Source organism: Streptomyces sp. 3-6, assembly GCF_056323165.1.
This window is the reverse complement of the sequence record NZ_JBWHZP010000008.1, coordinates 1-57232: the sequence shown is the minus strand read 5'-3', so window position 1 is coordinate 57232 and position 57232 is coordinate 1. Positions and strand designations below refer to the sequence as shown.

Annotated in this window: 50 protein-coding genes and 4 pseudogenes (1 of these 54 cut by a window edge); 21 read left to right on the top strand and 33 right to left on the bottom strand. The window is 69.9% G+C overall.

Annotated features, from left to right (window positions below):
* From fxlM to AC02VZ_RS12895, 18 genes are all read right to left on the bottom strand, one after another.
* Nucleotides 1-1753 carry the 5' portion of a methyltransferase, FxLD system gene (fxlM, locus tag AC02VZ_RS12980; RefSeq protein WP_381311649.1) on the bottom strand. It extends 338 nt beyond the left edge of the window, so only the first 1753 of its 2091 coding nucleotides appear in the window; the start codon lies at nt 1751-1753; the stop codon falls past the left edge of the window.
* 18 nt (nt 1754-1771) lie between these two features.
* A complete protein-coding gene (locus AC02VZ_RS12975) occupies nt 1772-3031 on the bottom strand; it encodes a lanthionine synthetase C family protein (protein WP_358897007.1) in 1260 nt (419 codons plus the stop codon).
* Nucleotides 3018-6116: a lantibiotic dehydratase gene (locus tag AC02VZ_RS12970; protein WP_432054700.1), complete on the bottom strand. Its 3099-nt coding sequence runs from the start codon at nt 6114-6116 to the stop codon at nt 3018-3020. Before AC02VZ_RS12970 ends, AC02VZ_RS12975 begins: the two co-directional genes overlap by 14 nt.
* A gap of 50 nt (nt 6117-6166) precedes the next feature.
* Nucleotides 6167-6346, bottom strand: coding sequence for an FxLD family lanthipeptide (locus AC02VZ_RS12965; RefSeq protein WP_054100455.1), 180 nt, complete (start codon nt 6344-6346; stop codon nt 6167-6169).
* Between the two features lie 37 nt (nt 6347-6383).
* Complete coding sequence (locus AC02VZ_RS12960; RefSeq protein ID WP_011031314.1) at nt 6384-6515, bottom strand: FxLD family lanthipeptide; 132 nt, start codon at nt 6513-6515, stop codon at nt 6384-6386.
* 106 nt (nt 6516-6621) lie between these two features.
* The gene (locus AC02VZ_RS12955) at nt 6622-6801 is read right to left on the bottom strand and encodes an FxLD family lanthipeptide (RefSeq protein ID WP_007491159.1); all 180 of its coding nucleotides are present in this window, start codon (nt 6799-6801) and stop codon (nt 6622-6624) included.
* A gap of 195 nt (nt 6802-6996) precedes the next feature.
* The gene (locus AC02VZ_RS12950; RefSeq protein ID WP_432054701.1) at nt 6997-7464 is read right to left on the bottom strand and encodes a DUF6082 family protein; all 468 of its coding nucleotides are present in this window, start codon (nt 7462-7464) and stop codon (nt 6997-6999) included.
* A gap of 74 nt (nt 7465-7538) precedes the next feature.
* The gene (locus tag AC02VZ_RS12945) at nt 7539-8114 is read right to left on the bottom strand and encodes a DUF6624 domain-containing protein (RefSeq protein WP_381310096.1); all 576 of its coding nucleotides are present in this window, start codon (nt 8112-8114) and stop codon (nt 7539-7541) included.
* Nucleotides 8111-8761: a hypothetical protein gene (locus AC02VZ_RS12940; protein ID WP_476475413.1), complete on the bottom strand. Its 651-nt coding sequence runs from the start codon at nt 8759-8761 to the stop codon at nt 8111-8113. Before AC02VZ_RS12940 ends, AC02VZ_RS12945 begins: the two co-directional genes overlap by 4 nt.
* A complete protein-coding gene (locus AC02VZ_RS12935) occupies nt 8758-9231 on the bottom strand; it encodes a LuxR C-terminal-related transcriptional regulator (RefSeq protein WP_266073669.1) in 474 nt (157 codons plus the stop codon). The genes AC02VZ_RS12940 and AC02VZ_RS12935 overlap by 4 nt, the downstream gene beginning before the upstream one ends.
* Before the next feature lie 137 nt (nt 9232-9368).
* Nucleotides 9369-10622, bottom strand: a complete 1254-nt coding sequence (locus tag AC02VZ_RS12930; protein WP_432058176.1) for an acyl-CoA dehydrogenase family protein — start codon at nt 10620-10622, stop codon at nt 9369-9371.
* An 86-nt stretch (nt 10623-10708) separates the two neighbouring features.
* Nucleotides 10709-11350, bottom strand: coding sequence for a GAF domain-containing protein (locus tag AC02VZ_RS12925; RefSeq protein WP_109296526.1), 642 nt, complete (start codon nt 11348-11350; stop codon nt 10709-10711).
* Nucleotides 11350-11940, bottom strand: a complete 591-nt coding sequence (locus AC02VZ_RS12920; RefSeq protein ID WP_266073667.1) for a GTP-binding protein — start codon at nt 11938-11940, stop codon at nt 11350-11352. The genes AC02VZ_RS12925 and AC02VZ_RS12920 overlap by 1 nt, the downstream gene beginning before the upstream one ends.
* A gap of 43 nt (nt 11941-11983) precedes the next feature.
* Nucleotides 11984-12391, bottom strand: a complete 408-nt coding sequence (locus AC02VZ_RS12915) for a DUF742 domain-containing protein (protein ID WP_127433429.1) — start codon at nt 12389-12391, stop codon at nt 11984-11986.
* Nucleotides 12388-12900, bottom strand: a complete 513-nt coding sequence (locus AC02VZ_RS12910) for a roadblock/LC7 domain-containing protein (RefSeq protein WP_193458529.1) — start codon at nt 12898-12900, stop codon at nt 12388-12390. The genes AC02VZ_RS12915 and AC02VZ_RS12910 overlap by 4 nt, the downstream gene beginning before the upstream one ends.
* 68 nt (nt 12901-12968) lie before the next feature.
* Nucleotides 12969-14483, bottom strand: coding sequence for a sensor histidine kinase (locus tag AC02VZ_RS12905; RefSeq protein WP_432058175.1), 1515 nt, complete (start codon nt 14481-14483; stop codon nt 12969-12971).
* Between the two features lie 43 nt (nt 14484-14526).
* Complete coding sequence (locus tag AC02VZ_RS12900; protein ID WP_432058174.1) at nt 14527-16410, bottom strand: glycoside hydrolase family 15 protein; 1884 nt, start codon at nt 16408-16410, stop codon at nt 14527-14529.
* 234 nt (nt 16411-16644) lie between these two features.
* Entirely contained in the window at nt 16645-17019 is a 375-nt protein-coding gene (locus tag AC02VZ_RS12895) for a DUF6415 family natural product biosynthesis protein (protein WP_432058173.1), read from the bottom strand.
* A 300-nt stretch (nt 17020-17319) separates the two neighbouring features.
* Between AC02VZ_RS12895 and AC02VZ_RS12890 the strand changes: the two genes are divergently transcribed.
* Entirely contained in the window at nt 17320-18708 is a 1389-nt protein-coding gene (locus AC02VZ_RS12890) for a Tat pathway signal protein (RefSeq protein WP_476475412.1), read from the top strand.
* Nucleotides 18709-18780: 72 nt separating this feature from the next.
* A complete protein-coding gene (locus AC02VZ_RS12885; protein ID WP_381310089.1) occupies nt 18781-19263 on the top strand; it encodes an SAM-dependent methyltransferase in 483 nt (160 codons plus the stop codon).
* Nucleotides 19264-19457: 194 nt separating this feature from the next.
* Here the strand turns inward: AC02VZ_RS12885 and AC02VZ_RS12880 are convergent, their stop codons facing one another.
* Together AC02VZ_RS12880 and AC02VZ_RS12875 are read right to left on the bottom strand one after the other, a co-directional pair.
* Nucleotides 19458-19994 (bottom strand): ATP-binding protein, encoded by a 537-nt coding sequence (locus tag AC02VZ_RS12880; RefSeq protein WP_266073664.1) that lies wholly within the window; start codon nt 19992-19994, stop codon nt 19458-19460.
* Between the two features lie 206 nt (nt 19995-20200).
* Nucleotides 20201-20995: a TauD/TfdA family dioxygenase gene (locus AC02VZ_RS12875; protein WP_381310088.1), complete on the bottom strand. Its 795-nt coding sequence runs from the start codon at nt 20993-20995 to the stop codon at nt 20201-20203.
* A gap of 138 nt (nt 20996-21133) precedes the next feature.
* Here AC02VZ_RS12875 and AC02VZ_RS12870 point away from each other — a divergent pair, with 138 nt between their 5' ends.
* The 9 genes and pseudogenes from AC02VZ_RS12870 to AC02VZ_RS12830 all read left to right on the top strand — a co-directional run.
* Nucleotides 21134-21607 carry an NUDIX hydrolase gene (locus tag AC02VZ_RS12870; protein WP_432058172.1) on the top strand — a complete coding sequence of 158 codons (474 nt, stop codon included), beginning with the start codon at nt 21134-21136 and terminating at the stop codon, nt 21605-21607.
* A gap of 6 nt (nt 21608-21613) precedes the next feature.
* The gene (locus AC02VZ_RS12865; RefSeq protein WP_381310086.1) at nt 21614-22795 is read left to right on the top strand and encodes a helix-turn-helix domain-containing protein; all 1182 of its coding nucleotides are present in this window, start codon (nt 21614-21616) and stop codon (nt 22793-22795) included.
* 261 nt (nt 22796-23056) lie between these two features.
* Nucleotides 23057-24556: a helix-turn-helix domain-containing protein gene (locus tag AC02VZ_RS12860; RefSeq protein ID WP_266073660.1), complete on the top strand. Its 1500-nt coding sequence runs from the start codon at nt 23057-23059 to the stop codon at nt 24554-24556.
* Complete coding sequence (locus AC02VZ_RS12855; RefSeq protein WP_381310085.1) at nt 24553-25269, top strand: HAD family hydrolase; 717 nt, start codon at nt 24553-24555, stop codon at nt 25267-25269. The genes AC02VZ_RS12860 and AC02VZ_RS12855 overlap by 4 nt, the downstream gene beginning before the upstream one ends.
* Nucleotides 25270-26360: 1091 nt before the next feature.
* The gene (locus AC02VZ_RS12850; protein WP_079080635.1) at nt 26361-26567 is read left to right on the top strand and encodes a helix-turn-helix domain-containing protein; all 207 of its coding nucleotides are present in this window, start codon (nt 26361-26363) and stop codon (nt 26565-26567) included.
* A 185-nt stretch (nt 26568-26752) separates the two neighbouring features.
* Nucleotides 26753-27712 carry a tyrosine-type recombinase/integrase gene (locus tag AC02VZ_RS12845; RefSeq protein WP_234353216.1) on the top strand — a complete coding sequence of 320 codons (960 nt, stop codon included), beginning with the start codon at nt 26753-26755 and terminating at the stop codon, nt 27710-27712.
* Nucleotides 27713-28014: 302 nt separating this feature from the next.
* Complete coding sequence (locus AC02VZ_RS12840; protein ID WP_432058171.1) at nt 28015-28764, top strand: DUF4839 domain-containing protein; 750 nt, start codon at nt 28015-28017, stop codon at nt 28762-28764.
* Nucleotides 28760-29420, top strand: a pseudogene (locus tag AC02VZ_RS12835) (ABC transporter ATP-binding protein); the annotation flags it as partial. The gene AC02VZ_RS12840 and the pseudogene AC02VZ_RS12835, both read left to right, overlap by 5 nt.
* Nucleotides 29401-29723, top strand: a pseudogene (locus tag AC02VZ_RS12830) ((2Fe-2S) ferredoxin domain-containing protein); the annotation flags it as partial. The pseudogenes AC02VZ_RS12835 and AC02VZ_RS12830, both read left to right, overlap by 20 nt.
* 164 nt (nt 29724-29887) lie before the next feature.
* Here AC02VZ_RS12830 and AC02VZ_RS12825 read toward each other — a convergent pair.
* From AC02VZ_RS12825 to AC02VZ_RS12800, 6 genes and pseudogenes are all read right to left on the bottom strand, one after another.
* Nucleotides 29888-31339, bottom strand: coding sequence for an argonaute/piwi family protein (locus tag AC02VZ_RS12825; RefSeq protein ID WP_381310084.1), 1452 nt, complete (start codon nt 31337-31339; stop codon nt 29888-29890).
* Nucleotides 31336-32649, bottom strand: coding sequence for a DUF4365 domain-containing protein (locus tag AC02VZ_RS12820; protein WP_266073656.1), 1314 nt, complete (start codon nt 32647-32649; stop codon nt 31336-31338). Before AC02VZ_RS12820 ends, AC02VZ_RS12825 begins: the two co-directional genes overlap by 4 nt.
* Nucleotides 32650-32918: 269 nt before the next feature.
* Nucleotides 32919-33162 (bottom strand): annotated as a pseudogene (locus AC02VZ_RS12815) (hypothetical protein); the annotation flags it as partial.
* Between the two features lie 12 nt (nt 33163-33174).
* A protein-coding gene (locus tag AC02VZ_RS12810; RefSeq protein WP_432058168.1) for an IS5 family transposase occupies nt 33175-33983 on the bottom strand; the annotation gives its coding sequence in 2 pieces (ribosomal slippage) (nt 33175-33633 and nt 33636-33983; 807 coding nt in all).
* Between the two features lie 34 nt (nt 33984-34017).
* Nucleotides 34018-34276 (bottom strand): annotated as a pseudogene (locus tag AC02VZ_RS12805) (hypothetical protein); the annotation flags it as partial.
* On the bottom strand, nt 34273-34521 hold the full coding sequence (locus AC02VZ_RS12800; RefSeq protein ID WP_381310083.1) for a transcriptional regulator: 249 nt from the start codon (nt 34519-34521) through the stop codon (nt 34273-34275). The gene AC02VZ_RS12800 and the pseudogene AC02VZ_RS12805, both read right to left, overlap by 4 nt.
* Nucleotides 34522-35251: 730 nt before the next feature.
* Between AC02VZ_RS12800 and AC02VZ_RS12795 the strand changes: the two genes are divergently transcribed.
* The 4 genes from AC02VZ_RS12795 to AC02VZ_RS12780 all read left to right on the top strand — a co-directional run bounded on the left by AC02VZ_RS12795 (nt 35252) and on the right by AC02VZ_RS12780 (nt 37011).
* Nucleotides 35252-35446: a ribbon-helix-helix protein, CopG family gene (locus AC02VZ_RS12795; protein ID WP_007445201.1), complete on the top strand. Its 195-nt coding sequence runs from the start codon at nt 35252-35254 to the stop codon at nt 35444-35446.
* Entirely contained in the window at nt 35443-35835 is a 393-nt protein-coding gene (locus tag AC02VZ_RS12790) for a type II toxin-antitoxin system death-on-curing family toxin (RefSeq protein WP_432058167.1), read from the top strand. The genes AC02VZ_RS12795 and AC02VZ_RS12790 overlap by 4 nt, the downstream gene beginning before the upstream one ends.
* 136 nt (nt 35836-35971) lie before the next feature.
* Complete coding sequence (locus AC02VZ_RS12785; protein WP_432058166.1) at nt 35972-36307, top strand: ArsR/SmtB family transcription factor; 336 nt, start codon at nt 35972-35974, stop codon at nt 36305-36307.
* Complete coding sequence (locus AC02VZ_RS12780; RefSeq protein ID WP_432058177.1) at nt 36307-37011, top strand: cation efflux transmembrane domain-containing protein; 705 nt, start codon at nt 36307-36309, stop codon at nt 37009-37011. Before AC02VZ_RS12785 ends, AC02VZ_RS12780 begins: the two co-directional genes overlap by 1 nt.
* A gap of 88 nt (nt 37012-37099) precedes the next feature.
* On the opposite strand, the gene AC02VZ_RS12775 is transcribed toward AC02VZ_RS12780, so the two are convergent.
* Nucleotides 37100-38494 (bottom strand): GH1 family beta-glucosidase, encoded by a 1395-nt coding sequence (locus AC02VZ_RS12775; RefSeq protein WP_432058165.1) that lies wholly within the window; start codon nt 38492-38494, stop codon nt 37100-37102.
* A 240-nt stretch (nt 38495-38734) separates the two neighbouring features.
* On the opposite strand from AC02VZ_RS12775, the gene AC02VZ_RS12770 reads away from it, so the two are divergent.
* Both AC02VZ_RS12770 and AC02VZ_RS12765 read left to right on the top strand, forming a co-directional pair.
* Complete coding sequence (locus AC02VZ_RS12770; protein WP_432058164.1) at nt 38735-39337, top strand: TetR/AcrR family transcriptional regulator; 603 nt, start codon at nt 38735-38737, stop codon at nt 39335-39337.
* A gap of 96 nt (nt 39338-39433) precedes the next feature.
* On the top strand, nt 39434-41485 hold the full coding sequence (locus tag AC02VZ_RS12765; protein WP_432058163.1) for a galactose-binding domain-containing protein: 2052 nt from the start codon (nt 39434-39436) through the stop codon (nt 41483-41485).
* Nucleotides 41486-41495: 10 nt separating this feature from the next.
* Here AC02VZ_RS12765 and AC02VZ_RS12760 read toward each other — a convergent pair whose 3' ends face one another.
* The 4 genes from AC02VZ_RS12760 to AC02VZ_RS12745 form a co-directional block, all read right to left on the bottom strand.
* Complete coding sequence (locus AC02VZ_RS12760; RefSeq protein ID WP_432058162.1) at nt 41496-42440, bottom strand: formylglycine-generating enzyme family protein; 945 nt, start codon at nt 42438-42440, stop codon at nt 41496-41498.
* Nucleotides 42437-44212, bottom strand: coding sequence for a sulfatase (locus AC02VZ_RS12755; protein WP_386624369.1), 1776 nt, complete (start codon nt 44210-44212; stop codon nt 42437-42439). The genes AC02VZ_RS12760 and AC02VZ_RS12755 overlap by 4 nt, the downstream gene beginning before the upstream one ends.
* 1 nt (nt 44213) lies before the next feature.
* Nucleotides 44214-45485: an MFS transporter gene (locus AC02VZ_RS12750; RefSeq protein ID WP_386624366.1), complete on the bottom strand. Its 1272-nt coding sequence runs from the start codon at nt 45483-45485 to the stop codon at nt 44214-44216.
* 156 nt (nt 45486-45641) lie between these two features.
* Nucleotides 45642-46625: a LysR family transcriptional regulator gene (locus AC02VZ_RS12745; protein ID WP_386624364.1), complete on the bottom strand. Its 984-nt coding sequence runs from the start codon at nt 46623-46625 to the stop codon at nt 45642-45644.
* Nucleotides 46626-46744: 119 nt separating this feature from the next.
* Here AC02VZ_RS12745 and AC02VZ_RS12740 point away from each other — a divergent pair, with 119 nt between their 5' ends.
* Complete coding sequence (locus tag AC02VZ_RS12740; RefSeq protein WP_386624362.1) at nt 46745-47905, top strand: YeiH family protein; 1161 nt, start codon at nt 46745-46747, stop codon at nt 47903-47905.
* 37 nt (nt 47906-47942) lie between these two features.
* On the opposite strand, the gene AC02VZ_RS12735 is transcribed toward AC02VZ_RS12740, so the two are convergent.
* Nucleotides 47943-48509 (bottom strand): cysteine dioxygenase family protein, encoded by a 567-nt coding sequence (locus AC02VZ_RS12735; protein WP_164382804.1) that lies wholly within the window; start codon nt 48507-48509, stop codon nt 47943-47945.
* Nucleotides 48510-48624: 115 nt separating this feature from the next.
* Nucleotides 48625-49530 carry a LysR family transcriptional regulator gene (locus tag AC02VZ_RS12730; RefSeq protein WP_432058160.1) on the bottom strand — a complete coding sequence of 302 codons (906 nt, stop codon included), beginning with the start codon at nt 49528-49530 and terminating at the stop codon, nt 48625-48627.
* Nucleotides 49531-50130: 600 nt separating this feature from the next.
* On the opposite strand from AC02VZ_RS12730, the gene AC02VZ_RS12725 reads away from it, so the two are divergent.
* From AC02VZ_RS12725 to AC02VZ_RS12715, 3 genes are all read left to right on the top strand, one after another.
* Entirely contained in the window at nt 50131-53658 is a 3528-nt protein-coding gene (locus AC02VZ_RS12725; RefSeq protein ID WP_386624356.1) for a M28 family peptidase, read from the top strand.
* 316 nt (nt 53659-53974) lie between these two features.
* Nucleotides 53975-56131 carry a M4 family metallopeptidase gene (locus AC02VZ_RS12720; protein ID WP_476475411.1) on the top strand — a complete coding sequence of 719 codons (2157 nt, stop codon included), beginning with the start codon at nt 53975-53977 and terminating at the stop codon, nt 56129-56131.
* 50 nt (nt 56132-56181) lie between these two features.
* Nucleotides 56182-57232 (top strand): M20/M25/M40 family metallo-hydrolase (locus tag AC02VZ_RS12715; RefSeq protein ID WP_476475410.1); only part of this gene is annotated, 1051 nt, incomplete at its 3' end.

Here is a 57232-nt window from a genome sequence, read left to right as displayed (position 1 = left end):
TGGCGGGCATCCGGCTCAGGCCGTTCGGCATGGCGCAGGCGAGCCACAGCTCCAGGTACTCCGCCGATTCCGGGCCCCGGAAGGTGACGTCCGTCCACGCCTCGGCGCGCGGCTGGCGGAAGATGTCGCGCAGGGCGTCCGCGTCGACCTTCTGGTCTCCGTTGGTGACGAGCGTGACGGTGTGGTCGGGGTCCAGGGGAACGAAGACGCGCGGGTCGTCGGCGATGCCCCGGCGCAGCGGCATGAACGTGTTCATCTGGCTGCCGACGCTGCGCCAGGCTCCGTCCTGGTTCTCGAAGGCGATCGAGCGGGAGACGCTGCCGCGCAGGCGTAGTGGCGTGAGGAGTCGTCCGCCGGGGGCGAGCTGGTCGAGCCAGGCGTGCGGAACGCCGTGGGCGCCGACGGTGGCTTCGATCCGGTCGTACGGCGCGTTGGGGGAGTGGCCGACGGCTCCGTCTCCGAGGATCACTTCGACGTTGTGGATGCCGGCGGCGGCCAGTCCGCCGCGCGCTCCGTCCACGATGTCCTCGTCCACGTCGATCGTGGTGACGTGTCCCGTCTCGCCGACGAGGTAGCCGAGGAGTCCGGCGTTGAAGCCGGTGCCGGCCCCCAGCTCCAGGATCTTCTGGCCGGGCTGGACGTCGAGTTGTTCCAGCATCATGGCGACGATGTCGGGCTGGGAGGCGCAGCTGATGGAGCGGCCGGATCCGTCGAACTTCGTGTCCACGGGTGTGTTGCCGTACGCCTTTTCCAGGGGGGCGTTGGGGACGAAGAGGTGGCGGGGTACGGTCCGCATGGCCTCCTCCACACGGGGCGTGCGCACGCACCCGGTTTCGACCAGGTGGTCGATCAGCTGGGCGCGCAGACGGTCGGCGGAGGGGGCTTCGATGGTGTCACTGGTCACCCCGTTGACCGTAGTGCTCGGCGGCCCCTCGGTTCGGGTGGACGCGGTGTTGTCGTTCGTTCCCATGACTACCTCTTTCGCGAGTGTTGACAAGGTGTGCTGGTCCTGGGCGGCAAGGCCCAGGCGGTTGAAGTGGAAGATGCCGTGGTGGGCGATCACGGCCCGCAACCCTCGTTCCAGGCGGCCCTGACGGTTGAGGTCTGCGAGCTGCTGGCCGAACCACTCGAACGTGGCTATCCACTCGGCCAGCGGCGCGAGTCGGCCCTGGGTGACGCTGCGGCTGGTGGTGCTGACGTCGACGGTCATCAACCGGTGGACAGCGGCCCGGTGCCGTTGCGGACTGCAGACCTCGTCGCCGGGGCGCTCGGCCGCGATCTTCGCCCAGACGTCGCCCTGCTCGTACCAGTCGAGGCCCGCCGCGCGCATCGCCACGCTGAGCAGGAGCACCGCCAGCTCGCGGCGGCCGAGCTGGGGACCGGTGACTGACTGCTGGCGGGCCGCCTCCTCCAGCAGGTGACGGCTGTCGTAGTGGAACAGGGTGTGGGCGATCTTCATCGCGGCGGGGCCGCCGAAGGCTGTCTCTTCCGGCTCGTAGATGCCTCGCGTCCAGGAAGCGAGGACGCCGGCGTCGACCAGCTCGTCCAGGGCAGCGTCCAGGGCCTTCGCCGTGTCCGGGCCCGCGGCCCGGTATCGCAACCGCCACCAGGGGAACTTTCGCAGGAATGACCACTGGGCCAGTTCCGACTCCTGGGCGATCAGCACTGGGAGCAGATGCTCCACGGCGGTGGCCTCCGCGCGGCTCCAGTCGGTGAACCGGATGAGGCGTTGCGGCCATTCGTCCGCTGCCATGTTTCCTCTTCTCGTCGGCTAGTTGATCAGGAAGCAGGTGTCCCACCCGGACGCGGACGGCGTTCCGGTGTGGAAGGAGTGCAGGGCGAGGGCGGTGCCGGCGGCGCCTTCGAGGAGTCCGATGTCGCCGCCGCCGGGAGGGTTGATCAGGGAGTCCGCCAGGGCGCCGGGCGGGGTGTCGGTGATTGGTGCTAGGAGCCGGGGCAGGCATTCGGTGAGGCCGGGAGTGCGGGCGTCGGTGGCAGCGAGTTGTGTGATGTGCGCCAGGCCGGCGAAGCCGTGGCACAGGGAGACGTCCACGGTCGCGTCGAGTTGGCCGGGGTCGGTCATGGCGCGCAGGAGGGCGAATTCGGCGGCATGTTGGCGCGCCGGGTCCTTGAGGGCGAGGGCGGCGAGCTGCTGGGCGCGGGCGAATCCTGCGGTGCCGTAGCACCAGGACGGCCGGGATGGTCCGGGGCCGGTCGTGCCGGAGCGTAGTTGCTCACGGGTGATCCAGTACGGCCACCACGGGCCGGCGGGGCCGTCCTGCTGCCAGTGGTCGAGCCAGGCCAGTATGCGGGTGATCGCGTCGAGGTGGCCCTCGACGGTGACGCTGCGGCGGGCTGCGAGGGAGAGCACAGCGAGGGGGCCGCCGATGCCGTGGGCGACGCCGTTATTGGCGTGCCCTTCCGGATACTCCGGGGAGATCGTGCCGGAGGGAGCTAGGGAGCTCCACCAGCCGGGCAGAACTTCCCCGTCCTGCTTGACCGGCTCGGTCAGGCGGACCAGGTAGGTCAGGATCTCGCGGACGACGTCGGTATGGACGTCGCGGTGCAGCAGGAGCCCGCCCAGCCCGCTCAGGCCGCGGATCGCGTCGAACTCCGCCAGCGCGGGCATCTCGCCGCGGTCCATGCGTGCGTGGGCGTCCGCGAGCCGGTCCCGGATCGCCTTCGTGACGTACCGGTCGAGGGTGTCCAGGGCGCGGGCGTAGCGTCCGGGGCGGTCGGCGGCGGCGTGCAGGGCGAAGGCGAGCGCGGGCGCCCCGTAGTAGAGGTGGCTGTCCGGGCCGCCGACAGCGGGTTCGGCTGCGGCGCAGGCGAGCCAGTCGTGGGCGCGCTGCCACGGACCCAGCTCGGTGCGGGCCCGCTCGATGTGCAGCAGCGCGACGCCGGCCGCGCCGTGCGCGAGCGACTGCGGCCACCAGCCCTGGCGGTGATGCAGCCCCCGTACATCCTGCGGCGAGGCAAGCCGCTCGGCGATCGTGTCGGCGGCTGCCCGCGCGCTTTCACGCAGGTTCATGGTGATCTCCTCGGTGAGTCCAGGCCATGGCGGCGGCGTGGGCCAGCCGTACGCACATCCGCTCGTCGTCCTTGTCGATGCCGGCGGCGCGGATGTGGTGGGCGTGCAGCAGCGAGTCGAGAACGACGTCCGGGTCGATGCCACCGAACGCGTCCAGCTTCTGCCGGTAGCGGGCCAGGGCCGCGTCGCGCTCGCTCCAGGCGCTGGCGATGGCGTCGCCGCCGGGAGCCGCGCGCAGGGCCGCCCAGCCGTCGGCCGGGTCGGCTAGGCGCAACGCCTGACCGCGCACGGTCCGGTCCATAGGGCGCGGGTCAGTGATCCGGCCGTGGGCGATCAGCCAGTTCATGCCAGCTGCGGTGCTGCCGGTGAAGGCGGCGGCGACGGAGACGAAGTTCGCTGCGGCGAGGACCTGTTGGTGCGGACGGGAGCTTTGGGCGAACTGGACGGCCAGGGCTCGGGAGTCAGCGGCGAAGACGTCCTCGGCCAGGCTCATCAGCGGCCCGGGGCCCCACCGGCCGGTCTCCGGGTAGGAGGTCGCGAACTGCATGTCGGTGAGGAGCCCGGCACGGCGCAGTCCGCTCGCCCAGGCGCTCACGCGTTGTGCGGTGAGGGCGAAGTCCTGCTCGCTGGGGACCGCGATGCGCAGGCGCAGGTGCCAGCGGGGATCGCGGTAGCGCATGTACCACCAGGTCGGCGGCTCGTTCCACTGGCCGAGCAGCGCGGGCAGGTGGTCGGCAAGGATCTCGGGCTGCCGTTCGACGTGCCCGTACAGCTTGACCAGCAGCCAGGAGGCGGCGCCCGGAAGGTGACCGTGGTCGCGGGTGACGAGCTGGTCCGCGGTGACGGGAGGGACGGCCGGCCACTGCGGCGGGCGGACGGCCGTCATCGGGGCGATGATCTCGTGGGACCGTCCGTCGAACCAGCCTTCCTCGGATTCCGCTTCCGTCAAGATCACCGATTCATGAGTGTCCAGGTGGGCGCGCAGCAGCGCGAGGTGCGCGCGCTCGGAGAGGTCCAGCGGCAGAAGCTGGTCGCCCTCGGCCAGCTCGACTTCGTCCGGAACTCGGCGGCGTGCGCGCCACTCGTCGGCCGCCTTGTGCCACTCCCCCCAGAAGGCGCGGCGGTCGGGCAGCTCCGACCGGTTCAGTCGCCACCTCGCCGGAGAGAGGATCGCGCGGCCGTAGCGCACCCGCGGCAGGTACGGCAGTGCGGTAGCGGACGCCCAGGGGAAGACGGTCAGGACGGCGGTCTGGGCCCGGCTGATCTCGGTGAGGAAGCGTGCGAGCGGCGGCGTGTGGCCGCGCAGGTCCAGCGCGTGCAGCGTCATGGGGTCCAGCAGGCAGGCGCGGGAGAGGGAGACGAGGTAGAGCCTGCGGCGGTCGCAGCCCACGGCGAGGTCGTCGAGCGGGATGGTGCGCGCGTCGACCGGACGGTGCTCCGCCAGGCTGATGACGGCCGGCAGGCGTTCTGTAACGCGGGTGACGTTGGTGTCGCCCCGGTCGAGTGGGGTGAAGGAGACCTGCGTGGGCACCGCGCCGGGCGTGTTGACCGGCAGCTCTTCCAGCATGACGGCCACGCGGGCCTGATCGTCTGATGCGAACAGCCCCAGGCTGCGGCCGATCGTGGTGCCGATCCCGCGGGACGGGGCGATGCCGTGGAGAACGAAGTCTCCACTCTCCAGGGCCTCTTGCGAAGCGGCACGGATTCGAAAGCGCAGCTCCGTGTGGGCCGGTACCTGCGGGGCGTTGCGATCTCCGACCGCCAACGTGCGGATCAAGTCCTCGTCCAGGCGGATCTCGTCGCGGCCGTCGAGGACGGCCGCTTGGGCGAGGGAGAGCAGCCGCTGTTCACGGGCGGTCAGGGCCTCACCCTGTTCAGGTTGCGCATCGCGGTATCCGACCGGGAACCCGAGGCCGACATCGGGGTCCACCAGGTCCCGGACCGGGACCAGTGAGTTGATGCCGTACCGCTCGAAGAATCGGTTGTGGAAGTCCTTCCATGCCGGAGTGCCGAAGGGGTACGCGCTCAGCCGGGCCAGCACTGTGGCGGCCTGCTCCGCCTCGCGGGCAACCTGTGGGGGCAGAGTGAGGGAGCAGTCCATGCGAAGGTCCAGCGTGAACGGCTGAGCCTTGACGCTACTCAAAGCGGTCATTTTCCGACGTAAGGCGGTACGCAGGCGCCGGCCGTCCGCCGGGGCCAGTACCTGGTTGTGCCGGGCGATGGCGTCGCGGACCGTCCGCAGGTCGGCCACGAGGTCCGTGGCTGATGAGGCGGCGGCTGCTTCGGCCTGCTCGACCAGGTGGTCCAGGGCGTCGAGGGTGGCAGAGGGCGCGTGCAGGCTGCTGATGAGCACACCGCGTTCGACGAGGCTGCTGACGAGCCCTTCCACCCGGTCCGCGGGAACGTCGGGGAACTCGCTCCTCATCAGTGCGACCACCGCATGGACGGGGACGGGCGAAACGGTGGCATCAACGGCGATACGTACGGCGCTGGTGTACCGGAGGGACACTTCGGCCGCTGGGCTGCCGTCGGTACGGCATGAACGGGGCGGGTAGGGCACGATCAGCCGATCGCCCCGTACGAAGATGGTGTTGTTGGCCATCACATGCAGGTGCCGCAGGAGTTCAGGATCTGCTTCCAGACGGGCGACCAGGTCCGCGATCCAGTCGCCGTCGGCACGGATGACGGGTCGATGCCACTCACCCCAGGACCATCCCGGTCGTTCCCCGAACGAGGCGGAGGCGATACCGGCGAACAGACCGTTCGGGGTCGCCCGGCCCGTCATACGCAGCAGGTACCGCATGACCGACACCACTGCGCGGCGCAACTGACGGGTCTCGGGACTGGCCACCGAGCACAGGGTCTGAACCTGCTGCGCGAGCAGAGGGCTGGCCTGCTCGATGGAGTCGGCGGCCTCGGACAGCGACCAGACGTCGCGCAGCCACGTCTGCCACCGCACCTCGCAGTCCGGGGTGTCGTCGGTGAGGTCCGGCCACGCGGGAAGCCGCAGCCTCGAGGAACGGGCGGCGCGCACCAGCGCAGTATCCGCGCACCGGTACAGCGGGCCGTCCTTTCGGGAACCCATGCACCCTCCCTGGTTGTGGTGTGTTGGGCTGGCAGATCAACGCGCCGAGGTCAGGCCACGTTGGTGGCGCAGGACCCCTGGCAGCTCGGCTTGCAGCCGTCGTCCGTCAGGTTGATCACCGTGGCGGAGCCGTCGCCGGACTCCAGGACGCTGATGTCCAGGTCGAACGCGTCACCGCCCGCCGTGGCGGCCGGGGACTGTGCCTGGCCCTTGATCGTGTTCGCGTTCATGCGGGTTTCTCCCTACTCGTCGTGCGGCGGAAGATGATCAGGCCACGTTGGTGGCGCACGGGCTGGAGCAGGTGCTGCCGCAGCCGTCGTCGGTGAGGTTGATCAGCGTGGCGGAGCCGTCGTCGGACTCCAGGACGCTGATGTCGAGGTCGAATTCGTCGTTCTGCATGTGGTGATTCCTCCGTTGTCGTGCGCGGCTCCGATCGAGCCGCGAGGGACGTGCCGCGTGGGCGGCGCCGACAGGACATGGGCGTCGTGCCGGTGGTCTGGTGCGGTCAGGAGCCGCTGGAGATACAGGCGTTGCCACCGCAGGTTGAGCCGCAGCCGCCGTCGGAGGCGATACTCGCCCCGACCGTGCCACCCGATTCGATGACGCTGATGTCGAGGTCGAACGGGTCCTGCGCGGCAGAGGCCGAGGCGGTCCTCATGCCCTGGTCGGTCACCCTGGGAGTCACGGGAATCCTCCTGATTGGTCCGGTGGAACACTTCCATTCGGTGTGTTGCGGTACGGCCGACCCCGGTGGGCAGCAGCTGTGTGGCCTGCGCCAGTCGGGTCCTCGCCGGCCACCTCTTCAGACACGAGAACCGCTGTCCGGAAGAGGAGTTGGGGACGGGACACGGAAGTCCGAAAGGTGAACCGAGATACGCCGTCAGGCTGCCGCGGGCTGCGCTTGAGGATGGTTCTTCGCGGCCTGGTCCAGCACCCGGGTGAAGTGCTCGGCCCGCTTGTCGCCCTCGGCCTCCTGAGCGCGGAGGTCGCCGAAGCGCTGCCAGTAGCGCCGGCAGACGTCACTGCTCATGACCATCTCTGCGTAGAACGGCAGCTGTCCGTCGCGGACGCGGCCGAGGCAGTGTCGGAGGCCGAGGGCGCAGATGAGTCGGTTGGCCGACATGAGCTGCATGTACTCCTCGGCCTTCATGTCCTCGGGCTTCCACAGCTCGGCGAGGTCGGCGTTGGTGGACACCCGGTTCAGCCAGTCGAGCTGGTTGCCCGCGAGGAGCGCCTCGTGCCGCTCGGCCTGGTGCCGTGCGTTCTGCCTGAGCCGGGCGGCTCCGACCACGGCGGTCGTGAGGGACAGGGCAACACCGGCAGCGAGGACGGCGGTAGGGAGCTTCATCGATCAACAACCCTTTCGCATAGCGGATGTGCGGCATGAAGGCCGAATGGTGGGGACCGCGGTGTTCCGCTTGTTCACGCGGCCTCCGCGAGGACGACGCTCGGGACTTCATCGGTAGAGCCGTTAGGCATGTACCGGCTACGCACCGTCTCCAGTGCGACAGCGATCGGCAGCAGACCGACCGTGGCCCTTCGTTTGTCGACGGATCCCGGCGCGCGCAGTGGGCACAGCTCGATGCGGTCGGAGCTCAGCAGGAGCTGGGTGCCGTACTCCTGGTCCTGGCCGGTGTTGATGAGGGTGCGGTCGTGCAGGTGTGCCCAGTGGTGGACGAGCGCGTCACCGGCCTCGACCGCACGCCCGAGCAGGATGGTGGCGGCGCGCTGGACGACGAGATCGTGGTCGCTGTGCAGGGCGATGCTCCAGGCGGCTCGGGCAGCAGCAGGGCCGACGAGGCGGTGGCCGGGCCACTCGTATTCGCCCAGGACGCGGTGCAGAAACTTGGCGTTGGCGTAGTCGGTGTGCCGACCACGGCCGAGTTGGACGCCATCGAGCTGGGTGCGCACGCGTGTGGCCCGGTGCGCTGCCGATTCCGTGGCGCGGGCGATCAGCTCGCGGGCGATGTCGGGCCGCTGCGGCTTTTCGGTTGTCACGTGCTGCTCCCTTCTTCCGCGGCAAGATGGGGAGCTTGGGTTTGGCAGCTGATTAGTGTGCTGAGTCGGGGGCGGTGCTCGGCGGCCAGTTCGAGGCGGGCGACCCGGTCCCCCTCCCGTCCCGGACCGGAACCCCGCACGTCCCAGCCCATGTCCGTGAGCCGACGCAGCAGGGCGGCGATGGGTTCGGCTTGCAGGGTGTGGCCTGCCAGGATTTCGGCCCGTACGAGCGGGAAGCTCTGCCGGGCGGCGAAGTCGGAGGCCCACAGGGTGATCAGCCGGGTGATGTCGTCGGGCTGCTCGGGCAGGGTGTGGACGTGGCCCAGGCGGAGGCAGGGGCCTTCGCCCCAGCTGAGTCCGGGGTCGCGCGCGGGAACCATGCAGGCGAGCAGCTTCCCGTCCTCGAACAGACCGATCGACGTCGTGTGCGGGTCGCGGAACAGGGCCGGCACGTCGGCTTGAGCGGGCACGGGGAGACCGCTCAGGGTGAGCCAGCGCTGCCGGTCCTGCACGAGAGCCGCGGCTTCCGCCCGCTCGGCGTCCGTACGTAACCTGCGCACCGCGTACACAGCGCCCGGGTACTTCGCTGCGAACGAGGTGGAAGCCGGAGCCTCCTCGTTGGCCAGGGGAGTGGGGGGCCTTCTCACTGGCTCGCTCCGCTCCGCGCCGCCGGGTCGGTCGGCAGCAGCTTCCAGCCGTGGGCAAGGATCACCAGGTGGGTGGTGTCCCGCGCGCCCGTGTCGGCGAGGAGTTGGTCGAGTGCGGCGCGCTGGTCGGCGGGGGCGAGCTTGGCGGCGACGGCGATGTCACGGGGGTCGCTGTGCTCGGCGACGGCTCGGAGCAGCAGCCGCTGCTCCGGGGTGAGGGATGGCGCTGGCCGGCCCGCCGTGGGCGAGGCCACCTGCTGGGTGGTGAACAGGCGGTGCACGATCACCGGGGGCTTGCAGCGGGGCGGGCAGTGCAAGCTCTCACGGATGTCGCGAAGGTACTGGCGGACGGTCACGGCCGACAGGCTGGTCTCTGCCGCAATCTCCTTGGCCGTGAGGCCGTTCGCGAGGTGCTGGGCGACGCGCTGCAGGGTCGGCGTCAGGGGCGTGATCGGTGCGCTGGTCGTCACGGGCGGGGTCACGGTGTCTCTCTCGGCTGAGTGGATGGTCACTGGGAGGGGTGCCGCCGGTCCCCGCGGGGGACGGGGGCCGGCGGCACGGGCCCGTGCGCGGCGGTGGGGAGTCACGGGGTGCCGCGCACGGGGGCTCATGCGGCGGTCGGGTCGGGTCGTGCCCAGGCGGCTTCGGCGGCGAGGCGCTCGGACCACTGGATGTGGTCCTCTGCGAAGGCGGCGTCGGCCAGGCGTATGCGCTGGACTTCGCCGGTCCCGGCCGGTGGGTAGGTGTGCTGGATGTCGCGCCACAGGCGCTGGACGATGTAGTCGCCATCGAGGGCGTTGGCGCCATGCAGTTCCATGGCGTCCTGGGCGGACTGGACGGCCCACTGGTGGCCGAGGTATTTCGAATTGATCAGGTCGGCGTCGCAGGGCAGGCCCTGGTCGAGGAGGTGCACGGCCTGGTAGGCGAGTATCCGGGCGGCGCGCAGGCGGGCTTCCATGCCGCCGACGCGGTCCCGCAGGACCGGCAGGTCGGACAGGGCGCCCTGGTAGCGGGGGCGGGTCTTGAGCCGGGCGGTGGTGGTGTCCACGACGGCTTCGTGGATGCCGAGGCTGACGGCGGCCAGGTTGGGGCGACCGTAGAGGATGCTGCTGCTCTGGGCCACGGCCAGTCCCTGGCCGATCTCCCCGACCACGTTGTCTTCGGGGACGCGGACGTGATCGAGGTCGAGGCGGCCGGCGGAGAAGCCATGCAGACCGAGCCCGGCACGGTGGTCGGAGACGGAAAGTCCGGGGCGGTCGGCTTCGACCATGAACGCGGTCAGCGCCTGTGAGGTGCTTACTCCCGGCCCGGCGGTGCGGGCGACGACGAGGTGGGCTCCGGCGAGGTCGCTGTTGCCGATATGGATCTTGCTGCCGGTGATCACCCATTGGTTGCCGATGTGTTCGGCGGTGGTCTCGATGCCGCCGATGTGTCCGCCGGCAAGCGGTTCGGTCACGGCGATCGACAGCAGCATGGACCCGTCCGCGACCCGGGGAAGCCAGCGGCCCTTCTGCTCGTAGGTGGCGAAGTGCAGCAGTGCGCCCACAGGGATCAAGGTGGCCTGCAGGATGGCCGCGGCAGCCGCCGAGACCCGCGCGATGCGGTGGACCAAGACGGTCCTGGCCACGTGTCCGGCGCCCAGCCCGCCGAAGACCGCCGGGACGGTGACGGCGAACCAGCCCTGTGCGGCCATCAGGTCGGCGACCTTGCGCTCCACCCTGCCCGGAGCGGCCTCCATCCGCGCGGCGCGCGGCGCGACGTGCTCGGCCGCGAAGACGTCCGCCTCCTGCCACAGCAGATCGTGGCGGGCGGTGAGGTAGGGACGCAGCGCCGGTGGAGGCGTGGTGGGTGTGGCGGACATGGTCTCCCTCTCCCTGGATGAAGGTCGCAACGCGTGGAGCGGCCGGGGAACGCCTACGGCTCCCGGGTGGGAAGTTGTGGAACGGCCTAGCGGACGGGGGCGCGGGCGATGTGGTCCATCACCTGTGCACTGGCGTTGATGACGATGTCCCGCAGACGACGTGCCTCGGACAGGGGCCGCTTCTCGGGGTCGATCACACACACCGTGCCCAGCACCGTGCCGCTGTCGTGGATCAACGGAGCGCCGAAGTAGGAGCGGATCCCGACGGCGTCGACCACCGCGTTGCCGCTGAAGCGCGGGGACGCGTGCACGTCGTGCAGCGGGAGGGCCTTCCTGCGGGCCATGACCTCCGGGCACCAGCCATGGTCCCGGCTCATGGTGCGGCCGACGATTACGAACCCGCTGTCCGCCGGCGGCTGGTGCAGCCCGACGAAAGTCTGCTCCTCCAGGAACAGGTTGACGAACCCGTACAAGAACCCGGCCTGTGTGGCCATGTCGCGGGCCAGCTCGTCGAAGTCCTCGTTGGCCACCGGGGGCACGCCCAGGCGGTTGAGTAGCTCGTAACGCTGAGCCAGCTCCAGCGACTGCTGAGGTCGCTGGCTGGTGAGGGCGGTGCCGGGCGGGGTGAACGGGCCGGGGGTGGTGTCCCGCATGTCGCGCCGAGGCAAGGACCGGGCGGGCGGGGCAGTCTGCGGCGTGCGGTAGGGGTCGCGGGGGTGCTGTGACATCAGACGTCCTGGAGGGTGGTAGAAGGGGCGTGACCAGCGCGATTGGTGGTGGCGGCGCAATTCACGGCGTGGTCGACGAGGGCCAGCAGAACGCCGGCGACGTGATTCGTGTCGCGGGCGTCGCAGGTGACCACCGGCACGGCAGCGGGGAGTTCGAGAGCGGCGCGGACCTGCTCGGGGTGGTAGCGGTGCGCCCCGTCGAACTGGTTGACCGCGACGACGAAGGGCAGGCCGATGTCCTCGAAGAAGCTGACGGGCGTGAAGCTGCTCTCCAAGCGGCGGGTATCGACCAGGACGACCGCGCCGACGGCGCCGCGGGAGAGGTCGTACCAGAGGTCGACGAACCGGTCCTGGCCCGGCGTGCCGAACAGAAACAGTTCCAGCGGCACGGGCGCATCGGGCAGGCTCAATCGGCCGAAGTCGAAGGCGACCGTGGTGGTCCGCTTGGACGCCAGGCCAGCCAGGCTGTCGACGTCCGCGCTCGCCTCGGTCAGGTACTCCTCCGTACTCAGCGGCGTGATCTCGCTGACGGCGCCCACTGCGGTGGTCTTGCCCGCGCCGAAACCGCCGGCAATCACGATCTTCAGCACAGTCGGCGCACCGGCCTGCGAGTGCGGCGAAACCGTGGACGGGTCATCCGGCCTGGGGATAGGCGACGGCATCAGGCCACTTCCTCTTCAAGCCGGCGGAAACCGCTGCCAGCAGTTGGACAGACGGACCGGACCCTGCGCCGGTATCGGCATAGGACTGGGTCAGGGGGACGACGAGGGCGCCGGCGTCCAGGAGGTCGGAGACGAGCACTTTGACGGCGGTCACGGGCCGGCCGAGGCGACCCGCCAGCTCGACCACCGACCGCCGGCGCTCCCGGCACAGGGCGAGAATCTCCCCGCACTCCTCGGCCTGTGCCGGGCCCGGCCGTCCCTGCCCGGCCTCCAGGACGGTTTCCAGAGCGAGCAGGTGCCGCGGCTTGGTACGCCCGCGCGTCACGGCGTAGGTCCGCACGAACGCCGACTCCTCGGCCGCGCGGCCGTACGTGGTCACCGGACCTCTCCGCCCGTGCCAACGCGGACGGGGATCAGCATGTACGGGGCGAACTTCTGGACCAGGCGCCCCATCTCGAAGCCGACGGTGCCCACATCGGCGTCCCTGGTGGCGATGACAGCGAGGATCGTGTCCACCTCACCGCGTTCGGCACCGGGGTGGGTGTCGAAGGCCGCGCTGCGCCCGGCGCTCTGGACGAAGAACAGGCAGTCGTCTCGCTCGATGATGACCTGCCGGGCCGGCCTCTTCTTGTGGCTGGGGCCGGTGATGTTCGCCGCGAGGGAGGCGACCCCGCTGAAGGCGGCCGACAGTTCGTCCGCCCAGTCCTTGTCGACGTCGCTGTCCAGCAGCCGCAGTCCGTCGCGCGAGAGCAGGACGGCGTGCGTGACGCCCGGCGTCTCGGAGGCGAACTGACGCAGCAGCCAGGCCATGCTGTCCCGCTGTCCGCTTGTCGTCGCGGATGCGGGCGTGCCGTCGGTCACGTTGTTCATCGCGGGGTGGGTGCTCATGGGGATCGCTCCAGAAGGGGGAAGGGCCAGTGGGTGTACTGGGCCGCCGGGAACGCGGAAGAAGCGGGTCAGGGGGTGGGGTCTTCTGTCGAGGCTGGAGGGGGACTGGCGGTGCCGCCGGCCTGGAGGCCGCTGCGGAAGGCGGCTGCCAGCCCGGGCGTCGCCGCGGACACGGGGGCTTGCTCCCGCTCCTGTGGCGGACGGAAAGGTTCCGACCGACGCGTGCGCGTGGGAAGAGCGGGCGCGTCGGCCGAATGACCCGCCGAGGTCGATGCCCCAGCGGCGCCGGGGCGTGCGACCTGCCCCACCCCTGGGGCGGCAGGAGCCGCGGTCACCTGATGCGGCTGCTGCCCGGACATGCGAGCTTCCTCGGGCTGCGGCGCACCCGCGTCCTCGATCGATGGAATGGCTACCAGGAGCCGTGCCGGTATGACGACCAGGGCGGTGGTGCCTCCCGTCGCGTTCTCCTGCAGGAGGACGGACAACCCGTGTGACTGGGCGATCTTCGCGGCGACCAGCAGGCCGAGCTGTCCAGCCCGGACCTGGCCGCTGACGTCGACCTCGTCCGGGGCTTTGAGCAGATGGTTCATCTGCGCCCGCGTCTGCGGGTGCATGGGGATGGCGCGGTCCTCGACCTCGATGGCCAGCCCGTGTGGCACCCGCTGCGCGCGCACCATCACCCGCGTCGCTGGATCGGAGCACTCGCAGGCGTTCTCGATCAGCTCGGCCAGCAGGTGCGTCAGGTCCGGCCCCACATGGCCGGGCAACCCCAGCTCGGCGCCCACGGATCCGGCCGCGACGGCCACCCGCGGATATTGCACGACCTCGGAGACGGCGCCGCGCAGGGCTGTCGTGACGGGAACGGGCCGGCGCACGCTGCGCAGGGACTGCCCGCCCAGGACCGCCGTGCTCTCGACCTGGCGGCGCATCCGCGTCACGAGGTGATCGATCTCGAAGATCTTGGCCAGCAGCTCCGGGTCGTCGGTCAGCATCTCCAGCTGGCTCAGTGCCTGGAGTGCCTTGCTGACCAGGGCGTGCTCGCGCACGGCCAGGCGGCGAAGCACTTCCAGGAGGACCACGGACTGGGACTCGTCGTGCACGCGGATCAGCGACATGATGGCCTGCGCCTGGAGGGCACTCAGCGCGTTGTCGATCCCGGCGTTCGCAGTGGGCGACTGCGCGGTGTGCGGGTCCGGCAACGCTGGACGTTTTCCGCGGCACAGCTCGTCCGCCGACCACTGCACCGACTTCTCAACGGCTGCCGCTGCCCCTGTGACCGCTGTCAGCGCTGCTGACTGGGACTCCTCCACTGCCGACTGCACGGCACTGGCCACGGTGCGCGTTCCGTGTGCCGCCACCGCGACGACCGCCGCCAGTCCGCAGACCAGGCCGGCCAGGACCCAGCCGGGGCCTACGACGGACCCCGACCGGAGAGCGAAGGCGGCGAGCAGCAGCGCGGCAAGGAGTGCCAGGGGCAGTGCCACGGCGCGACGGGCGAGGTACAGCGTGGTCGCGTCGACCGGGGGCCGCCGTCTGCGGTGGCCGGTCGCGGCCGGCCGTGCCGGGAAGGCGCTGTCAGGCATGGGAATCCTCGTCAGGGGTGGGGTGGCTATGCGTGCTGCGGCGTCAGGTCGGCGGTGGACTGGCGCGTGCTGCGGAGGTTGAGCGGGGTGCGGGGACCGCGAGCGCGGCGTGGCGGGGGGAGGACTGCGCCGCCCTCTGCTGAAGGAGCAGGGCGCTTTGGATCAGGCCCATGTGGCTGAACGCCTGCGGGAAGTTGCCGAGTTGGCGCTGCTGGACGGGGTCGTACTCCTCCGCCAGGAGCCCGAGGTCGTTGCGCAGAGCCAGGAGGCGTTCGAACAAGGCACGGGCCTCGTCGGGGCGGCCGGTCAGGGCGAGGCCGTCGACGAGCCAGAAGTTGCACAGGAAGAAGGCGCCCTCGTCGCCGGTCAAGCCGTCCACCCCGACGTCCTCACCGCAGGTCGGGTACCGGTACACGAGCCCGTCCTCCGTGGAGAGTTCACGACGGACCGCATCCACGGTGCCGATGACGCGCGGGTCGTCGGGCGGCAGAAAGCCGGTGCGGGGGATGAGTAGCGTGGCAGCGTCCAGCTCCTGCGAGCCGTAGGACTGCGTGAAGGTGTTGCGCACCGGGTCGAAGCCCTTGTCACAGACCTCCCGGTGGATCGCCGCCCGCAGCTCGACCAGCGGGGCCACGTCCATGTCGAGCGCGCCGGCCTCGGCCAGGCGGATAGTGCGGTCGACCGCCACCCATGCCATCACCTTGGAATGGACGAAGTGCCGGCGGGCCCCGCGGATCTCCCAGATGCCCTCGTCGGGCTCCCGCCAGCGCTGGACCAGGTGCTCGATGAGCCGCTGGTGCAGGACCGCGGTGTCGGCGCAGTGGGCGACTCCGCTCTGGTGCGCGAGGTACAGGGTGTCGATGACCTCGCCGTACACGTCGAGCTGCAGCTGGTTCGCCGCCCCGTTCCCGACCCGTACCGGAGCCGATCCCTCGTACCCGGGAAGCCAGGGAAGCTCCCGCTCCCGCAGGTCACGCTCCCCGGTGATCCCGTACATGATCTGCAGGTTCTCCGGGTCCCCGGCCACAGCGCGCAGCAGCCACCGCCGCCATGCCTGTGCCTCCTGCCGGTATCCGGTCCCCAGCAGCGCGGCAAGCGTCGTGGCGGCGTCGCGCAGCCAGGTGAAGCGGTAGTCCCAGTTCCGGTCGCCGCCGATCTCCTCGGGAAGCGACGTGGTCGGAGCCGCGACGATCCCGCCGCTCGGCCCGTAGGTCATGGCCTTCAGCGTGATCGAGGACCGGACCACGGCCTCGCGGTAGGGCCCGTCGTAGGTGCTCTCCTGCACCCAGTCCTGCCAGAAGGCGAGCGTCTCGGCGAGCGCGGCCTCCGGGTCAGGAACGTCCGGTGCGGGGGCGTGGGACGGGCACCAGCTGAGCACAAACGCCACGCTCTGCCCGGCGCTGATGGCGAAGGCGCTGACGACCACACCGTCCTTCTCCAACTGCGGGACGCAGGTGTCGAGCCACAGAGCGTCCGCGCCGGCCTCCGCGACCATGCGCCCACCGACCTCGTGGTTCCACGGGCTGACGCTGCCGTACCCCGGCCGAGGACGCATGGCCGAGACCATCTCCACTTCGCCAGTCAGGCCCTCAGCGATCCGGATCACCTGTGGGGCCCCGTCGCGCGGCGGCATGAAATCCAGGACCCGGACCGAACCAGTCGGGGTGCGCCACAGCGATTCGAGAACGAGCGAGTCACCTCGGTACCGGCGTTCAACCACTCTTCCGGAGCCGGACCCGCCTGCGGACGAAGCCGGAGCGATCTGCCAGGTGCCGTGCTTCTGTGTGCCGAGCAGACCGGCAAACACGGCCGGTGAGTCGAAGCGGGGCAGGCAAAGCCAGTCGACCGTGCCGTCGTCGCAGACGTGGGCGCTGGTCTGCGTGTCGCCGATCAGGCCGTACTGCTCGATACGCGGAAGGCGTTTCATCGTGTGTGGATCTCCGTTAGGCCCCGCTGGTCTGGGGGTGTTATCGGGGCCGCCGAAGCGGCCGGGGACAGGCCGGGAGTCAAGGAGTCAGAGGTCAGCGCGGGGACGCAGGCTCGCTCGGAGGTGGTGTAGAGGCCCTGTCTGCGGGATCGAGGCCAGTCGCACGAGTGCCTCGGCACACCAGCCACGCCATCGCGACGAGGATCAGTCCGATGAGGAGCGCTCCGGTGAGGGTCATGTCCGGGGCACCGAAGCGGCCCACACCAGGCAGGTGAGGGCGACGGCGAAGACCGCACCGCGCAGCACGTTGATCTGCGGCGTCCATCGAGCCAACCTCCGTGCCGGTCGACTCGCTCCGAAGTCGTCCAGCCGGATCTTCGCGATGAGTTCCTGCGTGGCCTCGGCGAGTCTGACGAGGTGCACCCGGCTGGGCAGATAGCCCTCCGGGAGCCCGACCGAGCAGAGTTGCTGCGCACGGAGCAAGGCCGGCTCCTGCGAAGGCATCAGGGTTCCGAGCTGGTTGACGTGCCCTCGCAGCCGCAGGACGAGGTCCTCCACATCGGCGGCGGTCTCGGGCACCGGGGAGTCCTCGCCCAGCACGAGCGTCACAGTCTCCGTCGCGGACACCGCTTGGTCACGCCCGGCACCCGGATCACCGAGACTCCGGCCCTGACCACTGCGCTGGCAGAACGCCCGGCGAGGGGCCAGCGAGAGACGCATGACACAACTCCTATGTGAATCAAGCCAAATTGAGTGAGAGACGCCGTGCACCACAGTCGGTCGGCGTGCATGGTGAGTGATCCGGCCGCTACGTTGAGCGAACCGCGAATCCCCGCTGGGGGGTATGCCTGTGCGGCCCGCAAGGCCGTCAAAGGCGTCAAAGATCATTTCGGACCCGAGGGGCAGCCCATGGTCCGTGAGCGAAACGTCGCCCTCGCCGCACTCCTGCGCGAAGCGGGCTGGTCCCAGCCCCAAGCAGCCGCCGCGGTGGCTCGTGTCGCCGCGGAGAGCGGTGCTCGCGAATTGGAGGCCATCTCGCGCTCGCACATCGCCATGTGGGTCCAGGGCACCAAGCCCAGCGGACGAGCGCCTCATATCCTGCGTGAGACGCTGTCCCGCAGGCTCAGTCGCCCCCTCACCCTCGCTGACCTCGGGCTGGAAGACGGGCCGACAGGCTCGCCCGACAGCAGTTCCGACTGGAGCGTCGACCCTCTGACCGTGCTGGCCGAGCTGGGAAGCGACGACCTGGACATGCACCGACGCAAGCTGCTGGCGACCGCCGCGTACTCGGCCGCCGGCCTCACTCTGCCCGCGAGTTCGTGGTGGACAACCGCCCCAGCCGCTGCAGCATCGCGCCCAGCAGTCTCCCCACGGTTGGTGACCCAGGCCGACATCGATGACGTCCGCAACCTGACAGCCTTCTACTCCGCACGGGACCAGCAGCGTGGTGGAGCCTCTGGGCGCTCGGCTCTGGCCGGCCACCTTCGCGACGAAGCGGTGCCCCTGCTGGGCAGCAGGTTTCGAACGGAACGGCACCGACGGGACACGTACTCGGCCGTGGCAGAGATGACCTACATCGCCGGCTGGATGGCGTTCGACGCCTCGGAGCACCGCACCGCCCAGCGCTACCTCACCCTCGCCGCCCGCATAGCGGCCGAAGCCGGAGACGGACCACTGGGCGGCCACATCCTGCGCGCCCTCGCCCACCAGGCAGTCGACCTCGGACACCCACGCAGGGCCCTCGACCTGGCCGATGCCTCCATGGCCCGCACTCACTACGGCCAGGCCAGCTCGCGCGAGAAGGCCCTGCTCTCCATCGTCCACGCCCGCGCCCTGGCCGCCGACGGCGACAGGCCCGGCACCCTCGCGGCCATCAGCCGAGCAGAGCGGGACCTCGCCCGCGCCGACAACGAGGACGCCCCCGACCGCGTCGGCTTCTTCCAGGAAGCCTCTCTCGCCCACGAAACTGCCTGTGCCTTGCGCGACCTGGGCAACCCCGTCGAGGCGGAGATCCATTTCCGGCGCAGCGTCCGCACCCGCCGCCGGCAGCAGTACGCCCGCACCCACAGCGTGACACTCGGCTACCTGGGCGCCGTCCAGGTCCAGCAAGGACGTCTCGACGAGGCATGCGGCACCTGGGGACAAGCCCTCGATGCCATGGTCGGCGTCCAGTCCGGCCGCGCCCGCGACGTCATCGTCCGCATGCAGAGCGACCTGTCGCCCGTGAGGCAACGCGGAGGCCGCCACGTTGTTGAATTGGACCGCCGGGCACGGGAAATGCTGCGCGCCATAGGCTGACCACAGGGCAGGTTCGCAGGTGCGGCCGGCGGTTGCTGCACACGCGACTTCATGGGAGAGGAACGAGCGCCGATGGCGACGTACGAGGTCGAACCGATCGCAACGGTCATGGGGGGCCACACCCGCGTCCAAGACGACTACCAGGGCGGGGTGGAATCGATCATCCGACTGGACGACGCCTTCCCGCTCGAAACGCTGCAGGGCATCGAGGAGTTCTCCCACCTCACAGTGACCTGGCACTTCCACCTGGCGCGGCCCGAAGACGTGCAGCTCCACGCCCGCAGCCCAAGGGGAAACCCGATCTGGCCGGCAACCGGAACCTTCGTCCACCGCAACCACCGACGCCCCAACCAACTGGCGATCAGCTATCCGCGACTGCTCAAGACAGACGGCCGGGACCTCGTCGTCACCGACCTGGACGCTGTGGACGGCACTCCCGTCCTCGACATAGCGCCGTACTTCACCCAGATGGGGCCCCGAGGACCGGTTCATCAGCCAGCCTGGCCGGCCGAAATGCTTGCCACGTACTGGCTGGATGTCTCGGAGCGTCCGTAAGCCGACCTGCCGTAGTGATCTGTCGCTCGCGGCAGCGCTCATGAGGGCCCCGCTCGCAGAGATGAGAGGGGCGCACCAAGTAGTCGGCCGTCCTCGCTGATACTCCGCTCCCCGAACGGGAATTCGGTCAAAGCCTCCGGCCGGTACCGGCAGAACGGACCAGGCGGCTGTGCGAGCGCCGCGGCTGAGGAGGTTCACGACGTAGTCCCTTCACCGGGGACGTCCAGCTCCATCCAGACCGTCTTGCCCCCGCCCGGGCCAGGTCGGACTCCCCAGTTCGCGGCCAACGCGTCGACCAGGAGCAGGCCCCGGCCTCCCTCACACTCGTCGCTCGGTAGGCTCTGGAAAGGCTGTCTGCCGGAGGGGTCCTGCACTTCGGTCCGGAGACGTCCGCTGGAGTGGGTGACCTTCAGCGTGAATGCCTTCACCGCCTGGTGACGGCACCCGTGGGTCACTGCATTCGCCATCAGCTCATGGGCTCCCAGAGCAACTGCGTCCGCGATGGCCGCCAGTCCCGTTACCAGCATCAATTCGTGAAGTTCGCGCCGGCCCCGCGAGACTGCTGCCACCTCCGCCGGGTACACCGCCACAATCTCGAAGGCACGCCTCCGATCCGCGATCGGCACAGTTTCGACGGGGGCACTGGGATGGGGACCCACGAGGTTGTGAACCGCCACGTCAAGAACTTCGTCCGGCCGCTGAAGAGCGGCGTCGGAGAAATGCACGTTCATCAGCTCCCCTAAGCGGTCCCGACAAGGCACAAATCCGGTCACCATCTGTGCGTGAAGGCGTTTTTCGACCGGCACCGGGTGAGCTGGTCGACGTCGAAAGTCACGTCGCGCTCCTCCGGGCGGTTTTGGACTGAGCAGGGGCGGCCGGGGACTGCACCTGCGGCGAGACCGTGTCGTGCGGGTCGCTCCACGGCAGCGTTCGGCCGTTAGGCGCCGACGGGCCCGTTAGTCACGGCGCGGGCCAGTGGATCTGAGACGGGAAGCCTGGGGGTATCGGGGTGCGGGGGTCGCCCAGGGCCCGCAGACACACACGGTCGTCGGAGAAGCCGGTGCGGGCGTGGAGCCAGCGGCTGTTGTCGATCAGATAGCCCTGGCCGGCGTCGAGAGTGACGCGCTGCTGGAGCGCTTCGATCGCCGTGCGGAGGTGGGGCAGGTGGGGGGAGGAGGGGGCTGAACGCGGCGAGGGCGTCCTGGCGCAAGCGGATGGAGACCCGCTCGCCTCGGTGGCGGGTGAAGATCCGAGAGGGGTGTCCGCCGCCGTCGCCGTAGAAGGCGGTACCGGGCGCGGCCATCACTTCCAAAGCCCGGGGCGCGCGTTCCATGAGGAGGGCGTGCAGGGCGCGGCCGTCGGTCAGGAGCACGTCTCCACCGGACGCGGCGGGCTGCTGGCAGACCAGGAGCATCAGACGGGGCGGACGGGGAAGACTGGAGCGCTCGGTATGCGCGAGGAGTTCCCCGGTGCCCAGCCCCGCCAGCCCGGGGCGTCGGGAGGCGGCGCCTCTGTCACGGATAGTGGTCAGCGCATCCGGGTCGCTGTCGGGGTGCGGTACCAGCGTCATCACCCGCTGGGCGAAGGCGAGAACCTTGGCCCGGGTGTCCAGTCCCTCGACGGTGGCGACACCCCGCGCCCGCAGGAGTTCCACCACGGCGGAGGTTCGGCCGAAACCGCCGACGAGGGGCGTGACGTGTGCCTCGAACAGGGTGAGCGAACGGGTCGTCATCGACGTGCTCCTCTGAAATCGGGCTGGACGTCCAGCGTCCGGACGAATAGCGGGCGGCGTAAAGCGACAAACTGTCGACCCGGACAAAGGCGGCAAGCCCGACTTCGTCTTGCGGACGGGTGCTACGTTCCGGAGGACATGCCCGCCCTCACGACTCAGGGACAGCTCATGTACAAGCCGTCGTTGTGGCCGGTGTCCGTCAAGGGTGTTGCTCTCGATGCCCGCGAACGCGTGTTGCTGCTGCACAACGAGCGCGGCGAGTGGGAACTGCCGGGCGGCCGGCTGGAGATCGGTCCCGCAGGTAATGGGTCGGCGCCGGCCGACGTGAGTCCCGGTGCGGCGCTGGAGCGCGAGGTGGCGGAGGAGAGCGGCTGGATGGTGAAGGCCGGGCCTCTGCTCGGCGGCGGGACCTGGATTTACGAGCCGATCCCCGACCGTCGGGTCCTGATCGTCACCTACGGCTGCACGGTCCTGTCTCCAGACCGTGTGCCGGTCCTGAGCCACGAGCACAAGGAGATCGGGCTCTTCGACCGGCACGAGGTCGATGGCCCGACCATGCCCGAGGGCTACAAGCAGTCGATCGCGGCCTGGTACGACCACCCCGGAAGGTGACCCGGCATGGACGCCTTCACTTCTGTTTCCGGGCCGGCCACGCGCCGGTCGGCGCGGCTGGTCTCCTGGCGCTGGGCGACGCCGGAGGCTCAGGCCGTCCTCGCTACGCGCGACCTTGCTTCGATCCTGAAGTACTACCGGAACGTCCACGGCACCAGCCAGTTGGAGACCGGTGAGCTCCTGGGCTATGACAAGACCTACATCTCGGCCCTGGAACTGGGCAAACGGCATCTGAGCGATGTCGGGAGCTTGCGTCACGTCGCCGAGCGACTCGCTTTGCCCGCGCATGTCCTGGGCGTCACCGATCCGGCCGACACCGACCACCGGGCGATGCTCCAGTTCGGCACCTCCACCGTGCGGCTCGCCGAAGTCGCCCGCCAGTGCGGGCGAGCGGCCGAGACCGTCGCCGAACTGTGGCCGCTTGTGGCTCGCTTGGAAGCCCGCGCCCGGGACGGGAGCACCGAACGAGATGTCCTTCGGCTCCTTGCGCACGCCCGGCTGAGTCTCGGGACGGCTCTGGGAAACGTGCTGCCCGAGGAATGGCTGGCCACCGCCGCGCACTGGACCGCCAAGAGCCTGGACGTGGTGCGCGCCTTCGATGACCGGGCTTTGACTACCACCGCTCTGCGCATGCACGGCAACGAGCTGCGCAAGGCCGGCCTGCTCGGTGCGGCCGTCGACCGGCTCAACCAGACCGCGGTCACCGCACCCGGCACCGAGCAGCGAGCCGCGGTGCTGCCGCTCTTGGCCCGTGCTGCCGGTGCCCTCGGCAACGCGGTGCTGTTCGACCAAGCCGCCCGTGAGGCCCACCAGCTCCTTGACACGGTCGAGCACACCAGCCTCGTCAACCCCAGTGCTCTCTACGAAATCCATCTTCGGGGCCTTATCTCCACCGGCCGCATCCGCGATGCGATACGGCATACCGAGGCGGCTCCGCCCGCCCCGACCATCGCGGTCGCACCCCGGTGGCGTGTCATCGAACTCATCACCACGGGCCGCGTCCGCCTTCTCGCCGGCGACAGCCACGGTGCTACCCAGCTCCTGGCCGCGGCTGTACGGGAAGCACAGGCCCAGCGCCTTCCGCACCAGCTCCAGCGCGTCCAGCGCACCACTGTTGGCAGGCTCCCCGATATCCATGACGCCGCCACCCGTGCCCTGGCCCAGCTCCGCACGGAGATCGCCGCATAGCCGAGGGCAGGTGCCATGCGACGGGGACACAGCCAGGTGTCCTGTTCCCACCGGGCATCTCCTCTCTGAGTCGGCGCTTCAAAACGGCCTGCCACCAGCGCAGTTGGACGCTGAGCGGCCGGTGCAGTGCCATGAGTCTGGAGCCGCGTCGGCTTCGAGGGCATCGCTGTGGCGATATCGCTGCAGCGATATCGATCTCCACCTAGCCTGGTTCTCACGGCTGGGGCGAGCTGGATCGCGAGAAGGAGAGCCGAGGTGACCATGCCAGGGGGACCAGGGCGCACGTGCGTGCGGTGCGGACTGCCGATCAGCCGGTACAACCCGGATACCCGCTGTTCCACCTGCGCCCGGACCGATGCGACACCGACGATCCCGGACCGGGCCTGGCGCGACGAGGAAGTGCACAGGGCCCTTGCTGCCTGGGATTTCGGAACGGTTGTACGTCTGGTCCGCCGCCGCTCCGGGCTTTCGCAGAAGGCCGTACGGGAGCTGACCGGACTCACTCAGGGCTTCATCTCGGACCTGGAGCGCGGCCTCAAACAGGTCAACGGCCGCGAGACGATCATCGACCTCCTGACCGGACTGGGGCTTCCCGCCGACCTTCGCCCGCTCCTCCTCGCCCCTTTCGCGCAGGCCGAATCGCAGCGACTTGTCGAGGTCATCGACCCGGCTCTGCCATGGACGGCGGCTCGTATGGTGACGTCACTGGAAGCAGCAGTCGGAGGAGCCATGACCGGATTGAACCGTCGCAGCGTGATTGCCCTGGGCGGGGCCGGCCTCACGCAGTACATCCTGCAAGCAGCCGTCGCCCCTCCCGAGGCCGTCGCCTCCACCGCCCGAAACGGAATCAGCGTCTCCGACCAGCTCCTCACCAGCCTGCAATCCACCACCGACGCTCTGCGCCAAGCCGACGCCAGCCATGGCAGCGGTAACCTCGCCCGAGCCGCCACAGCGCACCTCAAGGTCCTCCTCCGGTTCCTGAAAGAAGGGGACTTCAGCGAGGCGACCGGGAAGCGCCTCGCAGCGGTGACTGCGGACACCGCCATCCAGACCGGCTGGTACCACTTCGACAGCGGCGCCCACACCGTCGCCCACAACCTCCTCGTGGGAGCCCTCCGCGCCGCTCATGCCAGCGGCGACAGCAGGCTCCGGGCTGGGGCGCTGTCCTTCATCGCCATCCACGGCTACTCCGCCGGCGACCCCCGCGACGCGGTCACCGCCGCGCGCACCGCCCGCCAGGTGATTGCCGACCAGGACGCGCCCGCCCTGCACGCGATGCTCCTCACCCGTCAGGCCCGCGGGCACGCCCGTCTACGCGAGGACCGCCAGGCTCGCACTGCCCTGGAAGAAGCACAGGCACTGTGCGCCCGCGGACGCGGAGAGGACGACCCTCACTGGCTCTACTGGATCAACCCCGGCGAGATCATGGGCCAGACCGGCAGCTGCTTGCTCGACCTCGGCCGCCCCGACCAGGCCGCCCAGGCGTTCGCCGACGCCCGCAATGCCTTCAGCCCGGACGAGATCCGCACCCGTGCCCAGTTCCTCTCCCGCGCCGCCACCGCCCAGATGCGCGCTGGCGACGTCGACGCCGGATCTGCCACCGGACACGAAGTCCTCGCTCTCGTCTCCGGAGTCCGCTCCGCACGCTTGGACGACAACCTGGACACGATGCTCGCCGAAGCCCGCCGCTACTCCTCGGCGGCTCCCGCCCAGGAGCTCTTGGAACGCGGTCAGGCCGTCATGGAAGAACGCGCCGCATGAAGCGCATGATCCTGGTCCTGTGGGACATCGACCGCACCCTCCTCTACACGGGTGACATCGACCGGCGCGTCTACAAGGAGACCTTCACCAGCGTCGTCGGCCGTCCCCCGGCAGCCCTGCCGGCCCGGGGAACCGGAGTCACCATGCCCCTGGCCGTCCGTGAACTCCTGCGCGTCAACCAGGTACCCGAACAGGACGTGGAGACGTTCGCAGCCCGCATCGTCGACGAACTTCCCGAACGCCTCGCCGGCCACCGGGAGCTGCTGTTCAACGACGGGGTCATCATGCCGGGCGCCATGGACGCGCTCGCCGCGGTCCAGCAGGCAGAGCACCTGATCCCGACCGTCGTCACCGGAAACCTACGGGGTAGCGCCGAGACCAAGCTGTCCGCGCTGGGCCTCATCGGCTACCTCGACACCACCATCGGCGGCTACGCGTCCGACGACCCTCACCGCCCGGCTCTCGTACGCATCGCACAAAAGCGGGCAGCCGCGAAGCATGGAGGCCCGTTTAATCGCGACAACACAGTGATCGTGGGTGACTCCCTGGAAGACGTGCGCACCGGCCTGGAGGGGGGCGCCAGGGTGATCGCGGTGGCTTCGGGCACCACCCCCGAGCAGCAACTACGCGCTGCAGGTGCACAACACGTTCTGGCCGACCTCACCTCCACCACGACCCTGCTCCGCCTCATCGACCAGGACGAGGCTCTCTAGGTCTCATCTGACCGGGGTGGTTCCCTGCGGACCGTGTTGTCGCGCCAGTCGAGCCACGGTCCTTCCTTCGTGACCGGCCAATCATTGGTGAGGCAAGCAGCACGCTTCCTCATCGCTGTGACCGGCACACGCGTCCACACAGGGGAAACTCGCTGCGGCGTTGAGGAGCTCGCGAGCAGTGATGTCGCGCCGCCGGGAACACCGAGTATTCCGGGGGCCAAGTAGAGCGCAGCCGCTTCGGTTTCGCACATTCTGGCTTTTCGGACGGTCTGTTCAGGCAGAAGGATTTGCCGGGGGATCACGATCGTCTGGCGGACCCGGTCGAGGCGCAGTCCCCGTCGGGAGCGGTGCGCGGCAGGCGGTTAACGGAATTGAACCGGGGGTCTTCGTAGTACGCCGAGCCCGGCTTGACGCCCCGTGTCCAGCACGGGAAGTGCTTGTTCTTGTAACCGAAGCGGGCTTCGTGGGCGGCCTGGCAGACAGTCATAGCTGGTGATGTCGTGCACGGACATCCGTCTGGCTCGGCCGAAAGCGAGGGCGGCCTCCGCGTGCTCGAAGAACACCCGGGAGGGTTTCCAGCCCAGCCGGGAGTGACATTCGCCCACGGCAGACAGCTCCTCACTGCCCGGCGCTGGTGAAGCTGGCAGTATCCCAACGCGGTGCTTGATTGTGCTGATTCGCCGACGGCAGACACATTTAGGGCGCATTTGACTGGAATGACGCGTCGAAGCAAGTAAACCTAGAACAGTCCGCAGTAGCGCGACTACTCGCCGCTTTCACGCGTGTGCGTCAGGGGGGCGAGGGCATCGAGCCGGGCGCAACATAGCCGACGATCGCCGGTTAGCCAAACCGGCGTTTCTCCAGACCATTGAACTACCCGCTGATCTGCCGGGCGTGTTCCGTCGTTCCCGCAAGGAGTTCAAAAGTATGTCGGTCGAAGTCATGGAAGAAGAGTGGCTGTATTCCGAGGAGCAGGTTCGAGCTCTGCTTGCCCTGACAGGGTTGACTGACCGCGCCTTACACCGGCCGACGTTCTGATAGCCGTCTCGCCGGATGCCCAGCCCTTCCCCCAGTACTTCGAGGCCCCCGCTATGCCCGCACGCCTGCTGTCCATACCCACCGTCGCCGCTGCCCTGGACGTCGACCGTCGGACCGTCTATCGCTTCATCGCAGCCGGCGACCTGCCTGTCGTCGACCTCCGCACCGGGCCAGGCCGCTCCCGTGTGCGGGTCCCAGCGGCCAGCTTGGACGAGTTCCTCAGCCGTCGCGCCGTTGTCATGCCGACGACACGCCGCTGATCCCGATCACGGCAGCCCCGTAGTCGAGCAAGGAGTAGAACCTGTACCTCCGCAAGTTGAAGTCCGGCAACTGGCAAGTAACCGTACGCAACCGGGCAGGAGGCCGGTACAGCGAGTCGTTCCCCCTCAAGGCGCAAGCCCGCGCCTGGGGCACCGAGATGGAGACACAGTCCGCTCGCGGAGGCATGCGCGACCCACGCGCCGGCGAAATCACCTTCCGTGAGTGGCACGATCGCTGGTGGGATGCCCGCATCGTTGAGCCCCGCACCCTGCGCGGCGACGCCTCCACCATCAAAAACCACGTCATGCCCCACTGGGCGGACTGGGAGATGCGGGCCGTTACTCGCATGGACGTCCAGAGCTGGATCCGCTCCCTGGTGGAGAAGGGCGTGGGCGCCGCCGCGATCAAGCGGGCGTACAACCTGACCTCGTCCATCATGCGCGCGGCCGTGGATGACGATGTGATCGCGTTGAGCCCGTGCCGCCGCATCGACCTGCCTCAGATCGCCGTCAAGCCGCCGCAGTGGTTTACGACCGACCAGGCGCAGAGCATCCTCGACGAGCTTGCCGCCCCCTGGAAGACGATGTGCCTACTGGGCGTCTATACAGGACTGCGATGGGGCGAACTTTCCGGCCTTCACCGTCACCGCATCGACCAGCGTCGCTCGCGCCTCTTCGTGGTCGAGGTCAACACCAAGCGGGGCATCAAGGAGTATCCCAAGAGCTCCAGGAGCCGCCGGGAGGTCCCACTCCCGGCCCATGTCCTTGAAGCACTTGAACGTCACATATACCGGCTCGACCGGGACTCCGTGGTGTTCACCACCGTCACCAAGGGCCGGTCCGGACGGCTTCTCGACGACGGTAACTGGCGCCGACAGACCTGGTGGCCAGCCATCGAGGGAGCCCGCTACTTCGATGACGACGGCGAGCAGCAACTCGTCCCGCATTACCCGCCCCACTCCATGCGCCACACCTGCGCCTCATGGCTGGTCCAGAAAGGGGTCTCCCTCTACGAGGTCCAACACCTCCTTGGCCATGAGAGCTTCCAGACGACCCAGCGCTACGCCCACCTGCAGCCGGATGCGCACAAGGCCGTCCTCGGGGCTTGGGAACGGATGGAAACCCCGCTCACGATCGCCGCATAAACGGTACCTTCGCCCCTGTCCTGCTTGGACAAGGGCGAAGCTGGTTGCGAGCGGAACATGGACACGATCACGCTCACGATCGCGACTTCGAGTCGGGCGGCTCATCGTGGGGAGCACCCTGCGGCCGACAGCGCCGAACGGCCACGGATAGGCGTAGGCATCGACGTCGTCTCTATGCCCCGCACCCGCAACCGAGACGCGCCGCTCAGGCGCGGCAGCGAGCGACCCGGCCGAGCGGGAGAGCAGGGGCCGAAGGCGACGTTCGTCTCCCGCGGAGTCATCTATGCTCGCGCCCAGTCGGTATGACCAGTTCGCTTCAGGGGGCAGAGAGCCGCATGGCCGATGAGATCAAGTACGAGTACAAGGCCGTGCAGACCGTTCGGGGCACCGACGGTTTGGTGATCTCGAAGATGCAGAAGGACGGATGGGAGCTCGTGGAACAGCTCCCAGGCAGACTTCGCACCACCCTCAACTTTCGTCGGCCGAAGAGGCCACTGCCTTGGCGTCTGATCGGGGCGGGGGCCGCCGCCCTCGTGGTCTTGGCCGCCATCATCGGCACAGGCGTTGCACTTGGCGACGGCGACGAGGAGAAGGGCGCGTCAGCCAGTTCGCCGGCCGCCAGTGAGAAGTCTTCCGCTACGCCGCCCGCAGACGCCCCGACCACCGCTGAGGTGATCACGGCGCAGAACAGCCCCGAGTTCGCGACGTTGTTGAAGGCGGATCCGTGTGGCGGAGCGAACGTGAACTTCGCCACCAAGCACGCGGGGCAAACGGTCGCCTTCGACGGGTCAATCAGGCACATGGCGGCCCACGCGGATGACCGGACCCGCTACGACTTCCTTCTCGGCCCGGGCGACAAGGGGCCGCAGACGACGGACGGCCCGAACTTTAAGTATGAGGACGTCAACACCGGCAATCTGCACCTGACCGGCAAGCAGGTCCCTGCCACTGTTGCCGTTGGCGACAAGTTCCGCTTCGTCGCCGAGGTGATCGAGTTCAACACGGTCCAGTGTGTATTCCGCCTCGCCCCGGTCTCGACGGAGACCCGGTAGCCTCGCTCCCACCGCCGGAGTCGTGACCCTGGACAGACGTCCGCTCGCCGAGGTCGGACGCCGGGCCACCGCCCGCCGCATCGGACCGTCGAACAACACGCCGACACCCAGACCGAACTGACCGTCCGGGATGTCGTCGCCCTCGGACGCATTCCGCACCGGTGCACCTGAACGCCCGCTACGGCTGGCGACGCGGAAGCCGTCACTGAGGCCCTCGCGCGCACCGACCGGGTCGACCAGTTATGGCACACCCTGTCCGGTGGCGAACGCCAGTGCACCCAGATAGCCGGCGCCCTCGCCCAGCAACCCCGAGAGCTCCTCCTGGACGAACCCACCAACCACTTCGACATTCAGCACCAGCTTGACCTGCTGGACCTCGTTGCGAGCCTGTCGGCCACCAACGTGATCGCCCTGCACGACCTCAACCTCGCCGTGACGTACTGCGACCACCTGCTGGTCCTGCGCGACGGCCAGGCTGTTGCGAAAGGTACCCGACCGAGGTCCTAACGCCCGCCCTCATCGAGCAGGTCTACCGGGTTCGTGCTGAGGTCACCCACGACCCCGGCCACCGCGCGATCCGCTTCCTGCGTCCCGCAGCCCGCGAGGGATCACTCCGCAAGAGGAACACGACGAGCGATGCCCCGACGGCAACCTGAAGAACGACGTTCCGCGCACGCCCCGGCGGCACCGGCACCCTTCCGCATCGTTGTCTGCCGGGACTGCTGCTGGGGAACCTCCAGCGTGCCCGAAGCCGATCACGACTGGCAGATCGCGTGCCTGGCCAACGCCCCCGTTCGCGTCTCGGACTGCCTCGACGTGTGCGAATAAGCCAACGTGATCGTCGTCCAGCCTCCGCCGCCGCACACGCCGCTGGCGCCCGCCCTGTTTGGCTCGGCCTCGGCAACGACCTCGACGCCACCGAGGACATCGCTGCCTGGGTCCAGGATGTCGGCCCCGGGTAGCGCCCCTGCCCCGACATCCTCGACCTATACGTCTTTACGCCGCCCCGGAGGGCGCGTTGAGCGTGGAAGCCGGACCGGTACCGACCTACAGAAGCCTGGCCTGGCGTGCCGCGCCGCGAAAGCGCTGTTGAGGATGCTCGGGCTGTTGAGGGCGCCCTTGCCTACATGTAGTAGGCGTAACGGGTGGCGATGCGGGCATTGGGCGGGACGTGCTTGAGGATCGAACCGACTCGGTAAGCGGTGCGCAAGGTGAGGGGGTCACGTTCGTCGAGTTGGGCGTTGTTCCAGTTCATCTTAGTCAGGGCGAGGATGTCCATGCTGGCGGTCAGTAGATCCGTGCCGTGTGTTGCGGGCCGGATCAGCAGTGGCTGGGGGACGTACAGGCCGGGGTAGGTCCGGAAGTACGGCACTGAGCCGCGGGTGTACAGGAGCAGGGAACGAGCGTCCAGTTGGACGCTGGTGCCGCGCAACGGGGGGAGTTGGCCGGTGCGGTACAGGTGTGGGGCGCCGCGCCGCTGAATCCACAGCAGGTCGACATGGTCGATCTCACGCAGGTCGGCGGCTTCGTGGAATCCGTCGACCTCACTGGCGGTGAAGTTCGAGGTCTTGTGAACGACGATGCGTGCGGGCTGGTGGCCGTGGGTGGTGCGGTACTCGGCTAGGGCGTCCAGCAGCAACTGCCGGGCGTCTGAGAGCGTCAGGTGGGGCTGGCGGTCGGTCTTGGAGATCTGCGCGGTTCCGCCGCGGACGACGACGCCGTCGCCGCGTTCGTTGAACACCTGGGCGACGGCCGTGTGCAGCTCGTTTCCACTCGCGCTGCGGTAGAAGCTGACCCCGACGTAGCAGGTGGCCAGGTCGGAGCTGTGGCGCTGCATGCGCCAGGGGGTCCCACCGGCCTTGTAGTACAGGGCGGTATGCAGGTTCCAGGCCCGTGTTGCCTCGTCCTGCAGCGGGCGGACGGTTTGACCGTTGGTCTTGGCCGGGATCCCGGTCCAAGTCTCCTTGCGCATCAGTTGCAAGGGGGCCGGCAGCGTTAGTGCGGCGGCCTTGAGTAGGTCGTGGAAATCACCTCCGGCCCCTTGCTCGCCCTGTTCCTCCTGGCGGTCGGTCAAGACATCCTCCGAGGGAAGATGGTCTTCTCTGTCCCGCAGTTCTTCAGGGCGAGCGCAGATGATGACCCGGCAGCGCCCGGTCTCGGCCAGCGACCGGGCGGCGTCGGCGTAGAGCTCGACCGCATCGGCGGTGGCGGAGGCAATGTCGACGCGGGCAAGGCGGCGCAGCTGGCGTTCGGGGATCTCGCGGACGAGGGCGTCGTCGAAGACGAGCTGGGCACCGAACGGGGAGTCGCCGCTGAAACCGGGGAACGGTTGGTGAAGATTCTCCTGCCCGGGCTTCGTCTCCTTCGCTTCGATTGGGTCCTGGCAGCGCTGCAGCCAACTCCGGATGCCGTCGACCGCATGGGCGGGGCCGACCAAGGCGATGGGGATCTGACGGGGTCCGGTAGGGGAGTCGGCGTCGGCCGGGCCGAACACGCTGATGCCGTAGCGGGGATCGATGTGACGGTTTCCGGCGCGGAACTCTAGTTCCGGCTCATGAAGCACTGGTGCTTTCATTGCGGCAGCTCCCACAGTCCCTCGGCCAGCCCGTTCACGCTCGGCTTCGGCGCTGGTTCTTGCGGAATCCAGACGCTTTCGTCGATGGCGGCATCGCAGTCGAGCTGTAGGAGCTGGCCGAATCGGATGCGCTCATCCCGGCTCCTGAACAGGGTGTCATCGCCTTGCAGATAGTCGGCCCAGGCGCGTACGAGCTGGTAGACGGCATTGTTGCGTTCCAGCCGCTTGATCTTCTGGACGTACTCGGCGTCGAACAGGGAGTCGCGGTGACCGTCGATGGTGAAGTGGTAGGTGGGGTTGATCTCCAAGAACCACTGCTCACTCCAGCGGCGGAAGTACAGGCTGGCAGCGTAGTGACGGCAGAAGCTGATCTTGGTCTGGTCGTCCTTGCCGAAATACGGGGTGAAGAAGGTGCGTCCGCGGCTGCCTCGGTAGCGGCCTTTGATCTTCCGGCGGGACCGGTCGGGCGGGGCCTGCATATAGACGACCTTCTTGGTGGGATGCCAGACCAACTCGGGATGGTGGGCGGAGCGCAGCGTGAAGTTCAACAGGGACACGAAGCGCCGCTGCAGGTCGGGGTCCTCGGTGGTCGCCCATTCCTCAGTGAGGACGGAGGTGACCGGCCCGTCGCAGAGCACGGCCAGCGGGCCCTCGTCCAGTCGGCACAGCGAGAAGATCCGTCCGGCAGCCAGGACGAAGCCGCTCTCGAACTGGTTGCCGTTCGATCGCATCCGCTCCCAGGCATCGCCGCGGTCACGACAGGGCGTGGACGCCTCGTAGATGAGTGGGGCGAAGCCCTCAACCTTGAGGAGGTTCGAGACCAGCTGTTCGCTTCCTTCGAGCCGTGGCAACGGCTCCCCCACGGGTACGCCCAGGGCCGACAGCCGGCTGAAGGCGTCGGGGTCGAAGCGGTCTGCGGCCTTGTCGAACTGAACGACCCGCCGGGCTTTGCGTTCAGGGTCGGCGAACCAGGTGTCGACGCGCTTCCACCATGCTTGTTGGATACGCAGGTCGACGCAGATGAGCACGACTGGTCGCCTCAGCCGAAGCCAGTAGGCGATGTGGTCGGCCTTGCACGTGAACTTGAATCCCGTCGCCGTCTCGCCCCGAAATCCGACTTCTGTGCCTTTCACTTGAGCCAGGACGGCGACACCGGTGACTTCCCGGTCGACATCCACGAACTCGATCTGCCCGTCGACGGCGAAGTCACGTTTGGTGTCGTTCCACACATGGCCGGCATCGGAGACGGCCTTGTCGACGAATGCTTCACCCCGGTACCCAGCCCGCTGCTGGACACTGCGCTTCGGCATCCGATCAGTGCTCCGAGAAACGCACACATGTGTGCTCCGCAGCCCTGCTGAATCTGGGCGGCCGACGGCGCGCTTTGTTGTCCCACCCCATGCAGTGATCCTCCGTCGTTCGCGCGTGGTCCGAGTCAACTCAGGATAAGAGGGACCACTGACAAGGACCTGTGCACGTCCTTCGGGAAGAGTGAACCCGGAGGCTGGGTACCTGAAAGTTTCGGGGTCCACACGGCAGCGGGGCCTGCTGAATGATCAACCTTTGTTTGGCTTGGGGCGAAGCGGCCGCTGGCGCGGCGACGGCCGAACTCCTCGAGTTCGGCCGTGGTCAAGAGGCGGCACGCAGCGAACACGTCGATCAGATCACGCGTCACTCCGCAGTCGGCGAGAGCGCGGATCTTCGTCCCGATCACGTCCTCCTCCGCGAGGACAAGCCTGTACGGGTTCTGGGGGACGGCCGCCAGAAGATCTCCTTGAGAATGCCGACCTCACGTCCTGCCCGGTGGCTGGGCCGGTTACGGTTAAGACGCCGTTTCAGTTGGTGAGTCGGCGGTAGCTGATGAGGGCTGCGGCGATGCCGACAAAGGCCAGGAAGTGCTCGGCCTTTCGCTCATAGCGGCGGTGCAGACGGCGGCACCCGGCCAGCCATGAGACCGTTCTCTCGACGACCCAGCGGTGGCGGCCCAGCCGCGTGGAGGACTCGATACCTTTGCGGGCGATGCGGTGGCGGATGCGACGCTCGCGAAGCCATTTCCGCAGGTGGTCGTAGTCGTAGCCCTTGTCGGCGTGGAGCTTGGCGGGGCGCCGGCGGCGCGGTCCGCGGCGGGAGCGGATGGGCGGGATCCCGCGCACGAGCGGCTGCAGGCCGAGGCTGTCGTGCGTGTTGGCGCCGGAGATGCCCAGCGACAGGGGCAGTCCGTTGCGGTCGGTGATCAGGTGGATTTTCGATCCCGGCTTGCCGCGGTCGGTCGGATTCGGTCCGGTGAGTGGCCCCCTTTTGCCGCCCGGACGCTGACGGAGTCGATGGCGCATCGCGACCAGTCCAGCTTGCCCCGAGCGCCGAGTTCGTCGAGGAGCACCCGGTGCAGCCTGGCCCACACCCGCTCTCGGCTCCACTGGGCGAAGCGTCGGTAGACGGTGGGCCAGGCTGGTCCGAACACTGGCGGCAACTGCCGCCAGGTGCAGCCCGATGTGGCCACGAAGATGATCGCCGCCAAACATTCGCGGTCCCCGGCTCGTCGGCGGCCGCCGCCCTGCGGGCGTATGACCTCCGTCGGCGGGACCACCCGCCGGAACAGCGTCCACAACTCGTCCGGCACCAACCGCTCGATCAGATCCGTCATGTGCGGCTCAACGAGCGATCCCACCATCAGAAACGACGTCTAAACGGGGGGCCAGCGGGGCGGTCTCGAGCGCCTGCACCTTCCAGTCCCGGCTTCCAGACCCCTACGGAGGGGCTGCGATGGCGGCCGCGGGCGCCGGGTTGTCGGTGGCGACATCGAGGTCCTGGCGGGGGCGGTTTACAAGGTGGTGCGCCCGCACGGTGTATCCGCCAGTGAGGACCAGGGGTGTACGGGGAGCCGAGCGCAGTCACATCCGCCAGCAGCCACGTGTGGAGCCCCGGCATGTCCGTCACGTGGCTGCCCGAGTGCGGGAGGCGAGCTCGGGGAAAGTGTCCTCCCAGACAGTGCGCACGGTGCGACCGACGAGTGTGCACAGCATCGGCCACAGCTGGAGGAGCAGGTCCTGGTTGAGATAGAGGGGCAGATCATCGTGCAGGCCCTCGTGTAGGGCGGTGCGCTGCAGGCCCATGCGCTGGCGTGGCTTGCTGAGGTCGTGCGAAGTCATCCCGGACCAAGCCATGTGCGGCGGCAGCGCCACGCCCCCTGAGTGGGTCCCTGCAGCTCGGCCAGCGACTCCGGTAGGCGCCGCCGCAACTTCTCCCGGTACAACGCGAGATCCTCGGCGTTCGCTCCCGAGAGGGCCCTCGGCGCGGGTGCGGGGCGCTGTGGGCTGGAAGGCATGACTCCATTGTCGTGGCCGGCCAAGTGGTGCGGATCATGATGTGCGAGCCGGTGTCCGCAGTGAACGCAGTCGAGCTCACGCAGGGGGAGCTGGTCGTGCCAGCCAGTTCCGCCCCCAGGAGAGATGGCTAGGTCGTCATGACGCTCGTTTGACGCTCTGGGCGTCCGTACGCAGGACAGCGAGCCGAGAAAGAGGCTTTGACCTGGCCTTTTCCGAGACTCGCTCAGGCCGACATCTTTCCGATGACTTCGCATGTTGAGTGCGTGGCGATTCTCGAACCGGCGGGCAAGGGTGCGTGACCTGCGGTTTTGTTGCTCTGGTGGGTTGCTCGACCTGTTTCCCTCCGTGGAACGGTTCGAGTGACGGGTCAGTCTTTGCGGATCGCTGACCTGCGGGTTCATGAGTGAGGTGCCTCGTGGCCGACGCCCTCGGAGGGGCTTTCGGGGATTCTTGACGCTCGGATGACGCCCGAAGCGGAAGTCTCTGCTGCACCTTCGCAGGCGCCGCGAACCGCGATCTCGGCCACACTGTTGGGGAACGGGACACTCGACCGCGCCGCTTGATACCGGTCAGGTATCATGGTCGTGTGGCGATGACACTCCGACTCCCTGACGACCTGGACGCGAAGCTTACGGAGCGGGCCCGACGGGAGGGCCGTAGTAAGCAGGAACTTGCCATCGAGGCCATCCGTGACGCCCAGGACCGGGCCGAGCTGAAGGTCGATGACGTCCTGGCCGAGCTGATGGACAGCGATGCGGAGATCCTGGACTACCTGAAGTGACCGGCGTGCGCTACCTCCAGATCGACGAGATCCTGGCCATCGCCCGCACGGTCAACGGGCCCGAACACAGCGTGCGCGACATGGGCCTCCTCGTGTCGGCGATCGAGCGACCCCGGACCAACGTGTTCGGGGCCGAGCTGTATCCCACGCTGCACGAGAAGGCGGCGGCACTGCTGCACTCCGTTGCCCGCAATCACGCGCTGATCGACGGCAACAAGCGCACCGCCTGGCTCGCCATGCGTGTCTTCCTGCGGTTCAACGGCGTGAGCGCCAGCACCGTCCCGCCGCACGTCTCCTTGGCCGGCCCGTTCGTCGAGGACGTCGCGCAAGACAACATCGACGTACCGGCCATCGCCAAGCGCCTCTCGACCTGGTTCCCCGTTTCCTGATCATTCAGAGACAAGGACGGACGTGGTCCGCCACAGGCGTCGTCGTCTCGTACTGATGAAGCGAAGCGTGGGGCGACGGCTCACCAACTATGATCCATGGTTTCCTGAATTCAGAAAACGATGTACTGTCGTGAGTGTGCTGACCGTTGCCTCCGACATTGACGTGCTGGCCCGTTTCGGCCGCGCGCTCGCCGACCCGATCCGGTGCCGGATCCTGCTCGCCCTGCGTCGGGCGCCCGCCTATCCGGCCGACCTCGCCGAAGCCCTCGGTGTTTCCCGGACCCGTCTGTCCAACCATCTGGCGTGTCTGCGTGACTGCGGACTGGTCGTCACCGTCCCGGAGGGGCGCCGCACCCGCTACGAACTCGCCGACGACCGCCTCGGGCATGTCCTGGACGACCTGCTGGCCGCCGTGGTCGCGGTGGAGGCGGACAAGACGTGCCCCGACGCCGATGCGCGGGGCTGCTGCTGATGGCGTCCCTGTCTCTCGGTCCTGCCCCGGCGCGCCGCGAGGTGCTCACCCGCCGGATACGGGTGCTGGCCGCCGCGACCATCACCTACAACGTGGTCGAGGCCGTCGTCGCGCTGGCCGCGGGCACCGTCGCGTCGTCGACCGCGCTGATCGGCTTCGGTCTGGACTCGGTCATCGAGGTCTCCTCCGCCGCCGCGCTGTCCTGGCAGTTCTCCGCCCGTGAGCACGCCGTCCGCGAGGCGCGGGAGACGACCACGCTGCGGATCATCGCCGTGTCGTTCTTCGTCCTCGCCGCCTACGTGAGCGTCGACGCCGCCCGCGCACTGGCCGGCACCGGCGGCGCGGACCGCTCGTTCACCGGCATCGTGCTCGCCGCCCTCTCGCTGGCCGTGATGCCGTTCCTGTCCGCCGCCCAGCGCCGCGCAGGCCGCGAACTCGGCTCCGCCAGTGCGGTCGCGGACTCCAAGCAGACCCTGCTGTGCACCTACCTGTCCGCCGTGCTGCTGGCCGGGCTGGTCCTCAACGCCACCCTCGGCTGGACCTGGGCCGATCCGGTCGCGGCCCTCGTCATCGCCGCCGTCGCCGTCAAGGAAGGGCGCAACGCCTGGCGGGGCGAGGGCTGTTGCGCCACTCCGGCTGCCGCACCGCGGGAAGTGGCCGCGGAAGCGTGCGGTTGCCGACCGGGCTGCTCCTGCTGCGCGTGAGCATCGCATGTCCACGCCGCTGTGGGGTGGCGGGTGTGGCGCAAGCGCGTGGGATCGGCGCGCGGGGGTTCTCGGCCGGGGCTCGGGTCTACTTCGCCGGCCTCCTTCGGGCGGACAGGTGCTTCTGGAACCAGCGGTAGGAGTCCTTGGGTGTCCGCGTCTGGGTGTCGTAGTCGACATGAACGAGGCCGAACCGGGGCTCGTAGCCCAGGGCCCACTCGAAGTTGTCCAGGAGCGACCAGGCGAAGTAGCCGCGCACGTCGACGCCGGCCGCGATCGCCCGGGACACCGCGGCGAGGTGGTCGCGGTGGTAGGCGATGCGCCGTGGGTCGTGGACGGCACCGTCGGGGCCGGGCCGGTCGTGGAAGGCGCAGCCGCTCTCGGTGACGTGGAGCGGCGGCAGCCGGTCGCCGTACCGCCGCGCGAACGTGGTCAGGATCTCGTGCAGCCCGTCGGGGACGACGGCCCAGCCGAGGTCGGTGGTGGGTGTGCCGGTCAGGACGCGGGGCTCGAACGGCAGCCCGTCCGGCAGGGCGGCGCCCTCCAGGACGGGCGAGCTCGCGGACGCGGTGCCGGGGGCGCCCACGGGCACCGGCTGGTAGTAGTTCACCCCGAACCAGTCCAGGGGGCCGGAGATGATCTCCAGGTCCGCGGCCAGGGTGCCGTCGGCGTGGCCGGGCATCAGTGAGGCCAGCAGTTCGTCGGGGTAGCAGCCGCGCAGAACCGGGTCCGCGAAGAGCCAGTTGACCAGGGTGTCGTACGACGCGGCAGCCTCCCGGTCGGCGTCGGAGCCGGTCGCCGGCCACGTGGGGGCGTGGTTGGAGGCGATGCCGATGTTGCCGACGCCGGCGGCGCGCAGCGCCTGCACGGACAGGCCGTGGCCCAACAGCATGTGGTGGGCCACCGGCAGCGCGTCGAAGCCGAGCGCCAGGCCGGGGGCGTGGGTGCCGACCGCGTGCCCGAACATCGTCGCCACCACCGGTTCGTTGACCGGCATCCACATACCGACCCGGTCACCGAGCCGCTCGGCCACCACGGTGGCGTAGTCCGCCATGCGTTGAGCCGTCTCCCGCACCTGCCAGCCGCCGCGGTCCTGGAGCGCCTGGGGGAGGTCCCAGTGGTACAGGGTCACCGCGGGAGTGATGCCGGCGGCCAGCAGGTCGTCGACGAGCCGGTCGTAGAAGTCCAGGCCGGCCGCGTTGACGTCGCCCGCCCCGGTCGGCATGACGCGCGGCCACGAGATCGAGAAGCGGTAGGCGTCCACGCCCAGTTCCCGCATCAGGGCGACGTCCTCCTTGGACCGGTGGTAGTGGTCGCAGGCGACCTCACCGGTCTCGCCGTTCCTGATCCTGCCGGGCTCGGCGCAGAAAGTGTCCCAGACGGAGGGCCCCTTGCCGTCCTCGGCGGCGGCGCCCTCGATCTGGTACGACGCCGTCGACACACCGAGGACGAAGTCCTCGGGAAGGCGGGGGAAGTCGGACATGGTCACACCTTTCGCGGCGCTGACGGTCAGGGGTCGGTCTTCAGAGACAGGCTCTGTGGTGGCCCTGGTCGCCCTGGTGGACGGTGGCGGTGTCGACGGTGCGGTCGGTGGCGCGACTATCGCAGCAGCCGAAAGCTTGGTCAAGCGTCCTGGTCGATCGTCCAGGACGAGGGCGAGGACAATGGAGCCGGCGTGGGCGCTCGCGCCCCGTCCCCCCGAGCACGAGTGAGGAGCCGAGTCATGAGCCGGATGGCGGCGAGCGAACGACGCGGGCGGCTGGTCGACGCCGCGATCGCGGTCATGGTCAGGGAAGGGGTCTCGGCCGCCACCACGCGCGCGATCACGGCCGAGGCCGACATGCCGCTGGGCTCCTTCCATTACTGCTTCCGTTCCAAGGAGGAGTTGCTGGTCGAGGTCATCGAGGTCATCACCGGCCACACCCTGGAGCGGGCGCTGTCGGAGGTGACCGGCGCCGGCGACCTGGAGGAACGGCTGCGTCGCGGCATGCGCGCCTACTGGCAGCACGTCGTCGAGGAGCCGGACGAGCACCGCCTCACCTACGAGCTGACGCACTACGCGGCGCGGCAGCCCGGCCTGGCCGTCGTCGCTGAGCGGCAGTACCAGACCTACCTTGCGGCCAACACCCGCCTCATCGAGGCCCTCACCGACGACGCGGGCGGGCGGCTGGAGTGGGGGGCGCCGGTGCCGGTCCTGGCGCGCTACGTCACGGCGGCGCTCGACGGCGTGACGCTGCTCTACCTCAACGAGGGGAATGCGACCGCGGCCGCCGAGGCCCTCGACCTCGTCGCCCGGCATGTGGCGGGGCTGGCGCACCCGGCCTGACAGGGCGCCGACGGGCCCCGATGGCTCAACTGGACTCTTGACCGGGTCACTTGACCAACTCTAGGGTGCGCCCCACCCCATGCCTCGGGAGAGCCTATGAAGAGAGCGCGTCCGGGTGGCGCCGCCGCCCTTGCCCTGTCCCTCCTCGCCGCACTGCTCCTCTCCGGCCTGGGCGCCGGCGGGGCCGGTGCCGCCGAGCGACCCTGGTGGGAACCGGCCGACCGGCCCGCCCCCGACTCCCAGGTCAACGTGAGCGGCGAGCCGTTCACCGGCACCGACGCGAACGGCGACGTGCGCGGATTCGTCGACACCCACAACCACCTGATGACCAACGAGGCGTTCGGCGGCAGGCTGGTCTGCGGCAAGCCGTTCTCCGACGGCGGCATCGCCGACGCCCTCAAGGACTGTCCCGAGCACTACCCCGACGGAGCCGGCGCGCTGCTGGAGAACCTCACCGTCGACCCCGACGGCCACCACGACCCGGTGGGCTGGCCGACGTTCAAGGACTGGCCCAGCCACACCACGATGTCGCACCAGCAGAACTACTACGCCTGGCTGGAGCGCGCCTGGCGGGCCGGGCAGCGCGTGCTCGTCACCGACCTGACGTCCAACGGTGTCATCTGCTCCATCTACGTCCGCGACCGTGGCTGCGACGAGATGGACTCCGTGCGGCTGCAGGCACAGAAGACCTACGACATGCAGGACTACGTCGACCAGATGTACGGCGGCGCCGGCAAGGGCTGGTTCCGGATCGTGACGTCCCCCGCGCAGGCCCGCGAGGTGATCGAGGCGGGCAAACTCGCCGTTGTCCTGGGCGTGGAGACCTCCGAGCCCTTCGGCTGCAAGCAGGTGCTCGACGTCGCCCAGTGCTCCAGGGCCGACATCGACGCCGGCCTCGACGAACTCCGGGCGCTCGGCGTGAGCAGCATGTTCCTGTGCCACAAGTTCGACAACGCGCTGTGCGGCGTGCGCTTCGACCAGGGTACGCAGGGCACCGTCATCAACGTCGGGCAGTTCCTCTCCACCGGCACCTTCTGGAAGACCGAGAAGTGCACCGGCCCCCAGCACGACAACCCGATCGGCTCGGCCAAGGTCCCCGAGATGGAGGCCAAGCTGCCGCGCGGGACCAGCGTGCCGTCGTACGACGAGAAAGCGCAGTGCAACACCCGTGGCCTCACCCGGCTCGGGGAGTACGCCCTCAACGCCATGATGGACCGCGGGATGATGGTCGAGGTCGACCACATGAGCGTCAAGGCCGCGGGCCGGGCGATGGACATCATGGAATCGGTGCGGTACCCCGGCGTGATCTCCAGCCACAGCTGGATGGACCGCAACTGGACCGAGCGGCTCTACCGGATGGGCGGCTTCGTCGGCTCCTACGACATGGACTCGAAGAGCTTCGTCCAGGACACCGCCGCCACCGCCGACCTGCGCAAGAAGTACGACGTCGGGCTCGGCTACGGCACCGACTTCAACGGGCTGGGCAGCCACCCCGCGCCCCGCGGGGCCGACGCCCCCGACAAGGTCACCTACCCGTTCCGGTCCTACCCCGACGGTCCGCTGGTGGATCGCCAGCACACCGGCGAGCGCGTGTGGGACGTCAACACCGACGGCGGCGCCCACGTCGGACTGATCCCTGACTGGATCGAGGACGTACGCCATCTCGGCGGTGACACGGTCGTCGACGAACTCCTGCACGGCGCGCAGTCGTACCTGGACACGTGGAACGCCACCCGTACCTGGGACCGACCGGCCGACCTGGCCCGGAGCGGCGCCGCGTCGGCCGGCAGCAGTGAGTTCTCGGTCGTCACCAGCTACCGGCCCGACCGTGCCGTCGACGGGAACTCCGGCACCCGGTGGGCCAGTGACTGGAGCGACGACCAGTGGTGGTCCGTCGACCTGCGCAGCCGCCAGCGCGTCGGCCGCGTGGTCCTGGACTGGGAGAAGGCCCACGCCGCCGCCTACCGCATCGAGGTGTCCGACGACAACCGGACCTGGCGCATGGTGTGGCAGACCGCGCAGGGGCGCGGCGGGCTCGAGACCGCCGAATTCACCCCGACGACCGCCCGCTACCTGAGGGTGCACGGCACGGACCGGGCCACCAAGTACGGCTACTCGCTGTGGGAGGTGGCCGTCCACGCACGGTGAGTGCCGCCGCCTACGGTGCGTCCGGGGCCGGGAGGTCCCAGACGCACCGGAAGCCGGCGTTGGCGGCCGACGCGTCCTCTTCGTTGGCCGAGCGCGCGGCCACCCGGTAGCGGTTGCACCAGGAGTCGTGGCACAGGAACGAACCGCCCTTGATCACCCGGCCGCCGCGCCACGGGTCGGCGCACCACTCCCACACGTTGCCGACGGTCTGGAAGAGACCGAAGCCGTTGGGAGGGTACGTCGTGACCGGCGCGGTGCCGGCCCAGCCGTCGGCCCCATCGGCCCCATCGGCACCGTGGGGGAAGTCGCCCTGCCAGACGTTGCACAGGTGCTCCCCGCCGGGGCGCAGTTCGTCGCCCCACGGGTAGCGCGCGCCCTCGAGACCGCCCCGGGCGGCGTACTCCCACTCCGCCTCGGTCGGCAGTCGGCCGCCCGCCCAGGCGCACCAGGCCCGCGCGTCGCGCCAGGACAGGTGCACGGCGGGGTGGTCCTCGCGGCCGGTCACGTCGGATCCGGGGCCCTCGGGACGTTGCCAGCTCGCGCCTCGGACCGCGCACCACCACGGTGCCGACCGGACCCGGGGTGCGCGTGCCGCGGCCGCGGGCGTCAGGTGCAGGTGGAAGACGTGGGACCAGCCGAAACGCTCGGCGTCGGAGACGTGCCCGGTCTCCTCGGCGAACGCCGCCCACTGGGCGGTGGTCACCGTCGTCGCGGCCACGGCGAAGGGACCGACGGTCACGGCACGGACCGGCCCCTCGAGGTCGTCGGGGTGGCCCAGCCCCTCGTCGCTGCCCATCCGGAAGGTGCCCCCGGGGAGCCGCACCGCCTGGTCCGGCGGCTCGGCGTCGTGCCGTGGAGTGCGGACGGGAGGGACCCCGGCGGCCGGTTCCGTCGGCTTCGCCGCTTCCGTTCCGCGTTCGCCGTGGCGCCCCGGTGAGCAGCAGGGGCCGCTCACAGTTCGGCCAGTTCGTCGGCGATCCGGTGCAGTGTGGCGGTGGGGATGAGTCCGACGGCCACGCCGGCGACGTCCAGCAGCCCCAGCTCGAGCACTTCGTCGGGCAGTGGACCGTCGACGAGGTCGCCCAGGTGGGCCCGGAGGACCGAGACCGCGGCGGGGTCGGCCAGCAGCGTCGCTATCGGTGTGGTCACGCCGATCCTGGAGCCGGGGAAGTCCGCGGCCCGCAGCGGTCGTCGGCGGCTGGTCTCCACCTGAGCGGCCTGCTCGCGGCACAGCAGGTGCTCGGTGGTCAGCGGCCCGGTCGCCGGTAGGCCCATGCGCGAGAACTGCTCGGCCGGCGCCTCGCTCGCGACCATCAGGTCGCGCATCAGGGTGGCCATCCGCAGTTCCTGCTCGTCGTCGACGACCGGGTGCTGCTGCCCCGGGTCGGCGTCGAGGTCGAAGAGCATCGAACCGAAGGTGTGGGGGTCGGTGTAGGCGGTGCCGGGCACCCGCAGCGGTGACACGCCCTTGGTGAACCCGAAGGGAGCGGCGAGAGCGGCCTCGCGCAGCACCTCGACCGGCATCCGACCGCGCATGAGGGTGGGCATCAGCGTGTATTCCGCGAGCGGCTGGTTGCCGGGGCGCGCCGGGGCGCGCAGATAGACCCAGCGGCCGTCGGTGACGTTGACGTGTCCGCCGAAGATGCCGAACAGACCTGCTTCGCGGACGGGTTCGTCGCACGCGACGGTGTCTGCGAGGGGCATCCCTTGGGTGTCGGGGGTCGCGGGCTGTCCGAAGAAGTCGAGCAGGGTCGGAGCGAGGTCGATCGTCTGCACCAGCGAGGTGCGTCGCTCACCGCGGCGGCGCGAGCGCGGGTCCCACACGAACAGCGGAAGGTGGATGGTCTCCTGGAAGTACGGCGGGGTGTTCTTGCCCCACCAGTCGTGCTCGCCGAGCAGGAAACCGTGGTCGGTGCCCACGATCAGCATCGTGTCGTCCCACATGTCGTGCTCGTCCATGGCGGCCAGCACCCGGCCCAGGCTGTGGTCGCACATGGTGAGCAGCGCCGAGTAGAGCGAGCGGGTGTGGTCGACGGTCTCCTTCGTTTCCGAGACCCGCACGTAGTCGGGCCAGTCCAGTTCGGGGCCGTCGTATGCCGTGTCGTACAGTTTCCGGTAGTCGTCGTAGGTGAAGAACGGCTCGTGCGGGTCGAAGGTCTCGATCTGGAGGAACCAGTCGTCCTCGTCGGCGTTGGTGCGGATGAAGTGCAGTCCGGCGTCGAAGGTACGCGTCTGCGGGTGTTCTGCCTCGCTGGTCATGTAGAGCCGGTTGACCCGGTCCTGGCGGCGCAGTTCCCCGTTCGTCGCGGTCGGCGCCTGGTTGTCGGGCACGGGCGGGTCGGCGACGTGCCCCTTCCACTCGTCGCCCTCCTGGCCCCGGAAGAACTCGAAGGTCCGGAATCGCGGGTGGTAGGTCGCTCCGCCGTCGGCCCAGTAGTGCTGGTGGTCGGTCACCAGGTGCGTGTAGACGCCGGCGCGGGTGAGCAGTTCGGGCATCGAATCGTCGAACGGCTCCAGCGGGCCCCAGCCCCGGTGCAGGAAGTTGTGCCGACCGGTGTGCAGTTCGCGCCGGGCCGGCATGCAGGGCATCGAGCCGCCGTACGCGTTGTCGAAGGTGACGCTGCGCTCGGCGAGGTCGGCGAAGTGCGGGGCGACGACGTTTTTCGCCCCGTACGGGGGCAGGAATCGACGGTTGAGCGTGTCGAAGAGGACGAAGATGGCGCGCATGTCAGGACACCGACCTTATCCGCGTCACCGACCAGGCGCCGAGCAGCATGATCAGTGCGCTGACGGCGTAGAGGGCGCGGTAGTTCTCGTTGGTGAGGGTGAGGACCGTGAAGCCGACCACGGGCGCGATCGGCAGGTTCTGGGCGGCGTTGACCAGGCCCAGATCGCGGGCCCGGGTGCGCTCGTCGGGCAGGACGTCGGTGGTGAGCACCTGGTCGACGGAGAGGAAGGCGCCGTACCCGACGCCCAGCAGGGCCGCGGCCAGCAACGCCGCCTGCCACGTCGGCGAGAGAGCCAGGCTCAGCGCGGCCGCGGTCTGCAGCACGGCGCTGACGACGACCAGCGGCTTGCGGCGCAGCGTGCGGTCGGCGACCAGTCCGGCGGCGTACGTCGCGACCACACAGAACGCCAGGTAGACAAGGGTGAGCGTGAGCGCCGCGGTCTCCAGGTCGGGACGGTGCAGCGCGTCCTCGACGTAGTAGAGCAGGTACGCCGTGCCGACCAGGTTGCCGGCGTTGATCAGCACCCGTGTGGACATGGCCCAGTAGTAGTCCGGTGCCCGGCGCGGACGGGGCGGCGTCAGGTTGTGCAGCAGACTCCCGGCCGGTGCGGCCCGCGGGGGCGGTGCCGGTTCGCCGACGCCGAGCAGGAAGGGCAGACCGCAGACCACGGCGATCAGGGCGATCACCCACCACGCGGTGGGCACGTCGTCGATGACCTCGGTGACCAGTGCCATGCCGCCCGCCAGCGCGATCACCTGCGGCACGCCGAAGGCCGCCGACGCCCGGCCGCGCTGGTTCACGGGTACCTGGTCGGCGATCATCGCGCTCAGGGCCACCAGAACGCTCGCCTGCCCGATCGCCACGAGCACGAGCAGCGTGCACACCACCGGCACCGAGTCGACCTGCCCGACGAGGGCGAAGGCCAGTGCGGCGAGGGCGAACCCGGCCAGCGCCCACACGCGCCGGCGGCCCCAGGCCAGGCGGGTGCGGTCGCAGAGGAAGCCCACCAGGGGGACGGCCACCACGATGGTGACCAGCAGGACACCCTGGAAAACGCTGGCCAGGCGGACCTTCCGGCCGGGGTCGACGTCGCGGGCCAACTGGGCGAGCATGACCTGGCTGGGCAGCATCACCAGGAGCCAGAACCCGAGCCACGCCAGCGCGAACAGCCACAGCCACGTCAGGGTGACGGCGGTGCCGGGTACCGAGGCGTCCTCCGCCGGGCGGGTCGGTTCCAGGGGGCCGGGCCGGCCTTCGGGCGGTGCGGTCACCGGCGCCTCCTGGTCCGGACGGGTGCCGGGAGTCTAGGTGGCGCACTTCGGGTGGTCAATCGTCCTGGACGGATGACCAATTGGGCCGCTCGGTACCGGTCACGGGTTCAGGGGCCGCTTGAGCGACGGCCTGTGACCCGGCCGCGTTGGGTGAGGTCACCTCGGAAGCGGTCGTCTGCTGCCGGGGTCGTCCGCGACGGGAGCGTCCGCACGCGTGGGACGGTGGCGGTGACCGTTACGGCGAGCGCGGTGAACGGCGACGGCGAGGAGCTCGGCGGCGGGTCCGGCGAGATGACGTCCGGCCGGCCACACCGCGCGCAGCGAGCGGCGCAGGTCGACGCCCTCCACCTCGACCGGGACCAGACGTCCCTCGGCCAGATCGCCTCCCACCGCGAGCTCACTGAGGACGGCGGGGCCGGCCCCCGCGATCACCGAACCCCGTACGGCCGCCGCCGAGCCCAGCTCCAGCAGCGGACGGGCCTCCTCGGCGCCCGCCCGGCGAAGGGCGTGGTCGAGGGTCTCCCGGGTGCCCGAACCGCGCTCCCGGACGACGATGGGGGTGGCCGCGAGTTCCCGGACGTGCAGAGGCTTCCGGCGGCGGGCCCATGGGTGGTCCGGGACGACGACGACGATCAGCCGGTCGCGGGCCACGACCCGCCGGGACAGACCCACGGGTGCCCGGGGCGACTCCACGAAGCCCATCTCCACCGCGCCGTCGTGCAGCAGTTCCCGTACATGCTCGCTGTTGGTGACCTGAAGCCCGACGTAGAGGTCGGGACGTGTCTGGCGGAGCTCGCCGATCCAGGTCGGCATCAGGTATTCGGCGACCGTCATGCTGGCCGCCACCCGCAGCTCGGCGTCGCGCTTGCTGCGCAGCGCCTCGGCGCCGGTCAGCAGCGCGCCGACGTCGTCCAGGACGAGCTGCGCCCACCCCGAGACCATGTGCCCGGCGGACGTCAGCCGCGATCCGCGCCGGGTGCGGTCCACGAGCACCAGGCCCAGGCGTCGCTCCAGCGTGGACAGACGCTTGCTGGCCGAGGGCTGGGCGATGCCGAGGCGGGTGGCCGCGCCACCGAGGCTGCCCAGCTCGCCGACGAGCACCAGCAGCCGCAAGGACTCCAGGTCCGGCACCTTACTCATTGCTCCAGGGTATGAGCGGGTGAGTCCCGCCCGGTCTCGGCCTGTCATGGCGTTTGGCTATGACCTCCTCACGATCGGCTGGCTAGCGACCTGGTCCGCGGCGTACGACAGTCGAAAACATGAGTCAGCAGGAAGAACCGACGGCCCCGCGCGGCCGGCCCGCGCCGCCCCTCCCGCCGGACGGAAGCCGGGACGTCGGGCGGACATCCGTGTCGCGCGCTCCCGGCGCGGCGCTGAGGGCCCGGTTGCCTGGCCTCGCGCTGGCCGTGGCGATCGCCGCCGTGGCCACGGCCGTGGGCAGCCGGTTCCCCGTGGTGGGCGGTCCGGTCACGGGCATCGTCCTGGGTGTGGTGCTGGCCGCGGTGCTCCGGCCGGGCGGGCGGCTGAGGCCGGGGATCACGTTCGCGGGCCGGTCCGTGCTCCAGGTCTCGGTCGTGATTCTCGGCTGCCAGCTCTCCCTCGCCCAGATCGCGCGGGTGGGCGGAGGGTCTCTCCCGGTCATGCTCGGCTCCCTGACCGCCTGCCTGGTCGCCGCGTACCTCGTGGGCAGACTGCTCGGAATCGGGGGCGACCTGCGCACCCTGATCGGGGCGGGCACCGGGATCTGCGGCGCTTCGGCCATCGCCGCGGTCACCCCGGTGATCGGGGCGGCGAGCGCGGAGGTCGCCTACGCCGTGTCCACCATCTTCCTCTTCAACATCGCCGCCGTGGTGACCTTCCCCTTCCTGGGACACCTGCTGGGCATGGGGCAGCACGCCTTCGGGCTCTTCGCGGGAACCGCGGTCAACGACATGTCCTCGGTGGTGGCCGCCGCCACCACGTACGGGGACGAGGCGGGACAGTACGCGGTCGTCGTCAAGCTCACCCGCACTCTCCTGATCATCCCGATCTGCCTCGGCCTGGCCGCACTCGTCGCCCGTAGGGCCGCCGGGCGGGCCGACGTGCCGGACGGTGCCGCGGCCGTAGCACCGTCGCCGGGAGGCCCGTCGGCCCGCGTCCGGTCCCGCGTCGGTGTCCTCGGACTGGTGCCGTGGTTCCTCGTCGGCTTTCTTCTCACCGCGACGGCCAACACGATCGGGCTCGTACCGGACGGCTGGCACGACGGACTGGACGCCCTGGCCGTCTTCCTGATCACGGTGGCGCTCTCCGCGATCGGGCTCTCCACCGACCTCGCCGGTCTGCGCCGGGCCGGATTCCGCCCGCTGCTCCTCGGCGCCTGCCTGTGGGTGGTCGTGTCCGGGACGAGCCTCGGACTGCAGTTCCTGACGGGGACCCTGTGAGGCGGAGGCCGTCGCCGCACCGCCGCCCGTACGGGTCTCAGCGCTCATCGGCGGGCGGCTCGTAGACCCGGCGGATGCTGGTGCCCAGCCGAGTGATGTCGGCTCCGTACACGTGCAGGGATATCGCCTTGCCCGAGCCGGCGTTGCGGACGCGGTGGATGTCGCCGGGGGGCGCGAAGCCGCACACGTCGCCCTGGTCGTTGACCACGTCCCGCGTGAAGACGAGACGTCCGGTGCCCTCCTCCTCGGAGCGCATCTCGTACCGGCGTTCGTCCTCGCGGCCGATGTGGACACCGGTGACGCACCAGGAGACGTGGTCGTGGACGGCGGTGCGCTGTCCCGGGAGCCAGACCAGGGAGACGATCGAGAAGCTGCCGTCGCCTTCGGCGTGCAGCACGTGCTGACGGTAGTGGTCCGGTGAGCCCTCGCTCTGCCGCCCGGTCAGCAGGTCGGCGGCCCCCAGGTGGGGTCCGAGGCGCTCACCGACCAGTCGGGCCGTGCGGTCGTGCGGGAGGCCGCGCCGGACGACCTTCCGCACCTCGTCGACGAGGCGGTCGAGGCGGGCGGTGGTCTGCGGACGCGGTGTGGTGGTGTCGGCGGTCATGTCGGCAGCCTGCGAGCCGAACACCCCCGCGTCCAACGACGATTGCTTGGGTTCACGGCAACGGGGGCTTATGGGTCGCGGCACGCGGGCACGCGGGATCGTGTCCGGCGGCGGGTCAGCAGCCGATCCGCCTCTCGGCGACCGTCCTGAGCGCTTCGACGACTCGGGCGGTCGCGGGGACCCGCAGATGCCCGCGCAGCACGTAGGCGGAGATCCGCCGGTGCACGGCCGGCCTCAGGGCGCGCCCCGCCACCCGGTCGAGCCGGAGGAAGGGCAGCACCGGACTCGGCACCAGCGCGACGCCCAGGCCCTGGGCGACCAGCGACTGCACGACCAGACCGTCGTCGGTGGTGTAGGCGATGTTGGGGGCGAAGCCCAGTTCCGCGCACGCGTGCAGGAAGTGGGTGCGACAGCGGGCGCAACCGGCGATCCACCGCTCCCCGGAGAAGTCCGTGAGACACACGGAACGACGCCGCGCCCGAGGGTGCGCGACCGGCATGAGCACCGTGAGCTGGTCCTCCATCAGCGGGACGGCGACCACGTCCTCGGGGAGCTCGTCGGACGCTCCGGGATAGGTGAAGGCGAGCGTCACGTCGCACTCGCCGCGCCCGAGACGCCCGAGCGAGTCGGGCGGTTCGTCGTCGAGCAGACTCACCCGGATCCCGGGGTGTTCCGCCGAGAGGTGTGCCAGTGCCTCCGGGACGAGCGTGGCGTTGGCGCTGGGAAAGCCGCAGACCCTGACCGTTCCGCTGCGAAGCCGGGTGATCGCCGTCACCCGCTCCTCCGCGAGGTCCAGGCTCTCCAGGATCGCCTCGGCGTGCCGGGCCAGGGTCTCGCCGGCCTCCGTCAGCCGCATGCGCCGGCCCACCCGGACGAACAGCGGACTGCCGACGGACCGTTCCAGCGCCTTCATCTGCTGGGTCACCGCCGGCTGTGTGTAGCCCAGGAGCGAGGCCGCCTTCGAGTACGTGCCGGCGTTGACGACGACGTGGAAGGTCCTGATGTGCCGTGAATCGAACACGCGTCGAATGATAAGCGGAAGTTGGGGTCCCGGACGCGCCGTCCGCCGGTCCGGGCGCAGGGCCCCGTACGGTCCGGCGCGCGGACCAGCTGCCCGGTGGAGGTGCCCGCCCGCGGGTCGCATCGTGCTACGGAGCCGGATCCACCTCGTTGACCTGGCCGTCGTCACCCGCCCGAACGGCGCGGCGCACTGCCCGGTCGGGGGGGCGGCGCGGGCCGGTGGAGGGTCCCGCCGGCGGCTTTGCCACTTTGTGACAGCGCGGCCCCGCCCCGATCGCTCCCACCGGCCGACGCCTCGTGCCCCCGGCGGGGTCCGCGCACCCGGTGCGCGGCCGGTCCCGCCCACTCTGCCTGGTGAGCGCCAGGTGCCCCGGGGGAAGGGCCGGCCGGTGCGGGGGTGGCACGGGTTTGCCTGTGTGTGCCGGTCGGCCGTGAGCGGTGCCTTCTTCGTTGACCCGGGTCCGAGTTGATGCGAGCTTGCCGCCTTGTCGGTCGTGGACATGGCAAAAGACTGTCGTCGGCTCCCCGTGGACGTCAGGCCGTCATGCCCCGCCGAGTGTTCGCCCGTCCCGCGTACGACACACGATGTCAAGGAGCACTGGTGAAACGAAGACTCGCCACGGCCGGCCTGTCCATGGTCGTAGCCATCGGCACGGTGGCACTTCCCGCCGTGTCCGCCGCCCGCGCCGCACCGACCGACTCCGTCCGCGCCGAAGCCGCCGCCGAACCCAAACCCGTGGACCGGGCCGTCGCCGCCGCCGACAAGGTCACCGCGAGCGGCTTCGACGCGCTCGCCAAGGGGCCGGACGAGCGCTACGACCGGCGCATGGTCACGCCCTGGCTCAAGGGGCTCTACTCCGTGGCGTACGAGCGGACCTACCGCGGCCTGCCCGTGGTCGGCGGCGACGCCGTGGTCCTGGCCGACGGCGAGGGCGACGTCCGGGCCGTGCGCGCCGCGAGCGACGTCCGGATATCCGTCGGTACCGAGGCCAGGGTCGAGGCCGCCGCGGCGGCACGCACCAGTCGCGCGAAACTGAAGCAGGCGGACAAGACCGAGTCCCAGCGGCTGGTGGTGAAGATCCAGGGCGACACCGCACGGCTCGCCTGGGAGACCGTCGTCACGGGCACCACGAAGGACGAGCGCCCCAGCCGCCTGCACGTCTTCGTCGACGCCCGCAGCGGAAAGGTCGTCGACAGCTACGACGACGTACGCGCGGGCAGCGGTCACAGCGAGTGGAACGGTCCGAACCCGCTCTCCATCGACACCAGCCAGTCCGGTGGCCAGTACCGGCTGAGCGACCCGACCCGCCCCGGACTGAGCTGCGCCAACTACAGCGGCGGCGGTGTCTTCACCGGTCCGGACGACGACTGGGGCAACGGCGACGCGAGCAGCCGGGAGACCGGTTGCGTCGACGTGATGTACGCCGCCCAGAAGCAGTGGGGCATGCTCTCCGACTGGCTGGGCCGCGACGGCCACGACGGCAACGGCGGCAGTTGGCCCACCAAGGTCGGCCTCGACCAGGTCAACGCCTACTGGAACGGCTCCAGCGTCTCCATCGGCCACAACCAGGCCGGCGAGTGGATCGGCGCCATGGACGTCGTCGCCCACGAGTACGGGCACGGCATCGACCAGTTCACCCCGGGCGGGGCGAACAACGAGAACGGCCTCGGCGAGGCCACCGGCGACATCTTCGGCGCCCTGACCGAGGCGTACGCCAACCAGCCCGAGCCGTACGACACCCCGGGCGACTACGAGGTCGGCGAGACCATCGACCTGGTGGGCAACGGGCCGATCCGCATCATGCACGACCCGTCCAAGCTGCGGGACCCCAACTGCTACTCCTCCTCGATCCCCAACATGGAGGTCCACGCGGCCGCCGGCCCGCTCAACCACTGGTTCTATCTGCTCGCCGAGGGCACCAACCCCGGGGACGGCAAGCCGACCAGCCCGACCTGCAACAACACCACCCTCACCGGGGTCGGCATCCAGAACGCGGGCAAGATCTTCTACGGCGGCATGCTGCTCAAGACCAGCAGGATGACGCACAAGCAGTACCGCACCGCGACGCTCACCTCCGCCAAGAACCTCGACCCCACCTGCACCCTCTTCAACAGGACGAAGGCGGCCTGGGACGCGATCAGTGTCCCCGCCCAGTCCGCGGACCCGACGTGCACCGGCACCCCGGCCTCCGACTTCTCGATGGCGCTCACCCCGTCAGCGGGCAGCGTCGAGCCGGGCCAGTCGGTCACCTCGACCGTCTCCACCGCCGTCACCGGCGGCAGCGCCCAGTCCGTCGCGCTGACGGCGAGCGGCGCGCCGGCCGGTGTGTCGGTCTCCTTCGACCCGTCGTCGGTCACGGCGGGTGACAGCGCGACCATGAAGGTGACCGTCGCGGACTCCGCGGCCCAGGGCACCTACACCCTCACCGTCAAGGGCGACGGCAGCGAGGCGGACCACACCGCGCAGTACACGCTGACCATCGGTGGCGGGGGCAACCCCGGCGGCGAGGCCCCCGACATCGACGTGGACAAGGTGAGGGCCCACCTGGCCGAGTTCCAGGCCATCGCCGACCGCAACGGCGGCAACCGCCACGCGGCCCGCTCGGGTTACGACGAGTCGGTCGCCTACGTCAAGGGCAAGCTCCAGGCCGCCGGCTACACGGTCACCGAGCAGCCCTGCACCTCCGGCTGCACCAGCGGCGCCGGCCCCAACCTGATCGCGGAGTGGCCGAAGGGCGACGCGGACAAGGTCTACATGTTCGGCGCCCACCTCGACGGCGTCTCCGCCGGACCCGGCATCAACGACAACGGCTCCGGATCGGCGGCACTCCTGGAGAACGCCCTCGAACTGGCCCGGCAGAACCCGACCATGCTCAACCGCGTGCGCTTCGCCTGGTGGACCGACGAGGAACAGGGCCTCAACGGCTCCGACTTCTACGTCCGCTCGCTCAGCTCCGCCGAACGCTCCAAGATCAAGGCGTACTACAACTTCGACATGGTCGCCTCCACCAACGGCGGCTACTTCATCAACCACATCGACTCGGCCGCCGCCGCGCCCATGAAGGAGTACTGGGACTCCCTGGGTCTGGCACCCGAGGAGAACACCGAGGGGGCCGGCCGCAGCGACGACTACTCCTTCCAGCGCTACTCCATCGCCACCTCCGGTTACGCGATGGGCGCCGGCGCCCGCAAGACCTCGGCGCAGGCCGCCAAGTGGGGCGGCACGGCCAACAGGGCGTACGACCCCTGCTACCACTCCGCCTGCGACACCATCGACAACATCAACGTGACCGGGCTCAACCGCGGTTCCGACGGCGTCGCCTACACCCTGTGGGAGCAGGCGGTCGGCGGCGAGGCCCCGGCGAACGACTTCTCCGTCGCGGTCTCACCCGTCTCGGGCAGCGTCAAGGCCGGCGAGTCGGCCACCGCGCAGGTGACCACCGCCACCACCAACGGCGAGGCGCAGACCGTACGTCTGACGGTCCCGAACGCCCCCGCCGGAGTGTCGGTGGCCTTCGACCCGCAGTCCGTCGAGTCCGGCCAGAAGGCCGCCATGAAGGTCGACACGGCGGCATCGACGGCACCGGGCACCTACACCCTCACCGTCACGGCCACCGGTACGTCGGCCACGCACACCACGACGTACACCTTGACCGTCACCGGTGACGGCGGCGACTGCGACACGGGCCAGAAGATCGTCAACGGCGGCTTCGAGAACGGCACCTCCCCGTGGACCGGCAACACCGGCACCATCGGCGCCCACAACGGCCAGTCCGCCCACACCGGTACCCGCTTCTCCTGGCTGGCCGGGTACGGGAGCAGCCACACCGAGACCATCAACCAGACGGTGACCGTCCCGAAGGGCTGCGCCAAGGTCACACTCGGCTACTTCCTGCACGTCGACACGGCGGAACGCACCAGTACCCCGTACGACTTCCTCCGGGTCAAGGTGGACGGCACCACCATCAGCACCAAGTCCAACGCCGACGCGCGGCAGGGCTACGTCGAGCAGTCGCTCGACCTGAGCTCCTACGCCGGCAAGCAGGTCACGGTGACCTTCACGGCCACCGAGGACGCCTACCTGCAGACCAGCTTCGTCATCGACGACGTGACGCTGCAGGGCAGCTGACGCCCTGACGTCGGGGCCCGGACCGCCTGTTGGCGGTCCGGGCCCCTTCGCGTGGTGCGGCCCGGCGCCGACCCGGGGGTGTGCTGTCACCGGGCCCTCACCGACCGTATGCCGGAATGTGCCTGTGCGTTCCACCGGGTGACCGTGCGGCAGCGACCGGGGGAACGTCCTCACCCTGAGTGGTTGCCGACGGGCGGGTTTGCCGATGTGTGCCTCTCGTCGCCGAGCCCGTTGTCGTGCCCCTGCGGATCCTGCGAGCGTTCCGCCCATCGGTCCGGCCCCGCGGCCGGCCGCCTCTGCCGACAAGGACGGACTCATGCGAAGACTCGGACTTCTGGGCGTCGCCATTGTCATGCTCACAGCATCGATGTCCGGGATCGCCCCGCACCCCTCCCACGCGACGCCCGGCGGCGAGGCCGGCGCCACCCTGGAGGGACTGGCGACCGGACGCGACCACGAGCGGCTCGTCCCGGTGGGGACCACCGAGGGGCCGCGCGGACTGACCTACCACGCCTACGAGCGGACCTACCGGGGACTGCCCGTGCTGGGCGGCGACTTCGTGGCCGTCACCGACTCCTCCGGCTCCCTCGTGGGCACCCCCCTCGCGGGCAAGCCCCCCGTCGACGTGGCCGTGACCCCCACCGTCACACCCCGCGCGGCCACGGCCGCCGCCCGGACCCGGATGCCGGGAGCCACCGGGGCCACCGCGCCGCGGCTGGTGGTGTTCGCGCCCGACGACGAGGAGCGCCTGGCCTACGAGGTCGTCCTCACCGGAACCCGCGAGGGCCGGCCGAGCCGGCTGCACGTGATCGTGGACGCCCGTTCCGGGACGGTGCCGGCGGCCTGGGACGAGGTGCTGGACGGCACCGGGCACGGCTACTACTACGACGACACGCCGATCGACACCCGCCGTACCGGCTCCGGCTACGAGATGTCCGACCCGGGCCGCCGCAACCTGTTCTGCGGCATCCAGGGCAACGGCGCGGTCTCGGGGCCCGACGACTCCTTCGGCAACGGCGGCGGCACCGACCTGGAGACGGCGTGCGCGGACGCCTACTACGCGGCGCAGCAGGAGTGGAACATGCTCCGCGACTGGCTCGGCCGCGACGGCTTCGACGGCTCGGGCGGCGCCTTCCCCCTGTTCGTGGGCCTGAACGCGGTGAACGCCTACTGGAACGGCCACACGGTCAACATCGGCCGCACCAAGGACAACCAGCGCCAGCTGACCGAACTCGACGTCGTGGCACACGAGTTCGGGCACTCGGTCTTCCAGTTCACCCCCGGCGGCTTCGACGGTTACACGGAGACGTACGCCCTGAACGAGGCCACCGGCGACATCTTCGGCGCCCTCACCGAGCACTACGCCAACCACCCCTCCGACCCGCCGGACTACGTGTACGCGGAGGAGGCCGACGCCCTCGGACGCGGCCCGGAACGCATCATGTACGACCCGTCGGCAGGGCCGCGGGACGAGCCGAACTGCTGGTCGACGAAGATCCCCGACACCGAGGTGCACGACGCCGCGGGACCCGCCAACCACTTCTTCTACCTGATGGCCGAGGGAACGAACCCGGGAGGCGGCAAGCCCTCCAGCCCCGTCTGCGCGGGCGGGCCGGACAGCGTGACCGGCCTCGGCATCCGCACCGCGGGCCGGATCTGGATGACGGCGCTGCTGCAGAAGACGTCCTTCTGGGAGTACGCCGACGCCAGGGTGGCGACCCTGAACGCCGTCACCCAGCTGTACCCCGGTGACTGCGCGCGCTACGACACCGTCAAGGGGGCCTGGGACGCGGTGTCCGTGCCCGCGCAGGCGGCCGAACCCGGCCGGCCCGGCGACTGCGGCCAGAACCCGTCCTCCTTCTCCCTGGACCTGACGCCCGCGACCGTCGACACGACGCCCGGAGCCGTCGCGACGAGCACCGTCGTCACCCGCACGACATCGGGCGACCCGCAGGACGTCACCCTCACCGCCTCCGGTCTGCCGGACGGAGCGACGGCGGCCTTCGACCCGCCGACGGTCGAGACCGGCGGCTCCTCCGTCCTCACCGTCTCCACCGCCGAGGACACCCCCGCCGGCACCCACCGGATCACCGTGACGGGCAAGGGATCCGACGGCGGCACCCGCAGCGCTGCGCTCACGCTGAAGGTGCGAGGGACGACCCCCGACACCTGCACCGGACACGAGGAGACCCGCACGGGCAGCCTCCGAGCGGGCGCCACGGCCTACCAGCCGGACGGCGGCTACTACCGCACCTCCGTCACCGGCACCCACCGCGCCTGCCTGCGGGCCCCGGACGGCGCCGACTTCGACCTGGCCCTCCAGAAGTGGAGCGGCAGGTCCTGGACGGTCGTGGCCGAAGCCACCGGCCCCGGCACGACGCTCACCCACACCGGGCCGGCCGGCTACTACCGCTACCGGATCCAGGCCCGCACGGCCGGCGGCGACTACACCCTCGGCTACGACACCCCCTGAGCCCTTCCCACCACACCCCGGCCACCCCCCACCGAAAGGTTCATCACTCCATGCGAAAACGCCTCGTGACCCTGGCGAGCGCCCTGGCGCTGGCCGTGGGCGCCCTCACCGCCTCCACCGGCTCCGCCGTCGCGGGCGCCGACGCGCCGGCCGCCCCGCCCGGCGCCACCGTCCGGGCGGCCGTGCCCGACGCGGCGACGGACGCGCAGGCACCGGAGATCCCCGCCGACAACCTGATGGCCCACCTGCGCGAGTTCCAGGGCATCGCCGACGCCAACGGAGGAAACCGCGCCCACGGCCGCCCCGGCTTCAAGGCGTCCGCCGACTACGTCAAGGGACGACTCGACGCGGTCGGCTTCACCACCACGCTCCAGCCCTTCACCTACCGGAACGCGACCGGCTGGAACGTCGTCGCCGAATGGCCCCACGGCAACCCCGACGAGGTCGTCTTCGCCGGCGCCCACCTGGACGGAGTTCCGGAGGGCCCGGGGATCAACGACAACGGGTCGGGATCCGCGGCCGTGCTGGAGACCGCGCTCGCCGTCTCCCGGGCCGACCTGCGGCCCGAGAAGCGGCTGCGCTTCGCCTGGTGGGGCGCGGAGGAACTCGGCCTGATCGGCTCACGGCACTACGCCGACCAACTGGGCCAGGCCGAGCTCGACAAGATCGACGTCTACCTCAACTTCGACATGGTGGGCCAGAAGGACACCACCAGGTGGGGCGTGTACAGCCACACCCCGTCCGTGGGCAAGGTCTTCAAGGACTACTTCGCGGCCCGCGACATCGGCACCTTCGACATCAAGTGGGACGGCAGCTCCGACCACAGCTCCTTCACCCGCCACGGCGTCCCGGTCAGCGGCATCGGCTCCGCCGACGACCCCTGCTACCACTCCGCCTGCGACGACATCGACAACGTCGGCCCGCGGGCCATGGGCATAGCCGCCAACGCCATCGCCCACACCGTGTGGGAACTCGCCGGCGAGGGCGGCACCCCTGCTCGGGACTTCTCGGTGTCGGTGGATCCGTCGGCGGGTTCGACGGATCCGGGTGGGAGTACGACGGCGTCGGTCGGGACGGCGACGACGGCGGGTGAGGCGCAGC

Excerpts from the sequence above, each read along its gene's own strand:
- AC02VZ_RS12740 (WP_386624362.1), top strand. The coding sequence starts at position 46,745 with ATGAGTCAGCAGGAAGAACCGACGGCCCCGCGCGGCCGGCCCGCGCCG.
- AC02VZ_RS12965 (WP_054100455.1), bottom strand. The coding sequence starts at position 6,346 with ATGAACGCGAACACGATCAAGGGCCAGGCACAGTCCCCGGCCGCCACG.
- AC02VZ_RS12870 (WP_432058172.1), top strand. The coding sequence starts at position 21,134 with ATGCCCGCCCTCACGACTCAGGGACAGCTCATGTACAAGCCGTCGTTG.
- AC02VZ_RS12860 (WP_266073660.1), top strand. The coding sequence starts at position 23,057 with ATGCCAGGGGGACCAGGGCGCACGTGCGTGCGGTGCGGACTGCCGATC.
- AC02VZ_RS12840 (WP_432058171.1), top strand. The coding sequence starts at position 28,015 with ATGACCAGTTCGCTTCAGGGGGCAGAGAGCCGCATGGCCGATGAGATC.
- AC02VZ_RS12735 (WP_164382804.1), bottom strand. The coding sequence starts at position 48,509 with ATGACCGCCGACACCACCACACCGCGTCCGCAGACCACCGCCCGCCTC.
- AC02VZ_RS12720 (WP_476475411.1), top strand. The coding sequence starts at position 53,975 with ATGCGAAGACTCGGACTTCTGGGCGTCGCCATTGTCATGCTCACAGCA.
- AC02VZ_RS12890 (WP_476475412.1), top strand. The coding sequence starts at position 17,320 with ATGGTCCGTGAGCGAAACGTCGCCCTCGCCGCACTCCTGCGCGAAGCG.
- AC02VZ_RS12845 (WP_234353216.1), top strand. The coding sequence starts at position 26,753 with ATGCGCGACCCACGCGCCGGCGAAATCACCTTCCGTGAGTGGCACGAT.
- AC02VZ_RS12880 (WP_266073664.1), bottom strand. The coding sequence starts at position 19,994 with ATGAACGTGCATTTCTCCGACGCCGCTCTTCAGCGGCCGGACGAAGTT.
- AC02VZ_RS12850 (WP_079080635.1), top strand. The coding sequence starts at position 26,361 with ATGCCCGCACGCCTGCTGTCCATACCCACCGTCGCCGCTGCCCTGGAC.
- AC02VZ_RS12910 (WP_193458529.1), bottom strand. The coding sequence starts at position 12,900 with ATGAGCACCCACCCCGCGATGAACAACGTGACCGACGGCACGCCCGCA.
- AC02VZ_RS12820 (WP_266073656.1), bottom strand. The coding sequence starts at position 32,649 with ATGCCGAAGCGCAGTGTCCAGCAGCGGGCTGGGTACCGGGGTGAAGCA.
- AC02VZ_RS12865 (WP_381310086.1), top strand. The coding sequence starts at position 21,614 with ATGGACGCCTTCACTTCTGTTTCCGGGCCGGCCACGCGCCGGTCGGCG.
- AC02VZ_RS12970 (WP_432054700.1), bottom strand. The coding sequence starts at position 6,116 with ATGGGTTCCCGAAAGGACGGCCCGCTGTACCGGTGCGCGGATACTGCG.
- AC02VZ_RS12905 (WP_432058175.1), bottom strand. The coding sequence starts at position 14,483 with ATGCCTGACAGCGCCTTCCCGGCACGGCCGGCCGCGACCGGCCACCGC.
- AC02VZ_RS12925 (WP_109296526.1), bottom strand. The coding sequence starts at position 11,350 with ATGTCACAGCACCCCCGCGACCCCTACCGCACGCCGCAGACTGCCCCG.
- AC02VZ_RS12930 (WP_432058176.1), bottom strand. The coding sequence starts at position 10,622 with ATGTCCGCCACACCCACCACGCCTCCACCGGCGCTGCGTCCCTACCTC.
- AC02VZ_RS12775 (WP_432058165.1), bottom strand. The coding sequence starts at position 38,494 with ATGTCCGACTTCCCCCGCCTTCCCGAGGACTTCGTCCTCGGTGTGTCG.
- AC02VZ_RS12900 (WP_432058174.1), bottom strand. The coding sequence starts at position 16,410 with ATGAAACGCCTTCCGCGTATCGAGCAGTACGGCCTGATCGGCGACACG.
- AC02VZ_RS12765 (WP_432058163.1), top strand. The coding sequence starts at position 39,434 with ATGAAGAGAGCGCGTCCGGGTGGCGCCGCCGCCCTTGCCCTGTCCCTC.
- AC02VZ_RS12745 (WP_386624364.1), bottom strand. The coding sequence starts at position 46,625 with ATGAGTAAGGTGCCGGACCTGGAGTCCTTGCGGCTGCTGGTGCTCGTC.
- AC02VZ_RS12825 (WP_381310084.1), bottom strand. The coding sequence starts at position 31,339 with ATGAAAGCACCAGTGCTTCATGAGCCGGAACTAGAGTTCCGCGCCGGA.
- AC02VZ_RS12855 (WP_381310085.1), top strand. The coding sequence starts at position 24,553 with ATGAAGCGCATGATCCTGGTCCTGTGGGACATCGACCGCACCCTCCTC.
- AC02VZ_RS12875 (WP_381310088.1), bottom strand. The coding sequence starts at position 20,995 with ATGACGACCCGTTCGCTCACCCTGTTCGAGGCACACGTCACGCCCCTC.
- AC02VZ_RS12950 (WP_432054701.1), bottom strand. The coding sequence starts at position 7,464 with ATGAAGCTCCCTACCGCCGTCCTCGCTGCCGGTGTTGCCCTGTCCCTC.
- AC02VZ_RS12885 (WP_381310089.1), top strand. The coding sequence starts at position 18,781 with ATGGCGACGTACGAGGTCGAACCGATCGCAACGGTCATGGGGGGCCAC.
- AC02VZ_RS12780 (WP_432058177.1), top strand. The coding sequence starts at position 36,307 with ATGGCGTCCCTGTCTCTCGGTCCTGCCCCGGCGCGCCGCGAGGTGCTC.
- AC02VZ_RS12770 (WP_432058164.1), top strand. The coding sequence starts at position 38,735 with ATGAGCCGGATGGCGGCGAGCGAACGACGCGGGCGGCTGGTCGACGCC.
- AC02VZ_RS12975 (WP_358897007.1), bottom strand. The coding sequence starts at position 3,031 with ATGAACCTGCGTGAAAGCGCGCGGGCAGCCGCCGACACGATCGCCGAG.
- AC02VZ_RS12755 (WP_386624369.1), bottom strand. The coding sequence starts at position 44,212 with ATGCGCGCCATCTTCGTCCTCTTCGACACGCTCAACCGTCGATTCCTG.
- AC02VZ_RS12960 (WP_011031314.1), bottom strand. The coding sequence starts at position 6,515 with ATGCAGAACGACGAATTCGACCTCGACATCAGCGTCCTGGAGTCCGAC.